At 63.7% G+C, this 57,671-nt stretch carries 47 protein-coding genes, 2 tRNA genes and 1 other RNA gene (1 of these 50 running past the window's edge); 38 read left to right on the plus strand and 12 right to left on the minus strand.

Features of this window, described 5'->3' with window-relative positions:
* The first annotated feature begins 155 nt into the window (after window positions 1–155).
* Window positions 156–231: transfer RNA gene (locus ABDB81_RS25095), tRNA-Glu, on the plus strand.
* Window positions 232–297: 66 nt separating this feature from the next.
* Window positions 298–374 (plus strand) — tRNA-Asp (locus tag ABDB81_RS25100).
* Between the two features lie 127 nt (window positions 375–501).
* On the opposite strand, the gene ABDB81_RS25105 is transcribed toward ABDB81_RS25100, so the two are convergent.
* The 6 genes from ABDB81_RS25105 to trxA all read right to left on the minus strand — a co-directional run bounded on the left by ABDB81_RS25105 (window position 502) and on the right by trxA (window position 7,057).
* On the minus strand, window positions 502–1,851 hold the full coding sequence (locus ABDB81_RS25105) for an MATE family efflux transporter (protein WP_346813900.1): 1,350 nt from the start codon (window positions 1,849–1,851) through the stop codon (window positions 502–504).
* A 96-nt stretch (window positions 1,852–1,947) separates the two neighbouring features.
* Entirely contained in the window at window positions 1,948–3,729 is a 1,782-nt protein-coding gene (locus tag ABDB81_RS25110; protein WP_137926054.1) for a glycosyltransferase family 39 protein, read from the minus strand.
* A gap of 156 nt (window positions 3,730–3,885) precedes the next feature.
* Window positions 3,886–4,143: a type B 50S ribosomal protein L31 gene (locus ABDB81_RS25115; protein WP_137926053.1), complete on the minus strand. Its 258-nt coding sequence runs from the start codon at window positions 4,141–4,143 to the stop codon at window positions 3,886–3,888.
* Between the two features lie 174 nt (window positions 4,144–4,317).
* Window positions 4,318–5,175, minus strand: a complete 858-nt coding sequence (locus ABDB81_RS25120) for a M90 family metallopeptidase (protein ID WP_160472616.1) — start codon at window positions 5,173–5,175, stop codon at window positions 4,318–4,320.
* 103 nt (window positions 5,176–5,278) lie between these two features.
* Window positions 5,279–6,541 carry a transcription termination factor Rho gene (rho, locus tag ABDB81_RS25125; RefSeq protein WP_137926051.1) on the minus strand — a complete coding sequence of 421 codons (1,263 nt, stop codon included), beginning with the start codon at window positions 6,539–6,541 and terminating at the stop codon, window positions 5,279–5,281.
* Window positions 6,542–6,730: 189 nt separating this feature from the next.
* Window positions 6,731–7,057, minus strand: a complete 327-nt coding sequence (gene trxA / locus ABDB81_RS25130) for a thioredoxin TrxA (protein ID WP_137926050.1) — start codon at window positions 7,055–7,057, stop codon at window positions 6,731–6,733.
* A gap of 367 nt (window positions 7,058–7,424) precedes the next feature.
* Between trxA and ABDB81_RS25135 the strand changes: the two genes are divergently transcribed.
* The 3 genes from ABDB81_RS25135 (at window position 7,425) to ABDB81_RS25145 (ending at window position 14,310) form a co-directional block, all read left to right on the plus strand.
* The gene (locus tag ABDB81_RS25135) at window positions 7,425–7,715 is read left to right on the plus strand and encodes a hypothetical protein (RefSeq protein WP_171020436.1); all 291 of its coding nucleotides are present in this window, start codon (window positions 7,425–7,427) and stop codon (window positions 7,713–7,715) included.
* A 65-nt stretch (window positions 7,716–7,780) separates the two neighbouring features.
* On the plus strand, window positions 7,781–10,735 hold the full coding sequence (locus ABDB81_RS25140) for a PD-(D/E)XK nuclease family protein (RefSeq protein WP_346813901.1): 2,955 nt from the start codon (window positions 7,781–7,783) through the stop codon (window positions 10,733–10,735).
* On the plus strand, window positions 10,732–14,310 hold the full coding sequence (locus ABDB81_RS25145; RefSeq protein WP_346813902.1) for a UvrD-helicase domain-containing protein: 3,579 nt from the start codon (window positions 10,732–10,734) through the stop codon (window positions 14,308–14,310). Before ABDB81_RS25140 ends, ABDB81_RS25145 begins: the two co-directional genes overlap by 4 nt.
* A gap of 302 nt (window positions 14,311–14,612) precedes the next feature.
* Here ABDB81_RS25145 and ffs read toward each other — a convergent pair.
* Window positions 14,613–14,711: signal recognition particle sRNA small type (gene ffs, locus ABDB81_RS25150), an RNA gene on the minus strand.
* A 164-nt stretch (window positions 14,712–14,875) separates the two neighbouring features.
* Here ffs and ABDB81_RS25155 point away from each other — a divergent pair.
* The 6 genes from ABDB81_RS25155 to ABDB81_RS25180 all read left to right on the plus strand — a co-directional run bounded on the left by ABDB81_RS25155 (window position 14,876) and on the right by ABDB81_RS25180 (window position 23,825).
* The gene (locus tag ABDB81_RS25155; RefSeq protein WP_346813903.1) at window positions 14,876–17,362 is read left to right on the plus strand and encodes an adenosylcobalamin-dependent ribonucleoside-diphosphate reductase; all 2,487 of its coding nucleotides are present in this window, start codon (window positions 14,876–14,878) and stop codon (window positions 17,360–17,362) included.
* A gap of 336 nt (window positions 17,363–17,698) precedes the next feature.
* Window positions 17,699–19,375 (plus strand): L-lactate permease, encoded by a 1,677-nt coding sequence (locus tag ABDB81_RS25160; RefSeq protein WP_346813904.1) that lies wholly within the window; start codon window positions 17,699–17,701, stop codon window positions 19,373–19,375.
* 103 nt (window positions 19,376–19,478) lie between these two features.
* Window positions 19,479–21,851 (plus strand): DNA polymerase III subunit gamma/tau, encoded by a 2,373-nt coding sequence (locus tag ABDB81_RS25165; protein WP_346813905.1) that lies wholly within the window; start codon window positions 19,479–19,481, stop codon window positions 21,849–21,851.
* Window positions 21,852–21,933: 82 nt separating this feature from the next.
* A complete protein-coding gene (locus ABDB81_RS25170; RefSeq protein ID WP_137926044.1) occupies window positions 21,934–22,260 on the plus strand; it encodes a YbaB/EbfC family nucleoid-associated protein in 327 nt (108 codons plus the stop codon).
* A gap of 40 nt (window positions 22,261–22,300) precedes the next feature.
* Entirely contained in the window at window positions 22,301–22,915 is a 615-nt protein-coding gene (gene recR, locus ABDB81_RS25175) for a recombination mediator RecR (RefSeq protein ID WP_137926043.1), read from the plus strand.
* A gap of 4 nt (window positions 22,916–22,919) precedes the next feature.
* Complete coding sequence (locus ABDB81_RS25180; protein ID WP_346813906.1) at window positions 22,920–23,825, plus strand: LysR family transcriptional regulator; 906 nt, start codon at window positions 22,920–22,922, stop codon at window positions 23,823–23,825.
* Window positions 23,826–23,886: 61 nt separating this feature from the next.
* Here the strand turns inward: ABDB81_RS25180 and ABDB81_RS25185 are convergent, their stop codons facing one another.
* Window positions 23,887–25,212 (minus strand): GGDEF domain-containing protein, encoded by a 1,326-nt coding sequence (locus tag ABDB81_RS25185; RefSeq protein WP_346813907.1) that lies wholly within the window; start codon window positions 25,210–25,212, stop codon window positions 23,887–23,889.
* Window positions 25,213–25,282: 70 nt separating this feature from the next.
* Window positions 25,283–26,110, minus strand: coding sequence for a transporter substrate-binding domain-containing protein (locus ABDB81_RS25190; RefSeq protein WP_160472596.1), 828 nt, complete (start codon window positions 26,108–26,110; stop codon window positions 25,283–25,285).
* 213 nt (window positions 26,111–26,323) lie between these two features.
* Between ABDB81_RS25190 and ABDB81_RS25195 the strand changes: the two genes are divergently transcribed.
* From ABDB81_RS25195 to ABDB81_RS25220, 6 genes are all read left to right on the plus strand, one after another.
* Entirely contained in the window at window positions 26,324–27,520 is a 1,197-nt protein-coding gene (locus ABDB81_RS25195) for a CaiB/BaiF CoA-transferase family protein (protein ID WP_346813908.1), read from the plus strand.
* Window positions 27,517–28,494: a hydroxymethylglutaryl-CoA lyase gene (locus tag ABDB81_RS25200; RefSeq protein ID WP_346813909.1), complete on the plus strand. Its 978-nt coding sequence runs from the start codon at window positions 27,517–27,519 to the stop codon at window positions 28,492–28,494. The genes ABDB81_RS25195 and ABDB81_RS25200 overlap by 4 nt, the downstream gene beginning before the upstream one ends.
* Window positions 28,495–28,689: 195 nt before the next feature.
* Window positions 28,690–29,658: a tripartite tricarboxylate transporter substrate binding protein gene (locus ABDB81_RS25205; protein ID WP_137926156.1), complete on the plus strand. Its 969-nt coding sequence runs from the start codon at window positions 28,690–28,692 to the stop codon at window positions 29,656–29,658.
* Between the two features lie 159 nt (window positions 29,659–29,817).
* A complete protein-coding gene (locus tag ABDB81_RS25210) occupies window positions 29,818–30,864 on the plus strand; it encodes an ABC transporter substrate-binding protein (RefSeq protein WP_137926157.1) in 1,047 nt (348 codons plus the stop codon).
* 96 nt (window positions 30,865–30,960) lie between these two features.
* Window positions 30,961–31,773: an ABC transporter ATP-binding protein gene (locus ABDB81_RS25215; protein ID WP_346813910.1), complete on the plus strand. Its 813-nt coding sequence runs from the start codon at window positions 30,961–30,963 to the stop codon at window positions 31,771–31,773.
* A gap of 44 nt (window positions 31,774–31,817) precedes the next feature.
* Complete coding sequence (locus ABDB81_RS25220) at window positions 31,818–32,609, plus strand: ABC transporter permease (RefSeq protein ID WP_160472590.1); 792 nt, start codon at window positions 31,818–31,820, stop codon at window positions 32,607–32,609.
* A 162-nt stretch (window positions 32,610–32,771) separates the two neighbouring features.
* Here the strand turns inward: ABDB81_RS25220 and ABDB81_RS25225 are convergent, their stop codons facing one another.
* Window positions 32,772–33,746 (minus strand): NADPH:quinone oxidoreductase family protein, encoded by a 975-nt coding sequence (locus ABDB81_RS25225; RefSeq protein ID WP_137926160.1) that lies wholly within the window; start codon window positions 33,744–33,746, stop codon window positions 32,772–32,774.
* 182 nt (window positions 33,747–33,928) lie between these two features.
* On the opposite strand from ABDB81_RS25225, the gene surE reads away from it, so the two are divergent.
* From surE to ABDB81_RS25250, 5 genes are all read left to right on the plus strand, one after another.
* Window positions 33,929–34,681 (plus strand): 5'/3'-nucleotidase SurE, encoded by a 753-nt coding sequence (surE, locus tag ABDB81_RS25230; protein ID WP_137926161.1) that lies wholly within the window; start codon window positions 33,929–33,931, stop codon window positions 34,679–34,681.
* A gap of 100 nt (window positions 34,682–34,781) precedes the next feature.
* Complete coding sequence (locus ABDB81_RS25235; protein WP_137926162.1) at window positions 34,782–35,684, plus strand: protein-L-isoaspartate(D-aspartate) O-methyltransferase; 903 nt, start codon at window positions 34,782–34,784, stop codon at window positions 35,682–35,684.
* An 8-nt stretch (window positions 35,685–35,692) separates the two neighbouring features.
* On the plus strand, window positions 35,693–36,568 hold the full coding sequence (locus ABDB81_RS25240; RefSeq protein ID WP_137926163.1) for a peptidoglycan DD-metalloendopeptidase family protein: 876 nt from the start codon (window positions 35,693–35,695) through the stop codon (window positions 36,566–36,568).
* 6 nt (window positions 36,569–36,574) lie between these two features.
* Window positions 36,575–37,741 (plus strand): RNA polymerase sigma factor RpoS, encoded by a 1,167-nt coding sequence (gene rpoS, locus ABDB81_RS25245; protein ID WP_160472588.1) that lies wholly within the window; start codon window positions 36,575–36,577, stop codon window positions 37,739–37,741.
* Window positions 37,738–38,574, plus strand: coding sequence for a 3'-5' exonuclease (locus ABDB81_RS25250; RefSeq protein ID WP_137926165.1), 837 nt, complete (start codon window positions 37,738–37,740; stop codon window positions 38,572–38,574). Before rpoS ends, ABDB81_RS25250 begins: the two co-directional genes overlap by 4 nt.
* A 21-nt stretch (window positions 38,575–38,595) precedes the next feature.
* Here ABDB81_RS25250 and ABDB81_RS25255 read toward each other — a convergent pair whose 3' ends face one another.
* The gene (locus ABDB81_RS25255) at window positions 38,596–39,450 is read right to left on the minus strand and encodes an endonuclease/exonuclease/phosphatase family protein (protein WP_346813911.1); all 855 of its coding nucleotides are present in this window, start codon (window positions 39,448–39,450) and stop codon (window positions 38,596–38,598) included.
* A gap of 100 nt (window positions 39,451–39,550) precedes the next feature.
* Here ABDB81_RS25255 and rlmD point away from each other — a divergent pair, with 100 nt between their 5' ends.
* On the plus strand, window positions 39,551–40,963 hold the full coding sequence (gene rlmD, locus ABDB81_RS25260) for a 23S rRNA (uracil(1939)-C(5))-methyltransferase RlmD (RefSeq protein ID WP_346813912.1): 1,413 nt from the start codon (window positions 39,551–39,553) through the stop codon (window positions 40,961–40,963).
* A gap of 70 nt (window positions 40,964–41,033) precedes the next feature.
* Here rlmD and ABDB81_RS25265 read toward each other — a convergent pair whose 3' ends face one another.
* A complete protein-coding gene (locus tag ABDB81_RS25265) occupies window positions 41,034–41,735 on the minus strand; it encodes a Bax inhibitor-1/YccA family protein (protein WP_137926168.1) in 702 nt (233 codons plus the stop codon).
* A gap of 337 nt (window positions 41,736–42,072) precedes the next feature.
* Here ABDB81_RS25265 and ndk point away from each other — a divergent pair, with 337 nt between their 5' ends.
* The 15 genes from ndk to ABDB81_RS25340 form a co-directional block, all read left to right on the plus strand.
* A complete protein-coding gene (gene ndk, locus ABDB81_RS25270; RefSeq protein WP_137926169.1) occupies window positions 42,073–42,498 on the plus strand; it encodes a nucleoside-diphosphate kinase in 426 nt (141 codons plus the stop codon).
* Between the two features lie 51 nt (window positions 42,499–42,549).
* Complete coding sequence (rlmN, locus tag ABDB81_RS25275) at window positions 42,550–43,701, plus strand: 23S rRNA (adenine(2503)-C(2))-methyltransferase RlmN (RefSeq protein ID WP_160472585.1); 1,152 nt, start codon at window positions 42,550–42,552, stop codon at window positions 43,699–43,701.
* Window positions 43,698–44,477, plus strand: coding sequence for a type IV pilus biogenesis/stability protein PilW (gene pilW, locus ABDB81_RS25280; protein ID WP_160472584.1), 780 nt, complete (start codon window positions 43,698–43,700; stop codon window positions 44,475–44,477). Before rlmN ends, pilW begins: the two co-directional genes overlap by 4 nt.
* Window positions 44,470–45,576 (plus strand): RodZ domain-containing protein, encoded by a 1,107-nt coding sequence (locus ABDB81_RS25285; RefSeq protein WP_160472583.1) that lies wholly within the window; start codon window positions 44,470–44,472, stop codon window positions 45,574–45,576. The genes pilW and ABDB81_RS25285 overlap by 8 nt, the downstream gene beginning before the upstream one ends.
* A 49-nt stretch (window positions 45,577–45,625) precedes the next feature.
* Window positions 45,626–46,918, plus strand: a complete 1,293-nt coding sequence (gene ispG / locus ABDB81_RS25290; protein WP_160472582.1) for a flavodoxin-dependent (E)-4-hydroxy-3-methylbut-2-enyl-diphosphate synthase — start codon at window positions 45,626–45,628, stop codon at window positions 46,916–46,918.
* Between the two features lie 41 nt (window positions 46,919–46,959).
* Window positions 46,960–48,318, plus strand: a complete 1,359-nt coding sequence (hisS, locus tag ABDB81_RS25295) for a histidine--tRNA ligase (RefSeq protein ID WP_137926174.1) — start codon at window positions 46,960–46,962, stop codon at window positions 48,316–48,318.
* Window positions 48,319–48,405: 87 nt separating this feature from the next.
* Entirely contained in the window at window positions 48,406–49,035 is a 630-nt protein-coding gene (locus tag ABDB81_RS25300; RefSeq protein WP_137926175.1) for a tetratricopeptide repeat protein, read from the plus strand.
* A gap of 50 nt (window positions 49,036–49,085) precedes the next feature.
* Window positions 49,086–50,237: an outer membrane protein assembly factor BamB gene (gene bamB / locus ABDB81_RS25305; protein WP_160472581.1), complete on the plus strand. Its 1,152-nt coding sequence runs from the start codon at window positions 49,086–49,088 to the stop codon at window positions 50,235–50,237.
* Window positions 50,238–50,467: 230 nt separating this feature from the next.
* Entirely contained in the window at window positions 50,468–51,811 is a 1,344-nt protein-coding gene (der, locus tag ABDB81_RS25310; protein WP_137926177.1) for a ribosome biogenesis GTPase Der, read from the plus strand.
* A gap of 210 nt (window positions 51,812–52,021) precedes the next feature.
* Window positions 52,022–52,261, plus strand: a complete 240-nt coding sequence (gene hfq / locus ABDB81_RS25315; protein WP_130389837.1) for an RNA chaperone Hfq — start codon at window positions 52,022–52,024, stop codon at window positions 52,259–52,261.
* A 254-nt stretch (window positions 52,262–52,515) separates the two neighbouring features.
* Window positions 52,516–53,784, plus strand: a complete 1,269-nt coding sequence (hflX, locus tag ABDB81_RS25320) for a GTPase HflX (RefSeq protein WP_346813913.1) — start codon at window positions 52,516–52,518, stop codon at window positions 53,782–53,784.
* A gap of 117 nt (window positions 53,785–53,901) precedes the next feature.
* Entirely contained in the window at window positions 53,902–55,242 is a 1,341-nt protein-coding gene (hflK, locus tag ABDB81_RS25325) for an FtsH protease activity modulator HflK (protein WP_346813914.1), read from the plus strand.
* A gap of 11 nt (window positions 55,243–55,253) precedes the next feature.
* Window positions 55,254–56,156, plus strand: coding sequence for a protease modulator HflC (hflC, locus tag ABDB81_RS25330; RefSeq protein ID WP_137926179.1), 903 nt, complete (start codon window positions 55,254–55,256; stop codon window positions 56,154–56,156).
* Between the two features lie 132 nt (window positions 56,157–56,288).
* Complete coding sequence (locus tag ABDB81_RS25335; RefSeq protein WP_137926180.1) at window positions 56,289–57,440, plus strand: ATP phosphoribosyltransferase regulatory subunit; 1,152 nt, start codon at window positions 56,289–56,291, stop codon at window positions 57,438–57,440.
* 184 nt (window positions 57,441–57,624) lie between these two features.
* Window positions 57,625–57,671, plus strand: the start of a protein-coding gene (locus ABDB81_RS25340) for an adenylosuccinate synthase (RefSeq protein ID WP_160472578.1). Its footprint extends 1,297 nt past the window's final position; 47 of the gene's 1,344 nt are visible here — the first part of the coding sequence; the start codon lies at window positions 57,625–57,627; the stop codon falls past the right edge of the window.

The raw sequence follows: 57,671 nt of genomic DNA on the forward strand, positions 1-57,671 counted from the left end.
ATGGCATGCAAGAGGTCAGCGGTTCGATCCCGCTTAGCTCCACCAGGGTTGAACAGGCACTGGGGTAGTAAAAAAGTTGCCTGAAATTGTGAAAGTTCTGCTAGAATAGCGGACTTCGCAGCAGTAGACGGAAACGTTGCTTGCAATCGATTTCTGTCCCCTTCGTCTAGAGGCCTAGGACATCACCCTTTCACGGTGAGTACAGGGGTTCGAATCCCCTAGGGGACGCCAAACATTGGACGTAATCACTCGTCCAGTTGGCTGTCCGGAGCGAAGCTCCAGATAGCAACCAACAACGGAGCGGTAGTTCAGTTGGTTAGAATACCGGCCTGTCACGCCGGGGGTCGCGGGTTCGAGCCCCGTCCGCTCCGCCAACTTTTAAAAAAGCCTGCGCAAGCAGGCTTTTTTTTCGTCTGTACGAAATACAAGCAAGCCCCGACGGTCTGCGCCCCTCTCCGGGAGAGGGGCGGGGGAGAGGGGAACTGAAGCGGTAGGGGTCCCTCAACCCACTCGACTCACCCTCATGAAATACCTCACCAACAATGTTCCTGCGATTGCCAGGCTCACGCTGTTGGCAATCCAGAATCCGGACGCGCCGCGCGTGAAGGCTGGCATCCAGTCGATCAGACCGAATCCCAGGACGTAGCCGCCGCCGAGACCGACGCCCCATAGTGAGCCGGCGTAGATCAGCGTGGGAATCAACGCAATCTTGTAGGCGCGCAGGATGAAGCCGGTCATGACCTGCACGGCATCGAACGCCTGGTAGAACGCCACGAACAGCACCAGCGGCAGAGCCTTCGCAATCACGGCAGGGTCTTTCACGTAAGCGTGTAGCAGTGGTTCGCGCAGCAGCCAGAGCAGAACCCCGACGACAACGGCCATGCCTGCGCCAAAGCGGATGCCTCGCCAGCCCAGGCGACGCGCACCGGCCATGTCGCGAGCGCCGATGAGCTGAGCCACCAACGTGGAAGTGGCAATCGATAGCGACAGCGGCATCATGTACGCCACGGCGCCAAGATTGGCGATGATCTGGTGACCGGCCAGCGTCTCGGTACCAAGCCGCGTGATGAAGATCGACATCAGCGTGAACGACGTAATCTCTATCAGATAGGTCAGGCCCATTGGCACGCCCAGCCGTAAAAGCGGCATGATCCGGTCCCGACGTGCCCATTCCCATCGTGTGAAAATGCCCAGCGGATGGTAGGCGCTGCCGAGCCGCAGGATGCACAGGCCCACGATGCACCAGACCCAGCTGATGATCGTCGACGCCAGGGCGCAGCCCGGGCCGCCCATGGCCTCGATGCCATAGCCGCCGTGGATGAACCACGCGTTGAGAGGCACTTTCAGAACCAGCCCGCCGATCTGCAGCACGGTGACCATGATCGGCCGGGACAGCGCATTGTTGAGCGCCATGTAGATACGAAAGCCCAGTGCAGCCGGCAGCCCGAAAGCAACGATGTGGAGGTATCGTGCCGCCTTGTCGACAAGTTCGGGTGGTGCCTTGGCGAAGGCCAGTAGCGGCTCCGGAAACAGCAGCACCAGCATGCCCGGAACGGCCAGGGCCACGCCGAGCCATGCCGCTTGTCGGACTTCGACGCCGATTTCGGCAGTGCGTCCCGCACCGTAGAGCTGCCCGGCAATCGGCGAGAGGGCCTGCAATACGCCCATCAGACTGATATAGACGGTGACATAGATCGAGCCACCCAGGCCAACGGCTGCGAGGTCGGCCGCGGAAGCGCGACCGGCCATGATGGTATCGATGACACCGAAAGCGATCACGGCGAGCTGGCCGACCAGTACCGGCGCGGCCAGATGGATGATGCGACGAAGGTCCTGCAGCGCGCTGCTCATTGTTATTGTCGATTGGAGGATGACAACGCGTGATGCCTGCACGGCCAGGAAGACCATGCAGGTTGCGTCAGGGGCGCCGAACTGCCGCCTACCGCATTACTGCGGTGGGAGGCGTCGCTGCGACGAGGGGCGGGCCGGCTTGACGGTCGACAGATCGACCAGTCGATACATGCGGAACCGCTCATCGCGGTCGGCGGGGCGTCGGCCTTCCCAGATCAGGCGCCATTCAAAATGCGAGAGGTTGCCCGGGGCGCCATAGTCGACGGCATCGTGCCGCAACAGGATGTCGCATCCGTCCTCGGGACCGCCAAAGCGGATATGCCCGAAGTAGGCGAACGAGGCCAGTTGCGCATTGCCCATCCGGATCGGCTGCACGCAGCGGTAGGTCGACGGCAGCGCCAGCGAAGCGGCCTGGGCCACGTCGCGGTACGTCTTGCCGTAGTTGATCGAAGGGAGCCACAGCGTCATGGCGATCACCCACATCAGCGTGGTGCCAGCGGCCGAAATGACCACGGGGCGCCAGATCTGTTTGGGCGCCCGCGACAGGCGCCACCGCACGACCAATACCCACGCGAGCGTGACAATCAACGCGATAACCACGGCCGTGGCCGTGAACGTGTGCTGGAAACCGGGAATCTGGCGGAACACATTGGCGGCAATCTTGGGTGGCCAGCCGGTGGTCTTGGCGATCCACATGAACCAGACGGTGCCGCCGAAGATCGTGAAGAAGAGCAGGGCGAACCAGTCGATCGCATTGATTGCCGCGCGCGGTAACGTGGGCAGTGCGAACGCCGCCAGGATGGCCATGGGCGGCAGCAGAAGAATGAACTGTACATCGCCGGGGCTGCGCTGCAGCACGAGCAGCAGGAACAGCATCGCCAGTACCGTCAGCGGTAGCGCCACGTGAGCGGCCCGGCGCATGCCGCGCCATGACAGCCACGCGAAGGCCGTGATCGGCCAGACCGGCCAGGTGTAGAGGAAGAAATTCCGGGCGATAAAGCCGCCGGTTTGCCAACTGGGCGCGCCGTAGGTACGGCGGTCGTAGCGTGCCCATTCGCGGATAAAGGTCACGGCGTCATCGGTGACCGTGGCGCCGAAATAGGTCGCGGCCATCCACGCCAGTACCATCGCCAGCGCTATGCCCACGCCGATAGGCAGCAGACGTCGCAGCGGCAACGGCTGACACACCACGCCCGCAATGATTGTGGCCGCCAGCAGCGAAGTCGCCAGCAACGGTCCGCTGGCCAGGCACAGCGCGCCCAGGCCCACGCCGAACCAAAGGCTGCCCTGGATCGGCATGTCGAGGCTGCGCACCATGCCGTACAGCATGAACGCGATAAAGCAGACCTGACCGACCTGCGCCGTGGTTTCATGGCCGCGCATGGCCAGGCCCACGCAGGCCAGGAAGATCAGCAACGCACCGTCGGCCAGCGCCCGGCCGTAAGAGCGGGCATCGGGCTGGCCACCGAACGCGAACGCGAACGGCTGCACTTCGTCGCGTCGGCCCAGCAGATAGGTGGAATACCAGATGAAAGCGCAGGTGCCGAAGTAGAACAGCGCTGTGGACAGGCGTGCGGCATCCGGTGCGCCAAGCCATCCGCCGAACAGCCGGATCATCAGGCCGCCGATCCAGAAGACCAGCGGGCCGTCCTCGCTGTAGGGGCGGCCGACGATGTTCGGCATCAGCCAGTCCTGCAGGCCGCCCGTACCCAGTTGCCACATCACGCCGAAGCCAGCCGCATCCTCGTTCTTCCATGGATCGCGACCGAACAGTCCAGTCAATCCGTAGATGATGCAGATCGCCAGCAGCAGGTAACGCGGCAGGGCTCCGGTGGCGGCGGCGGTCAGGTGAACGGGAGTGGTCTTGGCTTGGGACATCGGCAGAGGTTCGTGGCGGCAACCCACAGCTGTGCACAAGCCGCTATTGTGGGCCACAAATGCAAAGAGGCAGCCGATGCTGCCTCTTTGTCAGGTCGCGCGCTGCAGGAGCATCTGTCCCGGCAGGCGCGGCATTCGCTCGGTAGAGCGGCGCGCTTACTTCTTGGCGGCCAGCTTCGAACCGAACTTCTGACGGAACTTCTCGACGCGGCCAGCCGTGTCCATGATCTTCTGTTGGCCGGTGTAGAACGGATGCGATTCCGACGACACTTCGATCTTGGCCAGCGGGTAGGTCTTGCCTTCGAACTCGATCGTGTCCTTGGTCTGGATCGTCGAACGGGTCACGAACTTGAAGTCGCAGGACATGTCCTGGAACACGACTTCGCGGTAATTCGGGTGAATGCCTTCTTTCATGGTGCTTCCTTTCTGGTTGGGTAGCCAGTCCGCTCTACGATGCACAACCTGCTGGGTTGCGCGAGCGAACCACTTGCCTGTAACGGGCAAACCGGGATTATGGCAGAAAAACAAGCACTTGGGCAATCTCCTTGGACATTGGCAACACGACAATGGGGTCGGCGCTAAAGCGCCTCAAGCCGCATGTTTTGCGGGATCTTGTCGATAGAACCTCGCCAGCGTGTCGTAAAGGACTGGCCAATGCTTCTGCAATCCGCCTGGCTCGACAAAGAATGTCTCTGACGCCACCGCGAAAAACTCGCTGGCAGCCTCGCATCCGTAGGGGTCGATGACGAGGAGTGCTGGCGGGAGGCGTTCGGGGTGGTCCCAGTCGGCGTCGGGCACCTGTTCGCAGGCATCCGCAAAGCGATCGTACTCGGCGAGTAGCGATTCCGCCCACGCTTCGGCGTCGATGCCGGGGTGAAGCACGCGCGAAAAGGGCGGCACCCCGTCGGGTTCGCCGTCCAGCATGTCGAGTTTGTGGGCGAACTCGTGGATGACCACGTTGTAGGTGTCGGCCGGTAGCGCGTGGTCGCCGTCGAGTCCGGCGCCCGGCGTATGGACATCGGGCCAGGACAGGATGACCGGGCCATGCTCCCAGGCCTCGCCGCTCGCTTCTTCCTCCACGCCATGCACGAGGCCGATGTCGTCCTCCACGGTCTTGCGGATCAGGAATTCGCCGGGATACAGCACGATGCCGTGCCAGCCGCGATACCACTCGATACCCAGCTTGAGGATGGGCACGCAGGCTTGCACGGCCACGCTGACCACCATCTCGTCGGTCAGTTCGAGTTCGTGCGCCGTCGAGTATTCCTTGCTGGCGATGAACAGCGTGGCCAGTTCGCGGAGCGCGGTCAGATCCTCTGCCACATAGCGTTGCACGAACGGTAGCGCCGCCACTGTTTGCGCCCAAAGTTCGTCGGGGATGGCGTAGTGGGCGAGCTTGCGTTCGCGGGAGCGGGTCCGCAGAAAGCTGGACAGTTTGCCGAGCATCGTTTTCCGGAAGGGTTGGCGAGCGCCGAAAATAAAAAAGGCGCACCCGAAGGGTACGCCTTTCCGCATGCATCGCAAGGGACAGCTACGGCATCAGCCGCAATCAGCCGCCACGACGCATCATGTCGAAGAACTCTGCGTTGTTCTTCGTCGGCTTCATCTTGTCGAGGATGAATTCCATGGCCTGGACTTCGTCCATGTCCGAGATGAACTTGCGCAGGATCCAGATCTTCTGGAGGATTTCCGGCTTGATCAGCAGTTCCTCGCGGCGAGTGCCCGACTTGTTCAGGTTGATGGCCGGATAGACACGCTTTTCCGCCAGACGGCGTTCCAGGTGCACTTCCATGTTGCCCGTGCCCTTGAACTCTTCGTAGATGACGTCGTCCATGCGGCTGCCGGTTTCGATCAGCGCCGTGGCGATGATCGTCAGCGAACCGCCTTCTTCCAGGTTACGCGCGGCACCGAAGAAACGCTTCGGACGTTGCAGCGCGTTGGCGTCCACACCGCCGGTCAGCACCTTGCCCGATGCCGGGACCACGGTGTTGTAGGCGCGGGCCAGACGCGTGATCGAGTCCAGCAGGATCACCACGTCGCGCTTCAGTTCCACCAGGCGCTTGGCTTTCTCGATGACCATTTCGGCCACCTGTACGTGGCGGATGGCCGGTTCGTCGAAGGTCGACGCCACGACTTCGCCGCGCACCGAGCGCATCATCTCGGTCACTTCTTCCGGACGCTCGTCGATCAGCAGCACGAACAGATCCGCTTCGGGATGGTTGTTCGCGATTGCGTGGGCAATGTGCTGCAGCATCACGGTCTTGCCGGATTTCGGCGATGCCACCAGCAGGGCGCGCTGGCCACGGCCGATCGGGGCGATCATGTCGACGATACGGCCGGTGATGTTTTCTTCGGCGCGGATATCGCGTTCGAGCTGGAGCGGCCGGTTCGGATGCAGCGGCGTCAGGTTCTCGAACATGATGCGGTTTTTCACCGCTTCGGGCGGCTGCCCGTTGACCTTGTCCACCTTGACCAGCGCGAAATATCGCTCGCCGTCCTTGGGCGTGCGCACTTCGCCTTCGATCGAATCGCCGGTATGCAGGTTGAAGCGGCGGATCTGGGAGGGACTGATGTAGATATCGTCCGTGCTCGCGAGGTACGAGGTTTCCGGCGAGCGCAGGAAACCGAAGCCATCGGGCAGTACTTCCAGCGTGCCGTCTCCGTAGATGGTTTCGCCCATCTTGGCGCGCTTCTTGAGGATCGCAAACATCAGTTCTTGTTTGCGCATCCGTTGTGCGTTGTCGATCTCGAGCGTAGCCGCCATTTCGAGAAGCGCAGACACGTGAAGCGATTTGAGTTCTGTCAGGTGCATAGACAAAGGGTACAGGGGGTACAGAAGGGCCCGAACGGGCAAGACCTTGGAGAAGGGGGAGGAATGAGCGAACGCTCGGGGAAGTTGTTGGGTGGCATCTTAGCACAATCCGGCCGGCGCGCCAGGGCAGGCGCACGCGAAGCCGGATCATGCATGGCGAGGGCGCGGACGCCCCGGCCGGTTTGTGGATTAGACCTGTGCGTCCAGGAACGCGGTCAGTTGCGACTTCGACAGTGCGCCAACCTTCTGGGCGGCCACTTCGCCGTTCTTGAACAGGATCAGCGTCGGGATGCCGCGGATGCCGAACTTGGCCGGCACCTGCTGGTTTTCATCGACATTGATCTTGGCGATCTGGACCTTGCCGGCGTAGTCGCGGGCGACTTCGTCCAGGATCGGGGCAATCATCTTGCAGGGGCCGCACCATTCCGCCCAGAAGTCGAGCAGGACGGGCTTGTCGGACTTGAGAACGTCGTCTTCGAACGATGCGTCGCTCACATACTTGATTTGATCGCTCATGGCGGGAAACCTCTGGGTTTGCTTTTACGCTGTATTGGTGATGGCGGAATTGCGCAAGACCTGACCGCTACCTTACACGACATCGGACTGCTCCGCCGGTGAGGCTCGGCGTGCATGCACGCGGCCCTTGGCGCCGATATGTTACCAGCTTGCCGGAATTCAAGCGCACTGCAGCGCTCCCTGCCGATAATAGTTTCAATGGGCCCGAGAGATGCACGCTATCGGCATCCCCTATTGGAGTTATTGTGTGCTGCGCAGCAGCAGGGCGGGTTCGCTGGCATGATCTAGAATGCACCTCAGGGGGCATTCCGGCACGCGTAGAATGACTGACGCGGACTTTCCACACACTCCGACCAAGGCCATCATCATGACGCCCGAACCCAGCAAGCCCGAAACACCAGACACCCAGGCCAGCCCGCAGCAGGCTCCGGACGCTGATCAGTTGAGCGACGCGCTGGCGCATCTTTCCACCGCCGTCGAATCCGACAGCATCGCCACCGGCGCCGCCAAGGGGCTGGTCTACAGCGTAATGGAAACGCTCGGCACGCTGATCGGCGACCCCGACCTGCCCGAACATGCCCGCTCGGGCTACGAGGGGTTGTTGGAGACCGCTCGCGAGCTCCGTGCCCGCCTGGAGCACGGCGGAGACGACAACTAATATTCGCTGCATGGCCGTGGGGCGCCGGGTCGCCCCGCGGTCGCGCAGCCGCGCCCCCTTCATCCATGACCCGGCTTTCGTTTCCCCCCGGCCCTTCGTTCCTGGAACAGGCCGCCACGGCTGCGTGGTATTTCCTTGACCGCTGCGGGCCGTCCGCGGCGGATGCGCACGTGGTCGTACCCACCGCCGCCCAGATTCCCGGCGTGCGCCAGGCCCTGGACGCCGCCGCGCGCGCCGCCGGGCAGCCCCGGCTGCTACCGCGCGTGCTGACGCTTGGCCATTGGCTGCTCGACCTGCCTCCCGATCTCGAAAGCGAACCGGTGCCGGCACGCAGCCACGCAGCCAGGCTGCTGGCCGTGCAGCAGGCCATCCGCGCGCAAGATTGGTTGCGCGAAGCGTTCGGCGCGCAGACCGAGGGTGCGGCCTGGGGGTTGGCGCAGACGCTGCTGTCGATCAGCGACGAATTGAGCGCACGCTGGCTGGAGGACGCCGCGATTCGCGAGGATGACGATATCGACGGCGATGACCGTGCAGCTCTGCTGCAAGGCGCGCTGCAACGTACCTACGCGCACCTGACCGAGCGGTTTCTCGGCCAGGAAGCACAGATCGTGCTGGCGTTCTGGCAGATGCTGTCCGGTCCGGAGGATCCACTGCCTGCACGCCGTCGCGCGCTGCAGCGTCTAGCGATGATGGTGCCCGGGCCGGTACTGTGGATCGGTCCGACGCCACCGGAGCCTATCGAAGCCGCGTTCCTGCGTCAGGCGGGCGAACTCGTGCCGACCATCGAGATCGGCTATGACTGGACCGGTGCGGCGACTGAGGTCGACGACCCGGATAGCGAAGACGATGGGGCCTGGTATCGCACGCTGCTGGCGCTGTGGCCCGAGGCATGCCGCACGCTTGATTCCCACGAGGATAGGGAGGCCGACGAGGAGGCCAGCGCCGCGCCGCCCCCCGTCTTGCCGCAAAGCCTGCCTGCGAAGCGACCGCGCGTGCGCGTCATCGGCAGCGCACGGTTCGAGGACGAGGCGGCGGCGGCGGCCGACCAGCTCGTTCAATGGCTCAACGAAGGCCGCAAGCACGTGGCGCTGGTGGCGCACGACCGGGTCGTGGCGCGGCGCACGCGCGCGCTGCTGACACGTGCCGGTGCGCCTGTGCGCGACGAAACCGGCTGGAAACTCTCGACCACGCGTGCGGCGGCAGCGCTGATGCGCTGGTTCGACGTGCTTGTACGCGATGGCGACACGGCCGCGCTGCTCGATCTGCTCAAAAGCCCGTTTTGCCTGCCGGATGCTGCCCACCGTGGCGCCGCTATCGCGCTGCTGGAGCGCCAGATTCGCCGGGATGTGATCACTGGCGGCTGGCCACGTCTGCGGCATCTGTTTGCGGAGCGCCAGCGCACCGAGGAGTCCGGTTCCCAGACCGTTGTCGATATCGAGACCATGGAGGCCAGCGACGCCATGCTCGACATTCGCGCCGCCGCCAGAGCGCTGATCGCCACGCTGGCGGACGAAGCCTCGCAGTGGCCGCGCGGCCACGCCCAGCAGCCGTTGTCGGTCTGGCTGGAACGGCTCGATGCGATGCTCGACACGCTCGGCATGCGTGCGGCCTTGTCCGCCGATGATGCGGGGCAGCAGTTGCTCGACGCGCTGGCCCGGCTCGGTGAACTGGGAGAGGACGAGACCAGCGGCCACGCTACCCTGAACCAGCAGGAGTTCCGCGCGATGCTGTCGGCGCTGCTCGAATCGGTGGCCTACAAGGAGCCCGGCGCGCAGAGCCAGGCGCGCATCACGATCCTGCCGCTGAACGGCGCACGTATGCGGCGCTTCGAGGGCGTGGTAGTGGTGGGCTGCGACGATGCGCAACTGCCCTCCCGTGCCGCCGAGCTGATGTTCTTTTCGAACCAGATGCGTCGCGAACTCGGCCTGGAAGACCGCGAGGCGCGCTTCGCGCAGCAGGCGCGGGATCTGGCCGAGGTGCTGCTCAACAACGATGACGTGGTGCTGACGTGGCAGCGTTTCGGCGGCCGGGGCGAGCCGCACCACGTTTCGGGCTGGATCGAGCGGTTGTCGGCCTGCTGTGCGCGGGCCGGGGCGCCGATCGAAGCCAGTGCCGTGCCGCAGTGGCTCGACACCTTCGCGCAGCCGGGCTACATGCCAGCGCCATCGGCCCCCGAGCGCGTGCCTGCACGCTGGAGCGCGGCCGCGTACAACATGCTGCGGCGCTGTCCGTACCAGTTCTTCGCCGGCCGCATGCTGGGGCTGGCTGGGCTGGACACGCTCAATGATGATCTTGAGAAGCGCGACATCGGCAACCTGTTGCACCGCGTGCTGCTGCAGTACCACGAGGAAGTCCACGCCAGCGGTGAACGCGACGATGCGCGCCGGCTGACGCGGTTGCGCGAGATCTCGGATACCGTGTTCGGCAAGCAAATGGCAGAGGACGGCAACGCCATTAGCTACTACCGTCGCTGGTGCGAGGTGCTGCCTTCCTATGTCGCGTGGCAGTCTGCTCGCGAGGAAATGGGCTGGTACTGGCGCGCTGGCGAACTCGATGCCGGCGTGGACATGGCGATGCCCGATGGCATGCCGCTGCGGCTCGGCGGACGGATCGACCGCGTGGACAAGGGGCCGGACGGCGCCCATGCCGTGCTCGACTACAAGACGCAGCCAGCCAGCCGCCTGCGGCGCAAGGTGGGCGATGCCGAGGAAGACTGCCAGCTCGCGTTCTATGGGCTGTTGCGTGCGGATGCCGTGGCCGGCAGTTGGGTGTCGCTCGAAGGCGTGAAGCAGGGCGGCAGGGATAGCACGCCGGGCGCGCAACGCGAAATCGACCTGCCCGAGTTCCAGGCCGCCGTGACCTGGCTCGAACGCCAGTTGCGGCAGGACGTGGGCCGTCTGCGGCAGGGCGCCAAACTACCCGCCTTCGGCGATGCCGCCGCCTGTACGTATTGCGAAGCCCGCGGCCTGTGCCGCAAGGGCTTCTGGGAATCCACCGCCTTGCCGGACCTGCAGTCATGACCGCCAGCCCATCGATCCATGCCTATCTGCGCGACGGTGAACCCGTTGGCGAGGCCGATTTCACGCGCGCGGCCTGCGATCCGGCGCGATCCGTCGTGGTCGAAGCCTGCGCGGGCAGCGGCAAGACCTGGCTGCTGGTGGCGCGACTCGTGCGCCTGCTGCTGGCCGGCGCCGCGCCGCACGAGATCCTGGCGATCACGTTCACGCGCAAGGCTGCCGAGGAAATGCGCGAGCGTCTGCTGGAGGTGCTGTCGCAACTCGCCAGCGGCACCGACGAGGCTGTGCTGGGCCAACTTGAAATGCGGGGACTGACCGCCGACGCCGCGCGTGCTGCCTTGCCACGCGCGCGTCAACTGCATGCGCAGGTGCTGGCATCGCCGGGCCGCATGGCCATTGACACGTTCCACGGATGGTTTGGCACGCTGCTGCGTGGCGCGCCGCTCTCGTCGGGCATCGTGCCCGGAGCGTCGCTGCGCGAGGATGCGCTGCGCATGAAGCGCGAGGCGTGGGCGCCGTTCTGGCGCGCGCTGGCGCATCCGCAGCATGCCGAACTGCGCGAAGCGTACGAGCAACTCGTCGATGCCATCGGCGATTTCCAGGCGCGTGGGCTGCTCGACCGCATGTTCCACGCCCGCAACGAGTGGATGGCGTTCCGCGAGGCTGGCGATCCCGCACGGCTTCTGGCGGACGATCTGGGCGAGGATGCCACGTCCGATGTCCTGGTCGAGGCATTGGCCGACGACGAATGGCTCGACGAATGTGCGCAGTTGGCGCAGACGCTGGGGCGGGGCGGCAAGACGGAGCAGGGCCATGCCGGACGTCTCGCGGATGGCATTGCAGCCATTCGCGCGTGGCGCGAGGCAGGCGCCGGGGCCGGTGACGCGGCCACGCTAGCCTTCAACGTGCTGCGCAGCGCCTTCTTCACGGATGCCGGCAAGCCGCGTTCGATGAAACGCACGAGCGCGCTGGTCAAGGCATGCGGCAGCGAGGGCAGCGCCGACGAGCTGGTGGCCTGCATGGCGGCGCATTGCGAGCGGCTCGAAGAGATCGCGGCGCGTCGTTGCGAGGCGGCGGTGCTGGCCATCAACCTCGCGCTGTACCGGTTGGGCGACGCGCTGCTGGATCGCTACCACCGCTATAAGGGCGAGCAGCGGGCGATGGATTTCGCGGACCTCGAATGGCTGGCCGCAAAGCTGATGGCCAGCGAGGAAACCGCCACCTATCTGCAGGTGCGGCTCGATGCGCGCTATCGGCACCTGTTGCTCGACGAATTCCAGGACACCAATCCGCTGCAGTGGCGCATCCTGCAGGGCTGGCTGGCCGGCTACCAGGGACTGGGCGACAAGCCGACCGTGTTCCTCGTCGGCGATCCGAAGCAGTCGATCTACCGCTTTCGCAGAGCGGACGCCCGCCTGTTTGACGCGGCGCGCGACATGCTGCAAGCGGCGTTTCACGCGGGCGTGCTGCGCACGAACCGTACGCGCCGCAATCGGCCTGAGGTGCTGGATTGGGTCAACGCCGTGTTCGACCACGCCCGCAACGAGGGCCGCTATCCGCTCTACGAGACGCAGACCACGGCGCTGACGCAGCCGGGCGGACCGGTGTGGCTGTTGCCATTGGTCGAAGCTGGTGACGCTGCGGAAGACGATGCTGACAAGGAAGATGCTGCCGAAGACGGCCATCGCGATACGCTGACGCAGCCGCGTCGCCAGCAGGGGGATTCGCTGCGTCTGGAGGAGGGCCGTCGCGTGGCTGCGTGGCTGCATTACCTGCGTGATCAAGTGCCCGTGCGCGAGGGCGACAAGGAGCGTCGCGCCGGCTGGCGTGACATGCATCTGCTGGTGCGCCGCAAGACCTATCTGCCCGACTATGAAAGGGCGCTGCGCGAGGCCGGCATCCCGTGCCTGAGCCCTCGGCGCGGCGGGCTGCTGACCACGCTGGAAGCGCTCGACATCTCGGCCTTGCTGGCATTCCTGATGACGCCGGAGTCAGATCTCGATCTCGCTCACGTGCTCAAGAGTCCGATTGTCGGCGCTACCGACGACGACCTGATGATGCTGGCCGCGCAGGAAGGCGAGGGCGGCTGGTGGGCGCGCATCGAGGCGCTGGGGCTGCCCGCGTTGGTGTCCGATGCACTGCGCGATGGGGTAGAGCGGTTGCGCGCCTGGCTAGCGCTGGCGCCGCACAAGCCGGTCCATGACCTGATCGACCGGATCTATCACCAGGGCGAGGTGCGCCGCCGCTATGCGGAAGCCGCGCCGTCGGCCATCCGCGAGCAGGTGCTGGCCAATCTCGACGCGTTCCTGAAGCTGTCGCTCGACCTCGACGGCGGCCGATATCCGAGCCTGCCGAAGTTCATCGACGAATTGCAGGAAATTCGCCGGGGAGAGGAAGACGAGAGCCCCGACGAGGGCGGGATGGGCGAAGGCACCGAAGACACCGACGCCGAACCCGACGATAGCGGGGACAGCCAGCTCGATGCCGTGCATATCCTCACCGTCCACGCGGCCAAGGGGCTCGAAGCGCCGTTCGTGGTGCTGCTCGACGCCAATCACAGTAATCCGGCCGCGGATCGGGGCGGCATCCTCGTCGACTGGCCGCCAGCCTCGGCCGTGCCTCGGCATTTTTCGGCCTACGGCAAGCGCAGCGAACGCGGGCTGGCGCGCGCGCCGATGTTCGAAGCGGAAGCCGCATTGGCCGAGCGCGAGAACTGGAATTTGCTCTACGTGGCGATGACTCGCGCGCAACAGGGGCTGCTGGTCAGCGGCGTGAAAGGGCGCGTGAGCAAGGCTGCACAGGAGGAGGCGGGCGCCGAAATCGCGGGCAGTTGGTATGTGCGGCTCGCGGCGGCAGGGGTGGGCGCTGAGGTGGGCGCCTGGCCCGAGGCCGATATCGCTGCCGTGGATACACTCGCCCCGGTCAGCGAACGCATTCGCTATGCGGACTTCCGGCTGCGGTATCGCGGTGCGGGAGAGGCGGTTCTCGACGATGCGTTCGAGGAGGAAGCCGAAGAGACCGTATTCGATGCCGCTGCCGCAGCGCATGGCGAACTCGTCCACGCTTTGCTGGAGCGCCTGACGCGCTATCCGGACGCCCACGGGGCAGTGCCTGATGTAGAAACGATCATGCGCTGGTTCCCGCTGGCGGGTGCCGGTGCGCCGCAGGCGCGCGAGCGCTGGCAGCAACAGGCAGAGGCGGCGCTGGCGGACCTGCGCACGATGCTGGCGGCGCCGGGCTTGCGGCCGTTGCTGTTCCCGAGTGACGCGGTGTCGGCGCGCAACGAAGTGGAGCTGTACGACGGCCGTGGCCGCTTGCTGCGTATCGACCGGCTCGTGGAATTCAACGACCGCGTAGTGATCATCGACTACAAGCTGCGGCTCTTGCCCCAGGAGCACGCCGCCTACGGCGCCCAGCTGGCCCGCTACGTGGCCGCTGTGCAGCCAATGTTCCCGGACAAGCGGATCGAGGCAGGCGTGGCAACGGCAGCCGACGAGTGGATCGATGCCGGGCAACTACGCATGGCACCGCGTTCTCCGGCCCCGATTTCCACGTCGCAGCAAGGGAGTTTGTTCTGAGGGGGATTGGGCGCAGAATAGGTTCAACTGTCCTGCTGCTGGTTTTCTCCCCTCTCCCGCGAGCGGGAGAGGGGCTGGGGGTGAGGGCAGGCGGTTCAAACGGCCACGGTGGCATCTTGAGCGGCTGGGCCCTCACCCCCAACCCCTCTCCCATTGCATGGGAGAGGGGAGCCATACCGGAGGCAAGCAAAACGAGCGGACGCAAAAAGTCCCGCCAGTTGGCATCAGCATCGACAGATTCTTCGGAAACTTGCGCGGAGAACCCGCAGAGCAAAACGAGAACAACAAGAAAAAACAAGAAGGGGGACGAGCCTGACCCTCGGCACTGGTGGAAAACGGCTGTGGCTGCTTCGTTCCCGACCTGACCAGGTTGACCGCGCCACCATGCGAGGAGGCCCGTCCGACCGGCATTCTAACTCAATCTGAAGCGGCGGTCTGAATTTCGTTGTTATGCGATGTTTTCTTGAGCGGCTTTTGATCTGACACCGGGGTGGTGTGTGGCCATGCTGGCAGCATGGCGGACGGCGAATTTCAGCCGGTACATTCTCATCGACACAGGTTGGGCATGAACGCAAACGACCAGATCCTCCGCGGCGCACTCGTGCCGCAAGAAATCTCCATCGAAGTGCTGCAGGAAAAGTACGCCAAGGGCGAGGAGCGGACGATCGACGATGTCCGTCGACGCGTGGCGCGGGCGCTGGCCGAGGTGGAACCTGCCGATCGCCGCGAAGCGTGGGCAGCGCGATTCCTTTGGGCGCAAGACAACGGCTTCGTACCTGCGGGGCGAATCAACTCGGCGGCCGGCACCGGCATTCAGGCCACGCTGATCAACTGCTTTGTACAGCCCGTGGGCGATTCGGTTTCCGAATCCAGGGGCGGCAAGCCCAGCATCTATACGGCCGTGGCCCAGGCGGCCGAGACAATGCGACGCGGAGGCGGTGTCGGTTATGACTTCTCCTCGATCCGGCCGGGTGGCGCGCTGGTGCGTGCCACGCATTCGCGTGCATCGGGTCCGGTCTCGTTCATGAAAGTCTTTGACGCGTCTTGCGCCACGGTGGAGTCCGCCGGCGCGCGGCGCGGTGCACAGATGGGCGTGCTGCGCTGCGACCACCCGGACATCGAGAGCTTCATCCATGCCAAGGACCGTGGGGACCTGAGCAACTTCAATATCTCGATTGGTGTGACGGACGCATTCATGCAGGCGGTGGAAGCCGACGCGGAAGTGGAGCTCGTGCATGAAGCCGAACCAGGCATGGACGCCATCGACGCCGGCGCATACCGGCGCGACGATGGCATGTGGGTGTATCGTCGCGTGCCGGCCCGCCGGCTGTGGGATCAGGTCATGCAGGCCACCTACGATCATGCCGAGCCGGGCATCTTGTTTCTGTCGCGCATCAATGCCGACAACAACCTCTATTACTGCGAACAGATCGAGGCCACCAATCCGTGCGCCGAACAGCCGCTGCCGTCGTATGGCTGCTGTTGCCTGGGATCGATCAATCTGACGCGCTTCGTTCGCCAGCCGCTCACGGGCGAAGCACATTTCGATTTCGAGGCGTTTGCCGAGGTGGTGCGGGTATCGACGCGCATGCTCGACAACGTGCTCGACATCACGTACTGGCCGTTGGTCGAGCAAGAGGCGGAGGCGCAGGCCAAACGCCGCATCGGGCTCGGTTTCCTGGGGCTGGGCAGCGCCCTGGTCATGCTGGGCCTGCGCTACGACACCAATGCCGCGCGCGACATGGCAGGGCGGATCTCGGAGGCGATGCGCGACAACGCCTACCTTGCCTCGGCGGAACTGGCCGACGAGAAGGGGCGATTCCCCCTGTTCGATGCAAACCAGTACCTGCGCGGAGGCTTCGTCAGCCGGTTGCCCGAAGCGGTGCGCGATGCCATTGGTGAACACGGGTTGCGCAACTCGCATCTGTTGTCGATTGCGCCGACGGGCACGATCACGCTGGCGTTCGCGGACAACGCGTCGAATGGCATCGAACCGGCGTTTTCGTGGACCTACAACCGCCGCAAGCGCATGCCCGATGACAGCTTCCGGACGTTCGAAGTGGCCGATCACGCATGGCGGCTGTATCGGCACATGGGCGGCGATGTCGAGCAACTTCCGGAGAGCTTCGTTACGGCGCTGCAGATGTCGGCACTCGATCATATGCGCATGCTGGAGGCCGTGCAGCCTTATATCGATACGAGTATCAGCAAGACGGTGAACGTGCCTGAAGACTATCCCTACGAGGCTTTCCGCAATCTGTACCTCGAAGCATGGAAGGCAGGTCTCAAGGGGCTGGCCACGTACCGGCCGAACCAGGTGCTGGGTGCCGTGCTCTCGGTGACGCCCGTGGCGCCAGTCACGCCAGCCGCTCCGGCCACGGACGATGACCCGCTGTTGCGGCCGTTCGGCAGTCGTCCGCTAGGGGACCTCGAAGGGGTGACGTCGAAAGTCGAATACCTGACATACGAGGGGCACAAGACCGTCTATCTGACTGTGAACTTCATGCGCGTCGCGGGCATCGTCGATGGACAGGCCGTGACGATCGAGCGGCCGATCGAGTTCTTCATGCCGGCGGGACAGCGGTCCGAAGGCCAGCAGTGGATTACCTCGACGATGCGCCTGCTCTCGATGGTAGCCCGTTCGGGTGGCCCGATTGCCAAGGCATTGGCCGATATGCGAAACGTGGTGTGGGACAAGGGCACGGTTCGCTACGGGTCGCTTGTGCGCCAGGACGGCACCGAGGTGCCGCGCTTCCACGATTCCGAAGTGGCTGCCTTGAGCTACGCGCTGCAGCGCATCCTGATCAAGCGTGGATTCCTGGACGATGAAGGCGGTCAGGTGCCGGCTCAGGCGCTGGCCGCAAGGCTGGCGCGGCGTGACGGTGGGGAGACTGCCGTGACCTTGGCGCGGCCAACGCAATCATCTCCCGCCACATCCGCTACGGGACTGGGTACCGGCAAGCGTTGCCCGGAGTGTGGTGCGCATGCATTGCACAAGGTGGATGGCTGCGCGAAGTGCGCGAATTGTGGGTATGTGGGGGAGTGTGGGTAAGCGGAGCCGCGTAACTTCGCCGTCGCTTTTCTCCCCTCTCCCGCTCGCGGAAGAGGGGAGCAAGCAGCATCCTTCCGCGCCTCGAACACCCGTTTGAAGGAGTACCCTCCCGCGATGGTTGTAAGGAGGTACTTAAGCCTGCTCCCAGCAAAAACCCTGATCCCTGAATCCGATTCATCACTTTGGTGACTGAATTTAGGGATCGTTGCCGGGAACCTCGTACTTACAATCTCCTTTCTGTTGTCTGCGTGCGGCGTTTGCGTCGCCTGCAGGGCAGTATCGGCCGCCAAGCCCGTCAGAGGCGTATGGCCGTTTCAACCAGAGGAGGATTCAATCGTGTGGAGTCAAGTCTACGACCCGCTCGGCAGTATGGCGCTGTCCACTATTGCCGCGGGTGTGCCGGTTGCTGTGTTGCTTGCAGCGCTGGCGTTTTTCCATATGCAGGCGCACCTGGCGGCCGGGCTGGCGCTGGTGGTCGGCGTCGTGGTCGCGTCGTTCGTGTTCGGCATGCCGGCCGCGATGGCGGGCAAGGCGGCCGGGTTCGGCATCGTGTCCGGTCTGTTCCCCATCGGTTGGATCGTTCTCAATATTATTTTCCTGCACCGGCTGACCACGTTGAACGGGTCATTCAAGGTCTTGCAGAACTCGATCTCCGGTGTGACCGAGGATCGCCGCCTGCAACTGCTGCTGGTGGCGTTCAGCTTCGGCGCGTTCTTCGAGGGCGCGGCGGGCTTCGGTACGCCGGTGGCCGTGACCGGTGCCATCCTGATCGGCCTCGGCTTCTCGCCGCTGGCGGCGTCGGGTCTGGCGCTGATCGCCAATACGGCGCCCGTGGCCTTTGGCGCGCTGGGTGCGCCGATCATCGGGCTGTCGTCGGTGACCGGTATCGATCAGGTGCAGTTGTCCGCAATGATCGGTCGCCAACTGCCGTTCTTCTCCGTGCTGGTGCCGTTCTGGCTGATCTGGGCGTTCGCGGGCTTCCGCGGCATGCTCGCGATCTGGCCTGCGATTCTCGTGGCGGGCGTCAGCTTCGCAGTGCCGCAGTTCCTGGTGTCGAACTTCCACGGCCCGTGGCTGGTGGACGTCATCTCGGCGCTTATCTCGATGGGCTGCCTGACGATGTTCCTGAAGGTATGGCGCCCGAAGGAAATCTGGACCTCGACGCGGATCCTGGGTCGCCATGACGACTCCAAGATCGACCATCCCGAAGCGCTCGAAGCGGACGCCAAGGCCAACGCGGCATCGGCCAGCATCTCGGTGGTCAAGGCATGGATGCCGTGGGTAATTCTGACGGTCTTCGTGTTTGTCTGGGGCGTGCCGGAATTCAAGAAGCTGATGGATGGGATCTGGCTCTGGAAGTATCCGATTCCGGGTCTGGACAAGGCCATTCTCAAGGGCCCGCCCGTGGTGCCGAAGGAAATCGCCGAAGGTGCGGTCTTCAACTTCAATGTGCTGTCGATGGCTGGCACCGGCATTCTGGTGTCGGCGGTGGTTGGCGGGCTGCTGATGGGCTATTCCATCCCTCGCCTGTTCAAGGAGTATTGGGAGACCATCAAGCTGGTGCGTTACTCGCTGCTGACGATCTGCGCGATGTTCGGTATCGGCTACCTGACCCGCTATTCGGGCCTGGACGCCACGTTGGGGCTGGCGTTTGCACAGACCGGCGTGTTCTATCCGCTATTCGGTACGATGCTGGGCTGGCTGGGTGTGGCGCTGACAGGTTCCGACACGGCGTCGAACGTGCTGTTCGGCGGATTGCAGAAGACCACAGCCGAGCAATTGGGCCTGTCTCCCACGTTGATGGCAGCGGCCAACAGCTCGGGTGGCGTGATGGGCAAGATGATCGATGCGCAGTCCATCGTGGTGGCATCCACCGCGACCAAGTGGTACGGGCACGAGGGCGAGATCCTGCGCTACGTGTTCTTCCACTCGGTTGTGCTGGCGATCATGGTGGGCCTGTTCGTGACGCTGCAGGCGTACGTGTATCCGTTCACGCTGATGGTGATCCACTGATCGCCGGATCGCTGCAGCAGCCTGAAGCCCCGCCCGTATGGCGGGGCTTTTTCGTTGGGGCGCGCCCGGTCGCCCGGGTCTGCGTTTTGCTACAATCGCCGCCATGAGTTATCAAGTTCTAGCGCGCAAATGGCGCCCACGGGATTTCACCACGCTGGTCGGCCAGGAGCACGTGGTCCGCGCGCTCACGCACGCGCTGGAACAGCAACGGCTGCATCACGCCTACCTGTTTACCGGTACGCGCGGGGTGGGCAAGACCACTTTGTCCCGGATTCTGGCCAAGGCGCTCAACTGTACCGGCCCTGACGGCAACGGCGGCATCACCGCCCAGCCGTGCGGCCAGTGCCAGGCGTGTACGGAAATCGACAGCGGGCGGTTCGTCGATTACATCGAGATGGATGCGGCTTCGAACCGCGGCGTCGATGAAATGGCGCAACTGCTGGACAAGGCGGTCTATGCGCCGTCGGTCGGCCGTTTCAAGGTCTACATGATCGACGAAGTCCACATGCTGACCAACCACGCCTTCAACGCCATGCTGAAGACGCTGGAAGAGCCGCCCGGACACGTCAAGTTCATCCTGGCCACGACCGATCCGCAGAAGATCCCGGTTACCGTTCTGTCGCGCTGCCTGCAGTTCAACCTCAAGCAGATGCCGCCAGGGCATATCGTCTCGCACCTCGACCACATCCTGGGGCAGGAAGGCATCCAGCACGATGGCAGCGCACTGCGGCTGCTGGCGCAGGCTGCCCATGGTTCGATGCGCGATGCATTGTCGCTGACCGATCAGGCCATCGCCTACAGTGCCGGCCAGGTATCCGAGGATGCCGTGCGTGGCATGCTCGGCGCCATCGACCAGAGCTACCTCGTGCAACTGCTCGATGCGCTGGCCGCAGAGGATGGCGCCGCGATGATCGGAATTGCCGATGCGATGGCGGATCGCAGTCTGTCGTTTGCCGGCGCGCTGCAGGACCTGGGTTCGCTGCTGCACAAGATCGCGCTGGCGCAGGCGGTGCCGGCATCGGTACAGGACGAATGGCCCGAGGCCGAGGACGTGCGTCGGCTGGCTGGTCAGTTCGACTCACAGGAAATCCAGCTTTTCTATCAGATTGCCAACCTGGGCCGAAGCGAACTGGCGCTGGCGCCGGACGAATACGCCGGCTTCACGATGACGCTGTTGCGCATGCTGGCGTTCCGTCCCTCGGCTGCGCCGGCCACGCCGGCAGGCGGGCAGGGCGGTGGCCAGCAGGTGGCGCGTCCGCGTCCGGCCAGCGCGCCGGGCGGTGCTGCGCCGCGTGCGATGGCGGTGGCGCCGGTTGCTGCAGTGGCAGCGCCAATGCCCTCGGCCCCGCCGAAGATCGAACCTGCCCCGGTGCGAGCCGTGCCACCGCAGCCGATGGTGCAGGAAGCCCGGCCGGTGGCGGCACCGGCTGCTGCTGTCCCGCCAGCCCCTGCCGCCCCGAACACGGCATCCGCGCCTGCTGCGCCATCCGCCAGCCGCGCGCCGATGTCTCCGGCCCGTGCAGCACTCGACGCGGCGCGTCAGGCATCGGCAGGCAAGGGTGGTGCGCGTCCGGCAGGGATGGGCGCACCGCCGATGGCGGGTGCGACGGCCGCCGCCGCGCAGCGCCAGTCCGCCCAGCCGCTGCGTCCGCCTTCGGCTTCGCGTCCGGCCACCGCTGCTACGGCGGCGCCTGACGCGCCCGTCGCGCCAGCGCCTTCCGCTGCACCGGCTGTGCGTCCTGCAGTAATGCCTGAATCCGCTGCACGGCCCGCCCCGGCGGCACCCGCTGCGCGGACCAGCGACGTGCCGCCGTGGGAAGAGATGCCGCCCGACTTGCCGATGATCGGCCCGTACGACGCTGACCCCGGTGTGTCGCAGGATTACGATCCGGGCTTCGATCCGAACTTCGGCGGTTTCGACAACGGTTTCGAAGCGGAAACCGTAGACCGCGCGCCGCGCAGGCATCGTGCCCCGACCTCCCCATCCGCCCCGCCGATGCAGGCCAGCAAGCCGGCACCCGAGCCGGAACCCGCTGTGGCGCTGGCACCGGCCGTGCCGCCGGTGGCCCCAAGTGCTGCCGACGATGGCACGCCGCCCGTGCTCACCAGCGACTGGCCGGAACTGGCCGCTCGTCTGCCGCTCAAGGGTCTGGCACAGCAACTGGCGTTGCAGAGCGAGATGCACCGTGTGGTGGGCCGCGCGCTGCATCTGCGCGTCCCCGTGGCGGCGCTGGCGGAAGCGAATGTTGCCGAACGCCTGCAGGCCGCCCTGAGCGAAGAATTCGGCGTGGAAGTGCGGCTGCAATGCGAGGTTGGCGCGGTCACGCACACCGCAGCGGCGGTGGATGCCGCTGCGCGCGCCGAACGGCAGCGCGAAGCCGAGGCCGAGATCGACCGCGATCCGTTTGTGCAGGGTTTGCTGCGCGAGTTTGGCGGACAGATCGTGCCGGGCTCGGTGCAGCCGCGCGCCGCCTGATATTCCAGAGGCGGCCGCCTGGAGCCAGGGAGCGCCGCCCGTATATAACTACCTATTTCGCATATTTCCAAGGAGTGATCCCATGATGAAAGGTCAACTGGCGGGGCTGATGAAGCAAGCCCAGCAGATGCAGGAAAACATGAAGAAGATGCAGGACCAGTTGGCACAGATCGAGGTCGAGGGCCAGTCCGGCGCCGGTCTCGTCAAAGTGCTGATGACCTGCAAGAACGACGTGAAGCGCGTCACCATCGATCCGAGCCTGCTGGCTGATGACAAGGACCTGCTCGAAGACCTCGTGGCTGCCGCGTTCAACGACGCCGTGCGCAAGGCCGAGGCCACCACGCAGGAAAAGATGGGCTCGATGACGTCGGGCCTGCCGCTGCCCCCGGGCTTCAAGCTGCCGTTCTGATCGATATATCGATGCCAGTATTTCCGCAGGCGGCGCCGCGATGAAGGCGGCCCCGCCCACCTCGCTGCAGGCGCTGGTCGAGGCCCTGAAAGTGCTACCCGGCGTGGGGCCGAAATCGGCCCAGCGCATGGCGTATCACCTGCTCCAGCACGACCGCGACGGCGCGCGCAAGCTCGGTGACGCCTTGCGCGGTGCGGCCGACGGCATTCGCCATTGCGAGCGCTGCAATACGTTCACCGAGCAGGACATCTGCGAGACCTGCCGCGATGCGGAGCGCGACGCGTCGCTGCTGTGCGTGGTGGAGACACCAGCCGATCAGATCATGATCGAGCAGACGCTGACATACCGGGGCCAGTACTTCGTGCTGATGGGGCGGTTGTCGCCGCTCGATGGTATTGGCCCGAAGGAAATCCACCTTGACCGCTTGCTGGCGCGGGCCACGGACCCCGAGTTTGGCGGGCCGGCCACCGAGGTGATCGTGGCCACCAATTTCACGAGCGAGGGCGAGGCCACTGCGCACTACATCGGCGAGATGCTGAAGGCGCGTGGCCTCAAGGTGTCGCGGTTGGCCCGTGGCGTGCCCGTGGGCGGCGAACTCGAATACGTGGATGCGGGCACCATCGCCCGCGCCGTGATGGACCGGCGCACGCTGTAACGGCATGAATCTCGCGCGCTTCGATCTCGTCACGCTCGGTCTGTTCGTGGCCGTGGCCCGGCAGGGCAGTATCTCGGCCGGAGCGCGGCAATCGCACCTGGCCGTGGCGGCTGCCAGCAAGCGGATCTCGGATCTGGAGACCGCGGTTGGCGCACCGCTGTTCTTTCGACATGCTGCCGGCGTGCAACTGACCGAGGCCGGCCAGGCGTGCTTTCACCATGCGCTGACCATCCTGCAGAACGTGGAACGCATGGCCGGCGTGATGTCGGACTATGCGTCAGGCGTGCGCGGACAGGTGCGCGTCTGCGCCAATACCTCGGCGATCACGCAGTTCCTGCCCGACGATCTGGCGCAGTTCATGCGCCAGCATCCCACCATCCGCATCGAACTCGAGGAACACAACAGCAGCGACATCGTGGCCGCGCTGATGGAGAATCGTGCCGATGTCGGTATCTTTGCCGATCGCACACCCTGCACGGGGCTGGTGACGGTGGAGTACCGGCAGGACGAACTGGTCATCATCACGCCGCCGGGCCATCCGCTGGCTCAGCAGGGCGCCGTCCACTATGCCGATGCGCTCGAATACGATTTCGTCAGCCTGCCGCAGGTGACATCGCTGGCGGCACGCCTGCTCGAAGAGAGTAGCCGGCTGGAGCGCCAGTTCCGGTTGCGCATCCAGGTGCGCAGCTTTGACGCCATGTGCCGCATGGTCATGGCCGGACTGGGCGTTGGCGTGCTGCCAAGAATCGCGGCGGAACCGCACGTCAAGTCGATGGGCCTGGCGCTGGTGGGGCTGCAGGACGCGTGGGCGCGACGATCGCTACTGATTGGCATGCGCGACCCGGCGGGGCTGACGGTGTCGGCCAGGTTGTTGATTACGCATTTGTGCGGGGATCGGGCGCCGTTTTGAGGCTGTATCTGCCGTGGTTTTGCTCCCCTCTCCCACTAACGCGGGAGAGGGGAGCAAACCATCAAGGCACCAAAACCCCCACCTCCCCAAACTCCACCCGATTCCTCCCCTTCCTTTTCGCTTCATACAACGCCTGATCCGCGCGAGAAATCATCCCGTGGATGGTATCCCCCGACTGGAAGCTGGATACGCCGAGGCTGGCGGTCATCGCGCCCATTACCGAAAAATCCTGCGCTGAGATAGCTTGCCGCAGCGCCTCGGCCTGGGCGGCAGCGTCCGGGAGGTCGGTGTCGGGGCATATGATCAGGAATTCCTCGCCGCCCCAGCGGCCGACGATATCGCCGGGACGCTTGGCGTCGAGGATGCGCTGGGCCATGTCCACGAGCACGCGGTCGCCAATCTGGTGGCCGTGGTTGTCGTTGATGGATTTGAAGCGGTCCACGTCGAGCAGGATGATCGAGAACACCGTGCCGCTGTGGGCCAGCGCATCGATCAGCGCCTCGTCGAGACGACGCCGGTTGTACACGCCGGTGAGCTGGTCGGTACGCGACAGCGTTTCGAGTTGCCGATTTTTCTCGACAAGTTCGGCCTGGGTGGCCTGGATCTGTGCAAAGGCGTTGTTGCTGCGCTGGATGGCCGCCCGCACGGTCAGCTCGGCCTCGGTGCGCTCCGCGATGATCAGCTTGAGCTTGCGCAGCACCTGGTTGAAGCCATCGATCACGCTGTCGAACTCCTGACGTCCCAGTTTGGCGAGTTCCTCGGGTTCTTCCTCGTGACGCGAGGCAAGCTGGAACAGGGCGCGCTGCAGGCGCTCCAAGGGGACGAAGATCATGCGCAGGCCGAACGTCAGCAGCAACACCAGCACCACGTCGATGGCGGCCACCTCGGTCACGCCCTGGATCATCGCCGCCCGCAATGTTCCATCCATGGGCCTGCGGCTGAAGCGAACCACCGCCTTGCCGATGGAGACCTCGCGCCGCGTGGCATCGATGCCATCGGGCGGGTAGATGACGACGCGGTCAAGCAGGTCATCGGCACCCGCCGATGCACACGGCTCTCCGTTCGGGGATGCGGGTCGGCCCGCAGCGGCGTAGATTTCCTGCCCGTCCGGCGAGAACACACAGGCTTCGACGACTTCAGGGTGGATCAGCGTGGCGTCGAGCCGCGTCCGCAGGATGCCGACGTTCAAGGCCCAGGTGGGTTCCGCCAGGCTCTGCGCGAGGCTTTCGAGCACATCGGCACGGGTCCGTTCGAACCGTTGCTCAAGATCCTGCCGCAGCAGCCAGTGTCGATGCGAGGCAAAAGCGCCCAGCGTTGTCGTGATGACAACAATAAACAGCACGATCATCCGGGTCCGGATCGAACGAACCGGGGGCAGCGGTGGCATGGGGCGAAGATCCTGGCAAGGTCCAGCGGGTCCAGCGGGTCCAGCGGTTCGGGCGAGTCAGTGCGGCATTCTATTCAGGCGCCGCCTGGTTGAACAGCTGTCGGAATTTCGCCAATTCCGGATGGGCTTCCTCGTACTTCTTGCTGAATCCTATGTGCACGGTCTCGGTTTTGATGACCAGGGCGCGCCGGGACTTGTAGCGCATGCGCTCAGGTAGTCCGCGCGTTTCCAGCGATCGCAGCGCTTCCTTGATGACGATGCTGGGGTTGACCACGCAGTCGATTTCGCCGACCAGCATCTTCTTGACCAGATCCTGGAACTCGTGCCCCTCTACCATCGTGATGCGGCCTTCCTTCACCATCTGGAAGAAGCGCGGGCCGGGCGCCAGATAGTTGCGCTGGTTGCCGAATCGGAGTCCGGCGAAATCATCGGGATAGTGGTGGAAGGTGCGGCCCTCGATGGCGTCTCGATTGCAGTGTACGGCCACCTCTTCGGCGTAGAACGCCTTCGAATGATTGAGGTACGGCCGTTCTTTAGGTCGGTAATACACCCCCAGGATGCCGGCGCTGTTGCCGTTCTTCGCTTCCTCGACCGTGCGTGCCCACGAGGCAAATCGGATCTCGACCTGATAGCCCGGAATCCGGTTCGCGACGCGCATGAAGTGGTCGATATAGTCGCCTTTGGGCGCGCCGTTTTCCTCGTACGAAAGGGGCCGCTGACCCGCTTCGGAGTACAGCACCACGCGGGTTTGCGCGCTGGCGGGCGGGGCGGTGCCGAGCGTCGCGACTGCAAGCAGCGCGGCGGCGCTGAGGGTCCGGCAAAGGCGGGCGATGTCCATGGCGTCTGTGCCGTCGATTGTTTTCGGCGCGGGAAGAGCGAGGAAGGGAGAGATCGACACGGTTGCCGCGTGAACCCCAATCCCCCAGTAACGGCAGGCGGGCCCGGAGATTGAGCGTTGCCGGGCAGGGTATTCCCGAATCTTTCGCATTCCGAGATAGCCCGCTTTCCGGATTGCCGATTCCGCGTCACTGCGCAACGGGGCACACTCCGTCGAAACAAAGCCACGACGACAATCCCCCGACGGGTCAGCTTAACGGAGACGTTCCCCAACATGGCACAACAGATTCTCAATGGCATTCGTGTCCTGGAACTGGGACAACTGATTGCCGGCCCATTCGCCGCCAAGACGCTGGCCGATTTTGGCGCTCACATCATCAAGGTGGAGCCGCCCGGTCAGGGCGATCCGCTGCGCAAGTGGCGCATGATCCACGAGGATACCTCGGTCTGGTGGGAGGCGCAGTCGCGCAACAAGCAATCGATTGCCATCGATCTGCGCCAGCCGGAAGGCCAGGCGCTGGTGCGCAAGCTGGCTGCCGAGGCCGATGTGCTGATCGAAAATTTCCGCCCCGGCACGATGGAGAAATGGGGCATGGGCTGGGATGTCCTGCACGCCGCCAATCCCAAGCTGATCATGGTGCGCGTGTCCGGTTACGGCCAGACCGGCCCGAAGCGCGACGAACCGGGCTTCGCCGCCGTGGCCGAGGCCATGAGCGGGCTGCGCCACCTGACCGGCGAGCCGGGCCGGCCGCCGGTGCGCGCTGGGCTGTCGTTGGGCGACACCATCGCCGGCCTGCATGGTGCGCTTGGCGTGTTGCTGGCGCTGTACGAGCGCGATGCGCGTGGCGGCGAAGGGCAGGTCATCGACGTGGCGCTCTATGAATCGCTGTTCAACTTGAGTGAAAGCCTGCTGCCCGAATATTCCGCATTCGGCGCCGTGCGCCAGCCGGCTGGCGGCGCGCTGCCCGGCATCGCCCCATCGAACGCCTACCTGTGCGGTTGCGGTGACTATGTGCTGATCGCCGCCAATGGCGATGCCATTTTCAAGCGCCTGATGACGCTGATGGACCGCAACGACCTTGGCGACGATCCGGATCTGGCTCGCAACGATGGCCGCGTGAAGCGCGTGGACGAGATCGATGCCGCCATCGGCGTCTGGACGAAAACCCAGACCGTGGCCTCCGCGCTCGATGCATTGCGCGGCGCGGACGTGCCGTCTGGCCGGATCTACACCGTCAAGGACATCGCCGAAGATCCCCACTACCGTGCGCGCGGCGTGATCGAAACCGTTACGTCTGCACGGGGTTTGAGCGTCGAGGTGCCGGGGATCATCCCGAAGCTGTCGGGCAACCCGGGCGCCATCCATGACCGCGCGCCCACGCTGGGCGAGCATACCGACGCCGTGCTGGCCGAATCCGGCTTTGATGCGGCAGCCATTGCGGACCTGCGGGCCCGGGGAGTGATCGCATGAGCGCCAACATTCAGAATCGCTATGCGCTGGCCGGACCCGCGAAGATCGAAATCAACGATGTGGCGCCGCGCGACGGCCTGCAGATCGAGTCGTTCATCGTGCCGACTGAAGGCAAGGTTGCCTTCGTCGATGCACTGGCCCATTGCGGATTCGCGCGTATCGAGGCCACCTCGTTCACCTCGGCCCGCGCCATTCCCGCGCTGGCCGACGCCGAGGCGGTGATGCACCAGATCGAACGCGTGCCGGGCGTGGCCTATACGGTGCTGGTGCCAAACCTGCGTGGCCTGGAGCGCGCGTTGTCGTGCCGTCCCGATGAAGTCAATCTGGTGATGTCGGCCAGCGAGACCCACAACCGCGCCAATCTGCGCATGACGCGCGAGCAGTCGAAAGCGCAGTTGCTGGCGATGATCGCGGAAGCCGGGAAGGTTGGGGTGCCGGTGAACGTGTCGCTGTCCACCGTGTTCGGTTGCCCGTTCGAAGGCGAAGTGGACGAGGCCGAGGTCATGGCCCTGGCGCACGGGTTTGCCGAGGCCGGCACGGCGGGCATCACGCTGTGCGATACCACCGGCATGGCCTATCCGAATCAGGTGGCCGCGTTGTGTGAGCGCTTCCAGCGGGAACTGCCGAAGACTGGCTTGACGATCCACCTTCACAACACGCGCGGCATGGGCCTGGCGAATGCCATGGCCGCGTGGCAGACCGGCGTGACGCGCTTCGACGCCGCAGCCGGCGGTCTGGGCGGCTGCCCCTACGCGCCCGGTGCGAGCGGCAATGTCAGCACCGAAGAACTCGTGCATATGTTCGCGTCGATGGGCGTGGACACCGGCATCGATCTCGATCGCCTGCTCGGCGTGGTCGGCGGCGTGTCGGAACTGGTTCAGCGTGACGTGACCAGCCAGTTGTTGAGCGCAGGGCCACGGCTGCGCACGCACCAGCCGCCTGGATGGATGGCGGAATTTTTTGCGGCTTCCTGATTTCCCAACCCGATGGTTTTCTCCCCTCTCCCGCGTGCGGGAGAGGGGCGGGGGTGAGGGCAAGCGGTTCTGCCACGACAGGTCGCAATTTGAACCGCCAAGCCCTCACCCCCAACCCCTCTCCCACTAGTGGGAGAGGGGAGCAAGAACAGAACAGATTCTTAGAGTCCCCCACTACAACAACGGAGACAACCCATGAAACGCACTCTTATCGCCGCGCTAGCGCTCGGCCTGACCTACACCGCTACTGCTTACGCCCAGGACGGTTCCTACCCGAACCGCCCGATCATGCTCGTGGTCTCGGCCTCGGCGGGCGGCACCACCGACCTCGCAGCACGTCTGATCTCCGAGCCGCTGTCGAAGGCGCTCGGCCAATCCGTCGTTGTCGACAACAAGCCGGGCGGCAACGGCAGCATTGCCGCGCAGGCCGTGCAGCGTGCCAAGCCGGACGGCTACACGGTGCTGGTGCAGTACTCTGGCTTCCATGTGATCACGCCGCTGCTGACCAAGATGCCGTGGGACCCGGTCAAGGATTTCGCGCCCGTAGCCAACCTGCTGTCGGCGCCGCAGGTACTGGTGGTGCGTCCGAGCTTGCCAGTCAAGTCGCTCAAGGAACTGGTTGCCTACGCCAAGGCCAATCCGAACAAGCTGAACTACGCGTCGTCGGGCAATGGCTCGCTGCAGCATGTATCCACCGAGCTGCTGAACCAGATGGCCGGCATCCAGATCACGCACGTCCCGTACAAAGGCACTGGCCCGGCGTTGACCGACCTGCTGGGCGGCAACGTGGACATGACGATGACCACGCCGCCGCCACTGATGGGCCATATCGCCGCAGGCAAACTGCGTCCGCTCGTGGTGACCAGCAAGACGCGTATCGCCAGCCTCAAGGATGTACCGTCGGCGCCCGAGGCCGGCTACCCCGATCTCGACGTATCGTCGTGGTTTGCCATGTATGCGCCGGCCGGCACGCCAAAGCCTGTCATTGATCGCCTGACGACCGAGATCGAGAAGATCATGAAGTCCGATGCGTTCCGCAAGAAGGCCGAAGAACTGGGCGCCGAGGCGCATTACATGAATCCGCAGCAACTGGACCAGTATCAGAAGGCCGAACTGCAGCGCTGGGGCAAGGTCATCAAGTCGGCGGATATCAAGGCCGAGTGACGCCCATGTCCATACATTGGACGTTTAGGTGTTGATCCCGATGTGGGATCGCGTCCGAGGGCGGTAGCATCACCGGGAGCCGCTTCGCGGCGTCCCGGCTTTTGTGCGTCGGTGCGAAAGACGAAGAAGCAAAAGAAGTAAAAGATGCAGGAGACAACGATGTACGACAAAAAATTCTGGAAGCAACTGCTGATCGCGCTGGCGCTGTTCCTGGCTGGCTGGTTCACGTTCGGCAGCAATGCCTTCGCGCAGGGCAAGCCCGAGAAGTCCAAGGTGACCATCGCGGTGGGCGGCAAGAACCTGTTCTACTACCTGCCGCTGACGATTGCCGAGCGCCTGGGCTACTTCAAGGAAGAAGGGCTCGACGTGGAAATCGTCGATTTCGCCGGTGGCGCCAAGGCACTGCAGGCCGTGGTGGGTGGCAGCGCCGATGTGGTGTCGGGCGCCTACGAACACACGATCAACCTGCAGGCCAAAGGCCAGCAGTATCAGGAGTTCGTGCTGCAGGGCCGCGCGCCGCAGATCGTGCTGGTGGTATCGAACAAGACGATGCCGAACTTCCATTCCATTGCGGACCTGAAGGGCAAGAAGATCGGCGTGACCGCGCCGGGCTCCTCCACCAACATGATGGCGAACTTCGTGCTGGCCAAGGCCGGGCTGAAACCGTCGGACGTGTCGTTCATCGGCGTGGGCGCCAGTGCCGGTGCGGTGGCCGCGATGCGCTCGGGCCAGATCGACGCCATGGCGAATCTCGATCCTGTGATCTCGATGCTGACGCAGAAGAACGAGGTCAAGATCGCCTCGGACACGCGCACGCTCAAGGAAACGCAGGCCGTGTTCGGTGGCAACATGCCGTCGGGCTGCCTCTACGCATCGACCAAGTTCATCGAGCAAAACCCGAATACCACGCAGGCGATGACCAATGCCATGGTGCGCGCGCTGAAGTGGCTGCAGAAGGCGGGCCCGTCGGACATCGTCAAGACCGTGCCGGAAAGCTACCTGCTGGGCGATCGCGCGCTGTATCTCTCCGCGTGGGAAAAGGTCAAGGAAGCGATCTCGCCGGACGGCACGATGCCCGCCGATGGTCCGAAGACGGCGCTGAGCACGCTGCAGCAGTTCGATCCGGAACTGAAGGGCAAGGCCATCAAGCTCGACAACACCTTCACGAACGCGTTCGTGCAGAAGGCCAACGCCAAGTACAAGTAAGTTCTGTCGAGGCATTCGGATAACGTTCCGGATGCTCCCGTCGCCCGCCGCACGGCTTTTCGTCCGGCGGGCGAAGCATTTTGCGCCAATGTCTCCATGAGCACGCCCGCACTCTCCCTTGAAAACGTGACCTGCACCTTCGTCTCGCGCGAAGACCGTGCGCAGCGCTATACCGCCGTGCGCGATGTCACGATGTCGATCCAGCCCGGCGAGTTCCTCTCTGTCGTCGGCCCCACCGGCTGCGGTAAATCCACGCTGCTGAACGTCGGGGCCGGTTTGCTCGAACCATCCTCGGGCGAGGTGCGCGTATTCGGCGAACCGCTGCGCGGCATCAACACGCGCGCCGGCTACATGTTCCAGTCGGAGGCGCTGATGCCGTGGCGCAGCGCGCTCGACAACGTGATCGCCGGTCTGGAGTTTCGCGGCGTGCCACGTGCCGAGGCCGTGGCGGAGGGCGAGGAATGGCTGCGCCGTGTGGGCCTGGGTGGCTTCGGCGACCGCTATCCGCACCAGTTGTCGGGCGGCATGCGCAAGCGAGTGAGCCTGGCGCAGACACTGGTGATGGATCCCGACATCATCCTGATGGACGAACCGTTCTCGGCGCTAGACATCCAGACGCGCCAGTTGATGGAAAACGAGGTACTCGACCTATGGGCCGCCAAGCGCAAGGCCGTGCTGTTCATCACGCATGATCTCGACGAGGCCATCGCCATGAGCGACCGCGTGGTGGTGCTGTCGGCCGGTCCGGCCACGCATCCTATCGGCGAATTCGCGATCGACCTGCCGCGTCCGCGTGACGTGGCCGAAGTGCGTAACGATCCGCGCTTCGTGGCCCTGCACGCCGCCATCTGGGATGTGCTGCGCGAGGAAGTGCTGAAGGGCTACGCGCAGCAGCGCAAGGTGGCCTGAGGGCTCTGCAAACAAGCCGACAAACAAGCGATAACAATCACGACATGGCTTTTCATCCCGATTCCCGAGGCATGCTGCGCGTCTGGCAGCTCCTCCTTCTCGTAGCAATTCTTCTGATCTGGCACCTGGCCACGCGCACGGAACAGGTGGCGTTCTTCTTCGGCGAGCCGCTGATGGTGGCCAAGCGCATCTGGACCTGGTTCGTGGTCGAGCGCGATATCTACATCCACCTGGGCGTGACGTTGCTTGAAACCGTCCTCGCGTTCGGTATCGGCACGGTGGCGGGCCTGGGTGTCGGCCTTTGGCTCGCTTTGAGTCCGTTCACGTCGGCGGTGCTCGATCCCTACGTGAAAGCCGCCAACTCGATGCCGCGCGTGATCTTGGCGCCGATCTTCGCGGTGTGGTTCGGACTGGGGATCTGGTCGAAGGTGGCGCTGGCCGTGACGCTGGTGTTCTTCATCGTCTTCTTCAACGTCTACCAGGGCGTGAAGGAAGTCAGCCCCGTAGTCCTGGCCAACGCGCGCATGCTCGGCGCCAACCGCCAGCAACTGCTGCGGCACGTGTACCTGCCAAGCGCCACGAGCTGGGTGTTCTCGTCGCTCCATACCTCGGTAGGACTGGCATTCGTGGGCGCGGTGGTAGGGGAGTATCTGGGATCGGCGCGCGGCGTGGGCTACCTCATCCTGCAGGCCGAGGGCACGTTCGACATCAACACCGTATTCGCCGGCATCGTCGTATTGACGGCTTGTGCGCTGGTGCTGGACTGGATGGTGACCGTGGTGGAGAAGCGGCTGATGAAGTGGCAGCCGAAGAGCGGGGAGACGGAGAAGCTTTGAAAAGCCGGATCCCGCTGTTTGTTTGCTCCCCTCTCCCATGAAGTGGGAGAGGGGCGGGGGAGAGGGCAAGCAGGTCAAATCGCGACAGGTCGGCAAGCAGAGCCTCCGACCCTCTCCCCCAACCCCTCTCCCGCGAGCGGGAGAGGGGAGCAAATGTAGTCCTTACGGATTAATAACAATCTTCCCCGTCACCTTCCGCGCTTCCATATCCTTCAGCGCCTGCGGTGCCTGGTCCAGCGGATATCGTGCCGAAATGTGTGGGCGGATCTTGCCTTCCTTCATCCAGCCGAGCATCTGTGCCATGTTGGCCTGATTGGCTTTCGGCTCGCGACGCGCGAAGTCGCCCCAGAACACGCCCACCAGCGAAGCGCCCTTGAGCAGCGCCAGGTTCAGCGGGATCTTCGGAATCTCACCGTTTGCAAAGCCCACCACGAGGTAGCGGCCGCGCCAGGCAATCGAACGGAAGGCGGGTTCAGCGTACACGCCGCCCACCGGGTCGTAGATGACGTCGGGGCCCTTGCCATCGGTCAGCGCCTTGATGCGCTCGCGCAGGTCCTCGGTCGTGTAATTGATGACCTCGTCCGCGCCGTGCTCCTTGCAGACCGCGAGCTTCTCGTCGGTGGAGGCGGCTGCGATGACGCGCGCGCCAATCGCCTTGCCGATTTCGATAGCCGCGAGCCCGACGCCGCCAGCGGCGCCCAGCACGAGCATCGTCTCACCGGCCTTGAGTTCGCCACGGTCCACCACGGCGTGGTGCGAGGTGCCGTACGTCAGCGTGAACGCGGCGGCGACGTCGAAATCGATGCCCGGCGGCATGGGCACCACGGCCTTGGCGGGCGCCTTGGCCTGCGTGGCGAATGCGCCATTGCCGAGGTAGGCAATAACCTTGTCGCCCGGTTTCACATGTGTCACACCGGCGCCGACCGCATTGACCACGCCGGCCAATTCCGATCCGGGCGAGAACGGCAGTTCGGGCTTGGCCTGGTATTTGTTCTGGATGATCAGCACGTCGGGGAAGTTCACACCCGCGGCCTTCACGTCGATGACGACTTCGCCATCGCCCGGTACGAGATCGGGCAGCGTTTCCAGTGAAAGGGAATCGGGCGGGCCCCAGGCTTTGCACAGGACGGCTTTCATGTTGTCTCCATTGGTAATGTGGTCGTGGCCGGGCAAGTGTAGCGCAAGAAAAGCACGGTCGTTCTGTGCAGGAAATCGCTTCATGACCCCTATTCGGGGCGCGCATGATCGGGCTGCTGCAAGCGATTTCAAGGTGCCTGGCAGTGCCGCCAGCGGCGCCTCGCTCAGGTACAATCGCGGCCATGCATATCCTTCTCGCCAACGACGACGGCTACCTTGCGCCAGGGCTTGCCGTCCTGCACGCCGCGCTCGCCCCGCTGGCTCGCGTGACCGTGATCGCGCCGGAGCAGAACCATAGCGGCGCATCCAACTCGCTGACGTTGCAGCGACCGCTCTCCGTCTATGAGGCGCGTGAAGGCGTGCAGAAAGGTTTCCGCTTCCTCAACGGCACGCCTACCGATTGTGTGCACGTGGCGCTGACCGGCCTGCTTGAGGACAAGCCCGATCTCGTGGTCTCAGGCATCAATCAGGGCCAGAACATGGGAGAGGACGTACTGTATTCCGGCACCGTGGCCGCCGCCATCGAAGGCTACTTGTTCGGTATTCCGTCGATTGCGTTTTCCCAGGTCCATCATGGCTGGGAGCATCTGGACGCTGCGGCGCGCGTAGCCCGCGAAATCGTGGCACGCGTGATTGCGCAACCGCCGCGCGAGCCGTTCCTGCTCAACGTGAATATCCCGAACCTGCCCTACGAGCATATCCAGGGGCATCGCGCCACGCGGCTCGGCAAGCGCCATCCGTCGCAACCGGTGATCCAGCAAGTCAATCCGCGCGGCGATCCGATCTACTGGATCGGCCCGGCCGGCGACGCACGCGATGCGAGCGAGGGCACCGACTTCCATGCCACGGCCAACGGCTATGTTTCGCTGACCCCGCTGCAACTGGACCTGACCCATCGCGGCCAGCTCGAACAAATCGAACAGTGGCTGAGGTAAGCGTGTCATCGCCTTGCGCGCTTTACCCGTTTCCCTACGATCGCCGCGCGGCTGCCCTGCGCGTTGCCACAACCATTTCCGTTTCGTTGTCGTCCCCGCAATGAGTTCCACGCCGCGCCGTCCTCGCTTTCCGCTGCCGCTCGATGCCGTGGTCGAACGCAAGCCTGCGCCCGCACGTACCGCCGGACTCCCCGCGGTAGGCAAGCGCGCGGCTGCACCGGCCCCGGCCACGGTCAAGCCGCGCAAGCCTGCGGCGCCGCCCGCACCGCCTCCGCCACCCGGCAGTGCGGTGGAGGCGCGCGCATCGGCGGCCACGGCGGGCGGCGGCGGCATGGCATCGGATCGTGCGCGCGGTGCGCTGGCCGCAAGGCTGCGCGCCGGTGGCATTCGCGACGAGCGCGTGCTGGGCGCGATTGCCACGGTGCCGCGTCATCTCTTCATGGAGCCGGGGCTCGCCTCGCAGGCCTACGAGGATGCCGCGCTGCCGATCGGCCACCAGCAGACGATTTCCAAGCCATCGGTGGTGGCGCGAATGATCGAACTGCTGCGCGAAGGACTGACGCCAGACCAGCCCCTGGAGCGGGTGCTGGAAATCGGCACCGGTTGTGGTTATCAGGCGGCCGTGCTGAGTCTGGTGGCGCAGGAAGTGTTCTCTATCGAACGCATTCGTCCGCTACACGAACAAGCCAAGGCCAACCTGCGGCCGCTGCGCGTGCCCAACATCCGCCTGCATTACGGGGACGGCATGCTGGGCCTGCCGCAGGCGGCACCGTTTTCCTCGATCATCCTCGCTGCGGCGGGCATGGAGGTGCCGCAGGCCCTGCTGGAACAACTCGCCATCGGCGGACGTCTGATTGCGCCCGTGGTGTCATCTGGCCATGGCGCGCCAGGACAGACGGTGACGCAGCAACTATTGCTGATCGAGCGCCTCAATCGGCATCGATTTCACCGGACTGCGCTTGAAGCCGTTTTCTTTGTGCCTTTAAAATCGGGCACCATCTGAGTCGAAATATGCACAACACCGTGAATCCGGATTCCCTTGCACGCGTCGGAAAACGCCTGAGCGTCGTAGCCTGCGCGGCCATGCTGGCCGCCTGCGCCAATTCCCCCATGCCCGCCCCTGTGGTGGACCGTACCACCGGTGGTGGCGGTACCCAGATCTCGGCTTCCACCGAACCAGCGCCCCCTGGCTACTATCGGGTCAAGCGTGGCGATACCCTTTACCGTATCGCACTGGAAAACGGCCAGTCGTATCGTGACGTGGCCACCTGGAACAACCTGGGCAACGCCAACCAGATCGAAGTCGGGCAACTGTTGCGCGTGGTGCCGCCGAGCGCCGATGTCAATGCTGCGCCGGGCGTCGCCACGATTCCGGTGACACCGGGCACCGTGCAGTCACAGCCGATCGATGCAACGCGCCCCGTGGGCACGCCGATGAGTGCCTCGTCGACACCTGCGGCAGCCGCCCCGGCCGCGGTACCGGCTCCGGCCGCGCCCGCAGCCGCTGCTTCGGCGCCTGCGGGAGACATCCGCCTCGCATGGCCGGCCACCGGCCAGCTCATCGGTAAATTTGACGACAAGGGCAACAAGGGCATCGATATCGCCGGTAAAAAAGGTGATCCGGTGCTGGCTGCGGATGAGGGTAGGGTGATTCACGTAGGCCCCTTGCGCGGCTACGGGAATCTTGTCATCATCAAGCACAACGACACGTATCTCACCGCGTACGGTCACAACGACAAGGTACTGGTGGCAGAGCAGTCAATGGTCAAAAAAGGCCAGAAGATTGCCGAAATGGGTAACAGTGATACTGACAGGGTCAAGCTGCACTTCGAGGTTCGCAAGAACGGAAAACCGATCGATCCGATGCGGTATCTGCCGCCACAGTGAGGTTTCATGCCACGCCAGAAAACTGTTTCATCCGGAGTTGTCAGCAGGACCCGTCGTCCAACGCAGCCGGAAGGAAAAGCTGGCGTGGCAGTACAGGCTGACGATGAGAACGGCACCAGCGTGCCGGCAGTCGATCCGGCCTCCGATATGCTGCCTGTCGCCGACGAGCCCATCCGTGCCAGTTCGCGGGCGCGTTCCCGCACTGCCGACGTGAAGGCCGACGACGCCGATCATGACGAGGACGATGGCGACGAGGAATCCGAAGAAGACGAGGAAGAGGGCCGCGAAGCTGCTGCACCCGAGCCCGACGACTTCAAGACCGTGCTCCACACGGAGCTGGCTGCCGATACGGTGCAGCATTACCTGAACCGCATCAGTATCAAGCCGCTGCTATCGGCACCCGAGGAACTGCATTTCTCGACGCTGGCCAAGGGCGGTGATTTCTCTGCCCGGCAAGTAATGATCGAGCGCAATCTGCGCCTCGTGGTCAGCATCGCAAAGGGCTACCTGAATCGTGGCGTGCCGCTGCTCGATTTGATCGAGGAGGGCAATCTTGGCCTGATGCACGCCATCGAAAAATTCGATCCGACGCGTGGCTTCCGTTTCTCGACGTACGCCACATGGTGGATCCGCCAGAGCATCGAGCGCGCGATCATGAATCAGGCCCGCACTGTGCGCTTGCCGGTGCATGTGATCCGTGAACTGAATCAGGTCTTGCGCGCCAAGCGTCATCTTGAAAAAGGTGGCACTGATGGCCGCGACGCCAGCCTTGAAGACATTGCACATCTCCTCGGGAAGACCCCGGACGAAGTGCAGGACGTACTGGCACTTAATGAACACACCACCTCGCTCGATACGCCGTTCGATCTCGACCCGGGATCGAGCCTGCTCGACTTCCTTTCCGATGAGCACAACGCCGCCCCCGACCAGGAGGTGGCGCACCGTGAGTTGGAAGGCCTGATGAAACTCTGGCTGGCTCGCCTGTCCGAGAAGCATCGCTATGTGGTGGAGCGCCGCTTCGGCCTGAACCACATCGAGCCGGCCACGCTTGAAGAGCTGGCCGAGGAAATGGGGCTGACGCGCGAACGCGTGCGCCAGATCCAGCAGGAAGCCCTCGTCAAGCTCAAGCGGCATTTCGCTTCGCAAGGTGTACGCAAGGACGCCGTTTTATGACCCCTGTGCTGGTATTCGACATCGAGACGATTCCCGATGTCGACGGCCTGCGCCGTTTGCATGACCATCCCGCATCGATGAGCGACGCCGAAGTCGCCGAGCATGCGTTTGCTGCCCGCCGTGAGAAATCCGGCTCCGATTTCCTGCCGCATTACCTGCAGCGCGTTGCCGCCATTTCGTGCGTGCTGCGCCGGACGCAGCGCGACGGATCGGCAGTGTTCCACGTTGGATCGCTGGGTACGCTCGAGGATGGTGAAGCCACACTCATCCAGAAGTTCTACGAACTGGTTGCGCGCTACAGTCCGCAACTCGTGTCGTGGAACGGAGGCGGCTTTGACCTGCCCGTGCTGCACTACCGCGGCTTGGTCCACGGCGTGGCCGCGCCGCGTTACTGGGAGATGGGCGAGGGTCGCGAAGACGATAGCCGCGACTTCAAGTGGAACAATTACATCAGCCGCTATCACATGCGGCATCTGGACCTGATGGACCTGCTGGCGATGTACCAGCCGCGGGCCAGCGCGCCGCTTGATGATCTCGCCAAGCTTTGCGGATTTCCAGGCAAGATGGGCATGGACGGCAGCATGGTCTGGCAGGCGTTCCAGAACGGCAAGCTCGACGAAATCCGGGATTACTGCGAGACCGACGTCGTCAACACCTACCTGATGTACTGCCGCTTCCAGTTGATGCGCGGCGGCCTGACCCCTCGCGAGTTTGACATGGAAGTGTCGCTGGTGCAGGAGTCGCTGGCCGAATTGCCGGGCGCGCAGTGGATGGAATATCTGCGTGCCTTCCGCTTGCAGCCGATGGCGCCGGAGGCGGACGACGACGATTGAACCGGATGCCGTGGCTGCCTGTTAACGTTGCAGGCTCAGGTGGATGGGCTGGTGATCGGACGCATCGGTCGTTGCGTTGACTTCGCAACGTTCCAACTTCGGCAGCAGGTCTTCGGTAACGAATATGAAGTCGCAGGCGAACGGTGGCTCGGGCCACTGTTCCTTATCGAACAGGCCGCAAGTCGGCGCGTGCGGCTGGCCTGGATGCGCATGGCACCAGGCATCCTTCCAAGTTACCGTGCCATCCGTATACGGCTCCAGCATGCGCTGATAGGCAATGTCTGTGGGTTTGGCATTGAAATCGCCGCACAGGATGGCTTCCGTCGGTCGCGGCTCGGGCGTGAACGGGCCGAACTTCTTCTCCGATCGGCTTGGCGTGCGCGCGTGCGCGCACGCTTCGGCATGCCATTGCCGCAGCGCATCGGCCTGGGCTTCACGCTGAATCCTTGAATAGAACTCCAGGTGGGTGCAGAGGATGCGCAGCGGTGTGGCGCCGTCCTGCACGGTGACTTCGAGCGCGACGCGCGGCATCGAAGGCACCTCGGGATCGGCGGGCCATGGTAGTGCGTAGCGGAATACCTGATTCACGGGCAGGCGGGTAGCGATGACGTTGCCGAATTGCCGTGGCGTGCCATCGCCATGTGTGCGGTCGACACCCGGGGCGAAGATGACGCGATAGCCGGGCAGCAGCGCCGTCAGTTCGGCCACCTGATCGTGTTGTGGCTGGCCGGGCATCTCGGTGAATCCTCGTGTCACTTCCTGCAGGCAGAGCACATCGGCATCCGCCATCTCGCGCAGTGTGCGCACTGTTCGCGCAAGGTCGACACGGCCGTCTGCGCCGCGTCCCCACTGGATATTCCAGGAAATCAGTTCCATTGCTCGCCTGTATGGTTGGCTACGTCGTGACAGCGCCGTGACTGGACTACAATCGCGCTTTCGCAAAACAATACGACAGGTCCCTCAGGTGTCTCAAGCCGTGTCTTCCCAGCCCGCTCTCGTGGAACAGCCGGGTGCTGCGCCCGCCGCATCCACGCCCGCGTCCACCCCACCATCCGCGCCCGTTGTCCATATCGGCAGCCTCGATATGGAGGCGCGCGGCGTCGGCCGCCTGGTGAACGAGGATGGTACCCCGGGCAAGGTAATTTTCGTCGAGGGCGCATTGCCCGGCGAAACGGTCAGTTACCGTAGCTTCAAACGCAAGCCCAGCTACGAGCAGGCCAGCCTGGTCGAGGTGAAGCAGCAATCGTCGATGCGCGTGAATCCCGGCTGCCAGCATTTCGGCGTTTGCGGCGGCTGCTCGATGCAGCATCTGGACTCGCGTGCGCAACTCGCCATCAAGCAGCGCGTACTCGAAGACGATCTCTGGCATCTGTCGAAGGTGAAGCCCGACGTGGTGTTCCGCCCGATTGCTGGGCCGGATTGGGGTTACCGCTATCGGGCACGCCTGACCGTGCGATACGTGGCCAAGAAGGGCGGCGTGCTGGTGGGTTTCCACGAGCGCAAGAGCAGTTTCGTGGCCGACATGACGCGCTGCGAAATCCTGCCGCCGAAGGTGTCGAATATGCTGGTGCCGCTGCGCGAACTCGTGGCTGGCCTGTCCATCCGCGACCGCATGCCGCAGATCGAGCTGGCAATGGGTGCCGAGGTAACGGCGCTGGTGCTGCGCATTCTCGAACCGCTCACCGATGCCGATAAAGATCTGCTGCGCGCCTTTGCAGACAGGCACGAAGTCCAGTTCTGGCTGCAGCCCAAGGGGCCAGACACCGTCTACGCGTTCTATCCGGTCGAGCAGGAACTGGCCTATACGCTGCCGGAGTTCGGCATCCGGATGCCGTTCCGGCCTACGGATTTCACGCAGGTCAATCATCAGATCAATCGCGTGCTGATCGGGCGCGCGTTGCGTCTGCTCGATGCCCAGCCCACAGACCGCCTGCTGGACCTGTTCTGCGGCATCGGCAATTTCACGCTGCCGCTCGCTACACAGGGCGCGTCCGTCATGGGAATCGAAGGCAGCGAGGCGCTGACGACGCGCGCGCTGGCCAACGCCGAATACAACGGATTGGCGCAGAAGACGTCGTTCGCCTGCCGCAACTTGTTCGAGGTAACTGCCGAGGATATCGCCGCGCTGGGCCGCTTCGACCGCTGGCTGGTCGATCCTCCGCGCGAGGGTGCGCTGGCGGTATGCAAGGCACTTGGCGAACTGCACCAGGCCGGCAGCGATGTGCTGCCGAAGCGCATCGTCTACGTGTCGTGCAGCCCCGCTACACTCGCCCGCGATGCGGGCCTGCTGGTTCACGAGGCAGGCTACACGCTGAAGGGTGCGGGCGTCGTCAACATGTTCCCGCATACCTCGCATGTGGAATCCATCGCCGTGTTCGAGCGCGCCTGATTCCAGCGTCAGCCCATGAAAAAAGCCGCCTTGTCGCCAAGGCGGCTTTTTCGTTGCTGCAGCGTCGCGATCAGTCGCGATTGCCGCCGGCAATACCCAGCAGCGCCAGCAGGTTCACGAAGACGTTGTAGACGTCCAGGTAGATCGCCAGCGTCGCCGTCACATAGTTCGTCTCGCCTCCGTTGACCACCCGCTGCACATCGATGAGGATGAACAACGAGAAAATGGCAATAGCAATGACCGACAGCGTGATCATCAGCGCCGGCAATTGCAGCCAGATATTGGCCAGACTTGCCAGGATCAGCAGAATGACGCCGACGAACAGGAACTTGGCCAGGCCCGAGAAATCGCGCTTGCTGACCGTAGCGATCGACGCCATTACTGCGAACACGGTAGCCGTGCCGCCGAACGCGTACATGATCAGCGCCGGTCCGTTCGAGTAGGACAGCGTCAGGCTCAGGATGCGCGCCAGCATCAGTCCCATGAAGAACGTGAACGCCAGCAGCAGGACCACGCCCATGCTGCTGTTCTTGGTCTTCTCGATCGCAAACATGAAGCCGAACGCCACGCCCAGGAAGAGCAGGGCGGACAGCATCGGGCTGCCGGAGATCAGTGCGGTGAAGCCAGTGACGACCCCGATCCAGGCGCCGAGCACGGTCGGCACCATCGAGATGGCCAGTAGCCAGTAGGTATTGCGAAGGACCCGGTTGCGGACTGCAACATCGGCGCCCGCGCTAGTGCCGAATCCGTAACTGTTCAGCTTGTTGTTCATGGTGACTCCTGTCATCAAGTATGTGAGGCGCCGGGGTTACCCGACAGCACGCTGCCAATGTGGCATCGCGTTGGGGCTTTTGCAAGGGGCTTTGTATTGACAAATACCCCCACCCGTAGTTGTTCTCCGAAAACGTCAACATTTTGACGCAACTGCGGGGCGACTGTTCCTTCATTTCACGAATGTAATGTGATTTACAAGGCTTTTTATAGTAGTGCCCCACAGATTTATCGCGTGCCTTGATGGCCATGTCCAGGCGCGCTCGAATCCGCCATCCGGTCGTGCTAGAATTGCACGTTTAATCCATTTGTAACCCCTTCATTTTTCGGAGTTTTTCATGGCGATCGAACGCACCCTGTCGATTATCAAGCCGGATGCTGTGGCCAAGAACGTTATCGGCCAGATCTACGCCCGTTTCGAGGCCGCTGGCCTGAAGATTGTTGCAGCCAAGCTGGTTCAACTGTCGCGCGGCGAAGCCGAGCAGTTCTACGCTGTCCACGCAGCACGCCCGTTCTTCAAGGATCTGGTTGACTTCATGATTTCGGGCCCGGTCATGATCCAGGCTCTGGAAGGCGAAAACGCCATCCTCAAGAACCGCGACCTGATGGGTGCCACCGACCCGAAGAAGGCTGAAAAGGGCACGATCCGCGCCGATTTCGCCGACAGCATCGACGCCAATGCCGTGCACGGCTCGGACGCCGCTGAAACGGCTGCCGTGGAAGTGGCTTTCTTCTTCCCGGGTATGAACGTTTACAGCCGTTGATTGTCTTCTGACATCACGACTGAACCTGTAGCAAAGTTGGAAACTGCCGTCATGAACGATCTCGTCAACCTGCTCGACCTCGACGCGGACGCGCTCACCCGCTATTGCGGAGAGCTCGGCGAGAAGCCGTTCCGTGCGCGGCAGCTGCAACGCTGGATCCACCAGTTCGGTGCCAGCCGCTTCGATAGCATGTCGGATCTCGCCAAGTCGCTGCGCGAAAAGCTCGCGACGCGTGCCGAGATCCGCGCGCCTGCCGTCATCACGGACAACCTGTCCACTGACGGCACGCGCAAATGGCTGATCGACGTTGGTGCCGGCAATGCGGTGGAGACGGTGTACATCCCCGAAGACACGCGCGGTACGCTGTGCGTGTCTTCGCAAGCCGGATGCGCCGTCAATTGCCGGTTCTGTTCAACCGGCAAGCAAGGTTTTTCCCGGAACCTCACCACCGGCGAAATTATCGGCCAGCTCTGGATGGCCGAATTCGCGATGCGCGAGCAACTGGGGCGCGGACCCAAGGATGACCGTGTCATCTCCAATGTGGTGATGATGGGCATGGGCGAGCCGCTGCTTAACTACGACGCCGTCGTGCCGGCCATGCGGCTGATGCTCGACGACAACGCGTACGGCCTGTCGCGCAGGCGCGTGACGCTATCCACGTCGGGTGTGGTACCGATGATGGATCGCCTGTCGAAGGACCTGCCCGTGGCGCTGGCCGTCTCGCTGCATGCGTCGAATGACGCGCTGCGCGATGTGCTGGTACCGCTGAACCGCAAATATCCGTTGGCCGATTTGATGGCGGCATGCCGTCGTTATCTCGAATTCGCGCCGCGAGATTTTGTGACTTTCGAATATTGCATGCTCGATGGCGTCAACGACACCGTCGAGAATGCGCGGGAACTACTGAAGCTTGTGGCCGACGTGCCGTGCAAGTTCAACCTGATCCCGTTCAACCCGTTCCCGGAATCGGGGCTGAAGCGCTCGAACAACGAGCAGATCCGCCGCTTCGCCCAGGTGCTGATGGACGCGGGCCTTGTAACGACGATCCGCAAGACCCGTGGCGACGATATCGACGCCGCCTGTGGTCAGTTGGCTGGCGAGGTCATGGATCGTACTCGTCTGGCCGAGCGGGGCAAGTTCGGCAAGATCACGCCACTGGTTCCGGTGCCGTCCGGCGCCGCTCGGGAGGCTCGTCCTGCATGATCCGTCTGCTTGTCGCTGCCCTGTCAGGGCTGTTGATGTTGTCCGCCTGTACTTTGCCCCAGGGACCCTCGCAGGATATCAAGACCGCTTCCGATCAGACTACCGCGAACAAGCGTTCCGCGATTCGGCTGCGCCTGGCGACGCAATACCTCGAGGCGCGCCAGTATCCGGTGGCGCTTGACGAGGTCAAGCAGGCGATCAATGCCGATCCGTCGAGTGTGGACGCCTACCATGTGCGTGCGCTGATCTACATGGGTATGGGCGAGAACGCGCTGGCCGAGGACAGCTTCCGCACGGCCCTGAACATGCGCAGCAACGACGCGGACGTGTTGAACAACTACGGCCTGTTCCTGTGCGAGGCTCATCGCTACCCGGAAGCGAAAGCAACGCTGCAGCGCGCGGTGCAGGCACCGTCGGCCAATGGACCCGTAAAGCCGCTGACCGCGCTCGGTTCATGCGAAATGCGCAGCGGCGACCTGGCCGGTGCGGAAAAAAATTTGCAGACGGCCTACGGATATGACCGCAACGATCCGTCAGTGCTCATGAATCTTGCGCAGCTGAATTTTCAGCGCGGGGACATGAGGCAGGCCAACCAATATATCGGCCGCGTCAACGGCAGCCGTTTCGTCAGCGCGCAGTCCCTCTGGCTGGGAGCGCGTATTGCCCGGCGGCAGGGCGACGATCAGGCGCAGAGCAAGCTGATTGCGGAGTTGCGCAACCGCTTCCCCGATTCGCGCGAGTTGACCGCATACGAGAGAGGAGCTTGGGATGAATGAACAAGAGCGCGCCGACAGCCAGGCCACGACTACCCGGAACGTTGGTGGCGGCGCGACAGACTCCGACCGCGAGGCCGTCGCCCGCGAAATCGGGGCACAACTGAAAGACGCGCGAGAGGCGCAGCGCCTCTCGCTGGAAGATGTGGGTGCTCGCCTCAAAGTGGCACCGAACAAGCTTCAGGCGATCGAGTCCGGCGATGTGTCGAGTCTGATGGACGTGACCTTCGCCAAGGGTGTGATGCGCGCGTATGCGCGTACGCTCCAGATCGATATCGATCCCTTGCTGGGTCGCTATCATGCGCAGGCACAGGCTACGCCCGTGACCGGCATCACGCGCCGCCATGAGGGTGCCCTCAACCAGGCGTTCGACGACCGCAAGCGTTTCGGCAAAAAGACCGGCGGCGCGGGCGGACGTTGGCTCTGGCTGCTTTGCGTCATTGCGCTGGTGGGCGTCGGTGGCTATTTTGGCTATGACCACGTCAAGGCGTGGCTCGATGCACGCAGTGCGGCCGTGACGGAAGCACCGGCTCCGGCCACGTCATCGACAGACGATACGACCGCCCAGCAGAGCAATGGCGACGGCACGGTGACTGCCGCGCTGCCGCCCGTCATGGTCGGTAACGATTCGCCGGCACCGTCGGAATCTGCCGCTGCGTTGGAAGCGCAGGCCAAGCCGGCAGGTGCTGCCACTGCTGCCACAACAGCGACAACGCCGGCACCTGCAACGACGGCTTCCGGCATGCCGTTGGCAACGGGTGGAGCATTGGCTCCCGCCCCGGCCCTCGCACAGGATAAGTCGGCCACCTCCGTCACTGGCGCATCGGCACCAGCCCCTGTGGCTGCCGCGAGTACCGGCACGGGTGCCGTGCAGATCCGCTTCTCGTCCGAAACCTGGTTCGAAGTGCGCGACCGCTCGGGCAAGGTGATCATTGGGGGCACCGGCAAGGCCGGCGATACCGTGACCGGTACCGGCGCGGGTGGTCCGTACAAGGTGATCATCGGAAATGTTAAGGGCGTGGAGTCGATGGCGCACAATGGCGCGCCGGTGGACCTCCAGGCCGCCAATCGGAACAATGTGGCGCGCCTGACCTTGCAGTAATGCGGTCCGGGCGGCGCAACGAGCCATGCCAGATGAAGGTGGTAATGCAATGAACCAGAACGCTTTCCAACCGGTGATGCCGGGTCCGCTGCCGCGTCGCAACTCGCGCCAGGCCAGTGTTGTCTGGGGTGACAACATCGTGACGATCGGGGGTGGCGCGCCAGTGCGCGTCCAGTCGATGACCAATACGGACACGGTCGACGCGATCGGCACGGCCATCCAGATCAAGGAACTCGCACGTGCGGGTTCGGAGATCGTCCGGATTACGGTCAACACGCCGGAAGCCGCAGCCGCCGTGCCGTCGGTCCGCGAGCAACTCGACCGCATGGGTGTGAACGTGCCGCTGGTGGGCGATTTTCACTACAACGGTCATACGCTGCTGCACGATTATCCCGACTGTGCCCAGGCGCTCTCGAAATACCGCATCAATCCCGGCAACGTGGGCAAGGGCGCCAAGCGCGACAAGCAGTTCGCCGAGATGATCGAGATGGCGTGCCGCTACAACAAGCCCGTGCGGATCGGCGTGAACTGGGGCAGCCTGGACCAGGACCTGCTGGCGCGCGTCATGGACGAGAACGCCGCACGTGCACAGCCTTGGGCCGCGCAAAGCGTAATGGTCGAGGCGCTGATCACGTCGGCGATCGAGTCCGCGCAAAAGGCCGAGGAAATCGGCCTGCCGGGCGACCAGATCATCCTGTCGTGCAAGGTGTCGCAGGTGCAGGAACTGATCGCCGTGTATCGTGAACTGGGCCGCCGTTGCGACTACGCGTTGCACTTGGGGCTGACCGAGGCCGGCATGGGCAGCAAGGGTATCGTCGCATCGACGGCTGCGCTGTCGGTTCTGCTCCAGGAGGGCATTGGCGACACGATCCGTATTTCGCTGACGCCCGAGCCGGGTGCTGCGCGCGAGAAGGAAGTCTACGTCGGTCAGGAAATCCTGCAGACGATGGGGCTGCGCAACTTTACGCCGATGGTTATTGCGTGCCCGGGTTGTGGCCGGACGACCAGCACGACGTTCCAGGAGTTGGCGGCAAGTATCCAAGGCTATTTGCGCGAGCAGATGCCGCTCTGGAAGACCGAGTTCCCCGGCGTCGAAGAGATGGACGTGGCCGTGATGGGTTGCATCGTCAACGGCCCCGGTGAAAGCAAGCACGCCAACATTGGCATTTCGCTGCCGGGTTCGGGCGAGTCGCCGGCCGCGCCGGTGTTTGTCGATGGCGTCAAGGTCCGCACGCTGCGCGGAGAGAATATTGCCCAGGAGTTCCAGGCGATCGTGGACGAATATGTCCGCTCGCACTATGGCCCGGGCGCAAAGCAGGCAAAACAGGAAGCCGTGGCCTGAGCGCGTGACGCGCCAGGTAACGCTGCCACTACCAAGAAGACATGAGCGAAGACAAGACGAAGGCCGCCAAGGCACTGCAGGGCGTGAAGGGCATGAACGACATGCTGCCCGCCGACGCCCCGCTGTGGGAAATGTTCGAAGATGCCGCACGCGGCATGCTGCGTGCCTATGGCTACCAGCAGATCCGCACGCCTATCGTCGAGCATACCCAGCTGTTCGTCCGCGGCATCGGTGAAGTCACTGACATCGTGGAGAAGGAGATGTACTCCTTTACCGATGCGCTGAATGGCGAGAATCTGACGCTGCGTCCGGAAGGCACGGCTGCCGCTGTGCGCGCGACGATCGAGCACAACCTGCTGTATGACGGCCCGAAGCGCCTCTGGTACACGGGTCCGATGTTCCGTCACGAGCGCCCGCAGCGTGGCCGCTATCGTCAGTTCCACCAGCTTGGCGCGGAAGCGCTCGGTTTTGCTGGTCCGGATGTCGACGCTGAGATCATCCTGATGTGCCAGCGCCTGTGGGATGACCTGGGCCTGGTTGGTGTACGCCTGGAACTGAATTCGCTGGGACAGGCGCACGAGCGCGCCGCGCACCGCGAGGAATTGATCAAGTACCTTGAAGGGTTCCAGGACATTCTCGACGAGGACAGCAAGCGCCGCCTGTACACGAACCCGCTGCGTGTGCTGGATACGAAGAATCCCGCGTTGCAGGAGATGGCCGCCAACGCGCCCAAGCTGGTCGATTTCCTGGGCGAGGAATCGCTGGCTCACTTCGAGGGCGTGCAACGTATCCTCAAGGCCAACAATATTCCGTTCAAGATCAATCCGCGTCTTGTTCGTGGCCTCGACTACTACAATCTTACGGTGTTCGAGTGGATCACTGACAAGCTCGGTGCGCAGGGCACGATCGCCGGCGGCGGTCGCTACGATCCGCTGATCCAGCAGATGGGCGGCAAGTCTGCTCCAGCGTGTGGCTGGGCCATGGGCATCGAGCGGATTATCGAACTGCTGCGCGAAGAAAAGCTGCAACCCGACCCGGTTGGCTGCGACATCTACATGGTGCACCAAGGCGAAGCTGCCGGACTGCAGTCCATGATCGCGGCCGAGCGTCTGCGTGATGCGGGTCTCGATGTCGTCCTGCATGCCACGCCGGATGGCAAGAGCGGTAGCTTCAAGTCGCAGATGAAGCGTGCCGATGCGAGTGGCGCAGCCTTTGCCGTTATCATTGGCGACGACGAAATTGCCGCTGGTCTCGTACAGGTCAAGCAACTGCGTGGCGGCGACGCTGCGGCAGGGGGCCCGCAGACCAGCGTGCCGGCAGAGGAACTGGTCGAGTTCATCATCGCCAGGATGGTGGATGCGCTCGATGATGAAGAGGACGACGAGGACGACGAGCAGTAAGACAACCGTCGGACTTCGTACCGCGGCCGCTGACCTTGACGGAAAGCGGCCGCGTCAATATTAACCAATGCGGGTAACTGACTCGACATGGCTTACGATCTGGAAGAACAGGAACAGCTTGAGACCCTCAAGGCCTGGTGGAAGCAATACGGCAACACGGTAACCTGGGCGCTGATCGCCGGGTTGTTCGCATTTGCAGCGTGGGCCGGCTGGAACTACTGGCAACGCACGCAGGCGCGGGACGCGGGTCTGCTTTACGAGCAGGTGACCAAGGCTGCCGAGGCGCGCGACGCCGATCGCGTCAAGCGCGCAGCGACGGATCTCGAAAGCAAGTTCGGCGGTACCGCATATGGTCCGATGAGCGCGCTGACCGCTGCCAAGGTGCTGTATGACGCCGGCGATCTGGCTGGCGCCAAGTCGCAACTGCAGTGGGCGATCGACCACGGTGGTGATGACTATGCGCCGCTGGCGCGCGTGCGTCTGGCGGGTGTGCTGCTCGACGAGAAAGCCTATGACCAGGGTCTGGCGCTGCTGAAGGACGAGCCGGCGCAATACGCGGCATTGTTCGCCGATCGTCGTGGCGATTTGCTGGCCGCACAGGACAAGCGGGAAGAAGCGCGTACCGCCTACAAGCAGGCACTCGAAAAGCTGGGTGCCGCCGAGGGTGGCATGCGCCAGATTATCCAGTTCAAGCTCGACGCGCTGGGCGCGGCCTGAGCGAGGACCGCGGACCGCTGATAGTTTTCAAAAATTCAGGATCGCACCCTATGACGTCATTGCTTCGTACAGCCGCTACCCGCACTATCGTGGCCGGCACTTGCCTGGGCCTTCTGGCGGGCTGCTCGCTGTTCGGCAAGGAAAACAAGCACCCGCCGACGGAACTCAAGCCGATCTCGGCAACGCTTTCGGTCAAGCAGGCATGGAAGGCCGATGTGGGCAAGGGTGGCCAGTATGTGATGGCACCTGTGTCCGCCGGCAACGTCGTGTTTGTGTCGGGCAAGAGCGGCTCGGTGATGGCGATAGATGCCACCAACGGCCAGACACTGTGGAAGGCCAAGACCGATATCGACCTGACTTCGGGTCCGGGCACCGATGGGCAGACCACGGCGGTGGCGGGTGAGAAGGGCGCCATCTACGCGTTCGACAAGAGCGGCAAGCAGATCTGGAAGAAGCAGATCAATGGCGAGGTCCTGTCGGCTCCGCTGGTCGGCAACGGGCTCGTGGTCGTTCGTACCACGGATACGCGCCTGATCGGATTGGATGCAGGGACTGGCGAACGCCGCTGGATCTATCAGCGCTCGCAATCGCCTCTGAACCTGCGGGCTGCCATGGGCATGGTGTTCGCCGGCGACGGCATTGTGACGGGCTTCCCGGGCGGCAAGCTCGGCGTGCTGGCCCCGGGCAACGGTGTGCTGCGCTGGGAAAGCACGGTCTCGTATCCGAAGGGCGTGTCGGAAATCGAACGCCTGAACGACGTGACCGGCATGCCGGCTGTCTACGGTCGCCAGGTATGCGCCACGACGTTCCAGGGCCGCGTGGCCTGCCTCGAACTGGCCAACGGCCAGCCGCAGTGGGGCAAGGACTTCTCTTCGCCGGGCGGTTTGGCGCAGGATGAAACGTCGCTGTTTGCTGGCGACGAATCGTCTACCGTCTATGCGTTCGATCGCCAGAACGGCAATGAGCGCTGGAAGAACACGGATCTGCGCTACCGCAGCCTCGGCGCGCCAACGACTCTGGGCCGCTCGGTGGTGGTAGGTGACTACGAGGGCTATGTCCACTTCCTTTCGCGTGAGGACGGCACTGTGCTGGCGCGGATGAAGACTGACGGCAGCGCCGTCACCGCAGCCCCGGTCGTGGCCGGCGCGACGTTGGTGGTGCAGACGCGCGACGGCGATGTATTCGGTTTCGTGCCGAACTGATCGCCTGCGTACACAAGTCCGCCTGTGCCCCTGTCGCACGGGTGGCGCCAATCCGGTAGCATGATCCCTGGTCGTGCCAGGTAAATAGCGGATTGGGGCAGATGCCCCGCATCCGCTCGACAGGAAGAGCGGCCAGCCGTGCCTCAGGCGCGGTGGTTGTTGGATCAACATGACTCCGGAATTGCTGGGGGACGGCGTGCTACGCCCGCCCCCTGTTCCCGTTTATTTGCATGAAACCAGTTATTGCAATCGTCGGCCGCCCGAATGTGGGCAAGTCGACGCTATTCAACCGCATGACCCGCTCGCGCGACGCACTCGTCGCCGACCTGCCGGGTCTTACGCGCGACCGTCACTATGGTGAGGGCCGTATCGGCGAACGTCCGTTTATCGCGATCGATACCGGCGGCTTCGAGCCCGTGGCCAAGGAAGGCATCGTGGCCGAGATGGCCAAGCAGACGCGCCAGGCCGTGGTCGAAGCGGACGTTGTCATCTTCCTGGTGGATGGCCGTCTTGGATTGGCCCCCCAGGATCGCGTGATTGCCGACTACCTGCGCAAGACGGGCCGCCGCATCATGCTGGCGATCAACAAGGCCGAGGGCATGAAGTACACGTCGGTGGCGGCGGACTTCTATGAACTTGGCATGGGCGATCCGTATGCCATCTCCTCTTCGCACGGTGACGGCGTCCGCGAACTCGTGGACGAGGCGCTGGAAATCGCGGTACAGGAGCGTCCGGAACTGGCCGAGGAAGATGACGGAAGCCAGCGCGGCACCAAGATCGCGATCGTGGGACGGCCGAATGTCGGCAAGTCCACGCTCGTCAACACACTGATCGGCGAAGAGCGCGTCATTGCATTCGACATGCCGGGCACCACGCGCGACGCCATCTACGTGGAGTTCGAGCGCGGCGGCAAGCCATACACGCTGATCGACACCGCTGGCCTGCGCAAGCGCGGCAAAGTGTTCGAAGCCATCGAAAAGTTCTCGGTGGTCAAGACGCTGCAGTCGATTGCCGATGCCAACGTGGTGGTGCTGTTGCTCGACGCGCAGCAGGACATCTCGGAGCAGGATGCGCACATTGCCGGCTTCATTGTCGAATCTGGCCGTGCGTTGGTTGTGGGCGTCAACAAGTGGGACGGTCTCGACGGACACGCGCGTGACCGCGTGAAGCACGATCTGGAGCGCAAGCTGCAGTTCCTGAGCTTTGCCAATGTGCACTATGTTTCCGCAAAGGAACGCACCGGCATCAGCGCGTTGCTGCGCTCGGTGGATGATGCCTATGCCGCCGCGATGATCAAGTTGCCGACGCCGCAACTGACGCGCGTGCTGAACGAAGCGGTGGAGTTCCAGCAGCCGAAGCGTGCCGGTGTATCGCGTCCGAAGCTGCGTTACGCACACCAGGGCGGTTCCAATCCGCCGATCGTCATCATTCACGGCAATGCGCTGCAGAACGTGACAGACACGTACAAGCGCTACCTGGAAAACCGCTTCCGGACGGCGTTCAAGCTCAAGGGCACGCCCTTGCGCATCGAATTCAGATCGAACAAAAACCCGTACGCGGACTCGAAGGATTGAGTCGGGAGGGTGCCGTGCCCTCAGCCAAGTTTTCGTTTGCGTTCGTTTGGAACTGCGGCTAAATTCACGGTAGCAGGGGGAGCCCTGCGCGTTGATGCCAGATTGGTACCGTTTTGATCTTTTTTCTGGCGCGTTTTTGCGCCAACTGACTTGAACCGGGGACTTTCGTCCCCATGATCCATCACTAAATCTATAAATTTGGAGTGTGCCATGAGCAACAAAGGGCAATTGCTACAAGACCCGTTCCTTAACGCGCTGCGCAAAGAGCACGTGCCGGTTTCCATCTATCTCGTCAATGGCATCAAGCTGCAAGGCAATATCGAGTCGTTTGACCAGTATGTCGTCCTGCTGCGTAACACCGTGACGCAGATGGTCTACAAGCATGCGATTTCCACTGTCGTGCCGGCCCGTGCCGTCAACTTCCGTGTGGATGATTCGACCGAGAACTGATCTTTTCTTCTCGCGCATGAACGGCCGCGGCATCCGCATGCGGCCGTTGCATTGCCTGTTCCCGCCTTTGCTCTCTGCCCGTCCTGGCCACCCTGGCTATAGCGTTAGTGACCGGGCTGCATCATCTCTCGCCGACTCCCGAAAGCATTCGAAACCGCCCCTGTGCCTGATGGCAACCGGGTGTGGTGTTCTGCCCGAGTCTGGTCAGTCGTTGTCTCAACAATCGTAATTTCCGGCGCCCAGCGTCCACCCGCTTGCAATCCAAAGCTACTACCAACACCGAGCCGTCGCGCGCCGTACTAGTCGGCGTGGATTTCGGCAAGCACGATTTCCAGGAGAGTCTTTCCGAACTGGCACTGCTGACCAGCACGGCAGGCTCGATGCCCGTTCACACGCTGACGGGCAAGCGCTCGCGTCCGGACCCTGCGCTTTTCATCGGATCGGGCAAGGCAGAGGAACTCAAGGAAGCAGCGGATGCACTGGATGCCGACATCGTGGTGTTCAACCACGCATTGAGTCCCGCCCAGCAGCGAAATCTGGAGCGCTTCCTGGGTCGGCATGTGATCGACCGAACTGGCTTGATCCTCGACATCTTTGGGCAGCGAGCGCAGAGCCACGTGGGCAAGGTGCAGGTGGAGCTTGCCCAGGTGCAATACCAGGCGTCGCGCCTGGTCCGCGCATGGAGCCACCTGGAACGCCAGAAGGGTGGTATCGGCATGCGCGGTGGCCCGGGCGAGCGTCAGCTCGAACTGGATCGCCGGATGCTCGATACGCGCGCAAAGCGCCTCAAGGCCGATCTGGCCCGCCTGCAGCGCCAGAATCATACGCAGCGGCGCGCGCGCGCGCGCAACGATACACTCAGCATTTCGCTGGTCGGTTATACCAACGCCGGCAAGTCCACTCTGTTCAATGCGCTGACCAAGGCGCGTGCCTATGCAGCGGATCAACTGTTCGCGACACTCGATACCACGTCGCGAAGGCTGTTCCTGGACGGCTTCGGGAATGTAGTGCTGTCCGATACGGTGGGTTTCATCCGGGATCTGCCGACGCAGCTCGTGGCGGCCTTCCGTGCCACGCTGGATGAAACGGTGCATGCCGACCTCCTGCTGCACGTCGTGGACGCCTCAAGTCCAGTGCGTCATGAGCAGATCGAGCAGGTCAACCGCGTGCTTGCGGAAATCGACGCTTCGGACATTCCGCAGATCGTCATCATGAACAAGATCGACGCGGCACCGGAATTGCAGGAGCAGGGGCCGCGCGTCGAGCGTAACGAGGACGGGGTACCGACGCGCGTGTTCCTGTCCGCGCGTGAGGGCATGGGCCTCGACGCCTTGCGTGAATCGATCGTCGAAGTGGCCCAGTGGCTGGCTGCGCGGCCTGCCGATCCTGCCCCATACGACCCCCGGCTCGACAGCGTGCCGGGAGGCGCGGTGGCTGGGGATGGTGATGGTTTCGACGACGCCGCAGAGGTGGCCGACGAGCCCCGGCAAGACGGTGGCGAGGAGCCTGACGTCCCGCGCTGACCGTCGTTGCATGACAATTCGATGATAATCAGCCCCTGATTGCGGGATTCTGAGCAAAAGTGATCGAGATGACTGCTAGAATCCCCCTGTTCAAACTTTCCCGGACCCGTGCTCTACATGCCCCTGTTCCCTCGGAATCCTGACTCGCACCTCGTGCCAGCCGGCCGCCCGGCGCGGTCTGCGCGCTGGCCTCGCCTGCGCGCCATCTTCTCGTTGAATGATCCCCGCTGGGGCCGCGATGGGCAGGATGATGATGACAAGGACAAAGGCCGCCAGCAGAACCAGCGTCCGCAGCAGGACGGCCCGCCCGATCTCGATGAACTCTGGCGCGACTTCAACCGTCGCCTGAGCGGCCTGCTTGGCCGCAAGGACAATGGCGGTGGCGGCCAGGGCAATGGCTTCGGCTCGCGTCCGTCGGGCAAGGGTTCGAACATTGGCATCGGCGTGATCGTTGCCGCAGTGGTTGGCATCTGGCTGGCGAGTGGCTTCTTCATGGTGCAGGAAGGCCAGACGGCCGTGATCCTGCAGTTCGGCAAGTTCAAATATTCGACGGGCCCCGGTATCAACTGGCGCGCGCCGTGGCCGATCCAGTCGGCCGAGATCGTGAACCTGTCGGCGGTGCGCTCCGTGGAAGTCGGGCGTTCGACGTCGATCAAGGACAGCAACCTGAAGGACTCGTCGATGCTCACGCAGGACGAGAACATCATCGACGTCCGCTTTACGGTCCAGTACGACATCCAGGACGCGAGCGAATATCTGTTCTTCAACAAGACCGATCGTGGCGGTGACGAGGAACTGGTCACGCAGGCCGCGGAAACGTCGGTGCGGGAGATCGTGGGCCGCAACCGCATGGATTCGGTGCTCTACGAGAACCGTGAACAGATTGCGCAGGGGCTAGCCAAGTCCATCCAGTCGATCCTGACTTCGTACAAGACCGGCATTCGCGTGATCTCGGTCAACGTCCAGAGCGTGCAGCCGCCCGAGCAGGTGCAGGCCGCATTCGACGATGTGAACAAGGCAAGCCAGGATCGCGAGCGCGCGATCAGCGAAGGGCAAGCCTATGCCAATGACATCCTGCCGCGCGCCAAGGGGACGGCGGCACGCCTGAAGGAAGAGTCCGAAGCCTATCGTGCCCGCGTGGTGGCGCAGGCAGAGGGTGATGCGTCGCGCTTCCGCTCGGTGCAGACCGAGTATGCGAAGGCGCCGCAGGTCACGCGCGACCGTATTTATCTGGAAACCATGCAGCAGATTTACAGCAACTCGAACAAGATCCTTGTCGATGCCAAGGGCGGCAACAATCTGCTCTACCTGCCGCTGGACAAGCTGATGTCGCAGGTGCAATCGTCGGCGGCGCCTGCCGCGGCGCCGGGCACCAACGCGCCGGCCGTACCGGACGCCGGTACGACGGATATCCGCTCGCGTGAAGCGATGCGTAACCGCGACCGCGACGTACGCTAAGGAGACCCGTCATGAACCGACTGATTTCCTTCGTCATTGGCCTGTTTATCCTGCTGGCCATCGCATCGTCGATGCTCTTCGTCGTGGACCAGCGCCAGTATGCCGTGGTCTTCGCGTTCGGCGAGATCAAGCAGGTGGTGCGTGAGCCTGGCCTGCATTTCAAGTTGCCGCCGCCGCTGCAGAACGTGGTCTTCATGGATCGCCGCCTCCAGACGATCGACGTCGCGGCAAACGAGCGTTTCCTGACCGCCGAAAAGAAGTCGATGGTGGTGGACTGGTTCGTCAAGTGGCGCATTACCGATCCGCGCAAGTTCTTCGTGGCCTTTGGTGGAAATGTGCGCGGCGCGCAGGATCGCATGACGCAACGTATCGATGCCGTGGCCCGCGAGGAGTTCGGCAAGCGCACCGTGACCGATGTCGTGGCGGGTGAGCGTGACAAGGTCATGCAGAACATCCGCGCCGGGATGGCGGAGTACGCGCAATCCGTGGGTGTCGAGATTCTGGACGTGCGCCTGAAGCGCGTGGACCTGTTGCCTGCAATCAGCGAGTCTGTCTATCGCCGCATGGAGGCCGAGCGCAAGCGCGTGGCCAACGAACTGCGTTCGACGGGCGCCGCGGAAGGTGAGAAAATCCGTGCCGATGCCGACCGTCAGCGTGAAGTGGTGCTGGCCGAGGCGTATCGCGACGCGCAGGTGGTGAAGGGCGAGGGCGATGCCAAGGCTTCGCAGGTCTATGCCGATGCGTTTGGCAAGGATCCGAACTTTGCCCAGTTCTGGCGCAGCATGGAAGCCTACCGCAACACGTTCCGCGACAAGGGCAACGTCATGGTGCTCGAGCCGAATTCCGACTTCTTCCGCTACATGCGGTCGTCGGGTGGCAATGCCGCACCGGCCCCGTCCGGCGGCAAGAAGTAGCGCGTACATCGCGCCCCGGGTGCTGGAAGTGCCCGGATAAGCAATATGCGACAGAACCCCGGTCCGTCCGGGGTTTTGTCCGGCTGGAGGGCGTGCAGCTCGCCAGCCAGGTTTTTGATATAAGAGACCCCCATGTCCAATCGCTGGCTCCTGCCTGAAAACATTGCCGACGTGCTCCCGTCGGAAGCGCGCAAGATCGAAGAGCTGCGCCGCCGGATGCTCGACCTGTTTCGTACCTACGGCTACGAGATGGTCATGCCCCCGATGCTTGAGTACCTGGAGTCGCTGCTGACCGGTACGGGCCATGACCTGGATCTGCGCACGCTGAAGTTGGTGGACCAGTTGTCCGGCCGTACGATGGGCTTGCGTGCCGATATCACGCCGCAGGTGGCCCGCATCGACGCCCACTTGCTGAATCGCCCTGGCGTGACGCGCCTCTGCTACGCGGGCAACGTCCTGCACGCACGTCCGGCTGGTTTTCATGCGACGCGCGAGCCGATCCAGATCGGCGCCGAGATTTATGGTCATGCGGGCCTGGAAGCTGACGTCGAAATTCAGGAGTTGATGCTGGCTGCGCTGCAAGTGGCGGGCCTGACAGATATCCGGCTGGACCTTTGCCACGCTGGCATTCTCGAAGCGCTGCTCTCGGCGTTGCCGTCGGTGCGCCAAATCGAGGATGCAATGTTCGCGGCACTGGAAACCAAGGACGTCGCCGCGCTGCGCGAGTTGACGCAGGGACTGCCAGACACCGAGCGCAATGCCCTCCTGGCGTTGCCGACGCTATATGGCGGCGTGGAAGTCATCGAGCGCGCGCGCGCGACGTTGCCGTCCAATGCTGCTATTGGCCGTGCGTTGGACGAACTGGCGGCGCTGGCCAATCAGGTCCGTGGTGCCAGCGTCAACATCGACCTTTCCGATCTGCGCGGCTATCACTACCACAGCGGCGTGATGTTCACCGCGTACGTGTCTGGCCTGCCGAACTACGTTGCACGTGGCGGCCGCTACGACAAGGTAGGCGAGGCATTTGGCCGTGCCCGGCCGGCTACCGGTTTTTCGCTTGATCTGCGTGAGGTGGCGGCGTTGTCGCCAGTCGAGGTCCGCGCCCTGGCGATCTTTGCGCCGTGGGACGCCGATCCCGCATTGCGGTCGACGATTGCCACGCTGCGCGCCGCTGGCGAGATCGTGATTCAGTCGCTGCCGGGTCATACGCACGAGCTCGATGAGTTCAACTGCGACCGTCAGCTTCAGCGGCAGGGCGACGCCTGGGTGGTGGTCCCCCGCTGATTTTTCGCCGGGCCGGCATGTCCTGCCGGCCTGTTTTCCGTGCTCTCAAAATGACGTTTGCTGCTCGCGGCGGCCTATTATCGCCCGCGAAGGGCGGTAAACGTCTGTCCGAGAGGGGCCCGAAAACCGGGAACCGTCCGGCAACGAGAGTAGAATACGTTTTTAACCTTCTGACCAATTCAACATGTCCGCATCCGCAGTAAGCCAGGGACGCAATGTCGTCGTGATCGG

The sequence above is a fragment of the Cupriavidus sp. DL-D2 genome (assembly GCF_039710735.1).
Lineage (GTDB): Bacteria > Pseudomonadota > Gammaproteobacteria > Burkholderiales > Burkholderiaceae > Cupriavidus.

What these genes read in the sequence shown, in the direction of transcription:
- ABDB81_RS25105 (WP_346813900.1), bottom strand. Translation starts at nt 1,851, where the DNA reads ATGAGCAGCGCGCTGCAGGACCTTCGTCGCATCATCCATCTGGCCGCG.
- ABDB81_RS25110 (WP_137926054.1), bottom strand. Translation starts at nt 3,729, where the DNA reads ATGTCCCAAGCCAAGACCACTCCCGTTCACCTGACCGCCGCCGCCACC.
- ABDB81_RS25115 (WP_137926053.1), bottom strand. Translation starts at nt 4,143, where the DNA reads ATGAAAGAAGGCATTCACCCGAATTACCGCGAAGTCGTGTTCCAGGAC.
- ABDB81_RS25120 (WP_160472616.1), bottom strand. Translation starts at nt 5,175, where the DNA reads ATGCTCGGCAAACTGTCCAGCTTTCTGCGGACCCGCTCCCGCGAACGC.
- rho (WP_137926051.1), bottom strand. Translation starts at nt 6,541, where the DNA reads ATGCACCTGACAGAACTCAAATCGCTTCACGTGTCTGCGCTTCTCGAA.
- trxA (WP_137926050.1), bottom strand. Translation starts at nt 7,057, where the DNA reads ATGAGCGATCAAATCAAGTATGTGAGCGACGCATCGTTCGAAGACGAC.
- ABDB81_RS25135 (WP_171020436.1), top strand. Translation starts at nt 7,425, where the DNA reads ATGACGCCCGAACCCAGCAAGCCCGAAACACCAGACACCCAGGCCAGC.
- ABDB81_RS25140 (WP_346813901.1), top strand. Translation starts at nt 7,781, where the DNA reads ATGACCCGGCTTTCGTTTCCCCCCGGCCCTTCGTTCCTGGAACAGGCC.
- ABDB81_RS25145 (WP_346813902.1), top strand. Translation starts at nt 10,732, where the DNA reads ATGACCGCCAGCCCATCGATCCATGCCTATCTGCGCGACGGTGAACCC.
- ABDB81_RS25155 (WP_346813903.1), top strand. Translation starts at nt 14,876, where the DNA reads ATGAACGCAAACGACCAGATCCTCCGCGGCGCACTCGTGCCGCAAGAA.
- ABDB81_RS25165 (WP_346813905.1), top strand. Translation starts at nt 19,479, where the DNA reads ATGAGTTATCAAGTTCTAGCGCGCAAATGGCGCCCACGGGATTTCACC.
- ABDB81_RS25170 (WP_137926044.1), top strand. Translation starts at nt 21,934, where the DNA reads ATGATGAAAGGTCAACTGGCGGGGCTGATGAAGCAAGCCCAGCAGATG.
- recR (WP_137926043.1), top strand. Translation starts at nt 22,301, where the DNA reads ATGAAGGCGGCCCCGCCCACCTCGCTGCAGGCGCTGGTCGAGGCCCTG.
- ABDB81_RS25180 (WP_346813906.1), top strand. Translation starts at nt 22,920, where the DNA reads ATGAATCTCGCGCGCTTCGATCTCGTCACGCTCGGTCTGTTCGTGGCC.
- ABDB81_RS25185 (WP_346813907.1), bottom strand. Translation starts at nt 25,212, where the DNA reads ATGCCACCGCTGCCCCCGGTTCGTTCGATCCGGACCCGGATGATCGTG.
- ABDB81_RS25195 (WP_346813908.1), top strand. Translation starts at nt 26,324, where the DNA reads ATGGCACAACAGATTCTCAATGGCATTCGTGTCCTGGAACTGGGACAA.
- ABDB81_RS25200 (WP_346813909.1), top strand. Translation starts at nt 27,517, where the DNA reads ATGAGCGCCAACATTCAGAATCGCTATGCGCTGGCCGGACCCGCGAAG.
- ABDB81_RS25205 (WP_137926156.1), top strand. Translation starts at nt 28,690, where the DNA reads ATGAAACGCACTCTTATCGCCGCGCTAGCGCTCGGCCTGACCTACACC.
- ABDB81_RS25210 (WP_137926157.1), top strand. Translation starts at nt 29,818, where the DNA reads ATGTACGACAAAAAATTCTGGAAGCAACTGCTGATCGCGCTGGCGCTG.
- ABDB81_RS25215 (WP_346813910.1), top strand. Translation starts at nt 30,961, where the DNA reads ATGAGCACGCCCGCACTCTCCCTTGAAAACGTGACCTGCACCTTCGTC.
- ABDB81_RS25220 (WP_160472590.1), top strand. Translation starts at nt 31,818, where the DNA reads ATGGCTTTTCATCCCGATTCCCGAGGCATGCTGCGCGTCTGGCAGCTC.
- ABDB81_RS25225 (WP_137926160.1), bottom strand. Translation starts at nt 33,746, where the DNA reads ATGAAAGCCGTCCTGTGCAAAGCCTGGGGCCCGCCCGATTCCCTTTCA.
- surE (WP_137926161.1), top strand. Translation starts at nt 33,929, where the DNA reads ATGCATATCCTTCTCGCCAACGACGACGGCTACCTTGCGCCAGGGCTT.
- ABDB81_RS25235 (WP_137926162.1), top strand. Translation starts at nt 34,782, where the DNA reads ATGAGTTCCACGCCGCGCCGTCCTCGCTTTCCGCTGCCGCTCGATGCC.
- ABDB81_RS25240 (WP_137926163.1), top strand. Translation starts at nt 35,693, where the DNA reads ATGCACAACACCGTGAATCCGGATTCCCTTGCACGCGTCGGAAAACGC.
- rpoS (WP_160472588.1), top strand. Translation starts at nt 36,575, where the DNA reads ATGCCACGCCAGAAAACTGTTTCATCCGGAGTTGTCAGCAGGACCCGT.
- ABDB81_RS25250 (WP_137926165.1), top strand. Translation starts at nt 37,738, where the DNA reads ATGACCCCTGTGCTGGTATTCGACATCGAGACGATTCCCGATGTCGAC.
- ABDB81_RS25255 (WP_346813911.1), bottom strand. Translation starts at nt 39,450, where the DNA reads ATGGAACTGATTTCCTGGAATATCCAGTGGGGACGCGGCGCAGACGGC.
- ABDB81_RS25265 (WP_137926168.1), bottom strand. Translation starts at nt 41,735, where the DNA reads ATGAACAACAAGCTGAACAGTTACGGATTCGGCACTAGCGCGGGCGCC.
- ndk (WP_137926169.1), top strand. Translation starts at nt 42,073, where the DNA reads ATGGCGATCGAACGCACCCTGTCGATTATCAAGCCGGATGCTGTGGCC.
- rlmN (WP_160472585.1), top strand. Translation starts at nt 42,550, where the DNA reads ATGAACGATCTCGTCAACCTGCTCGACCTCGACGCGGACGCGCTCACC.
- pilW (WP_160472584.1), top strand. Translation starts at nt 43,698, where the DNA reads ATGATCCGTCTGCTTGTCGCTGCCCTGTCAGGGCTGTTGATGTTGTCC.
- ABDB81_RS25285 (WP_160472583.1), top strand. Translation starts at nt 44,470, where the DNA reads ATGAATGAACAAGAGCGCGCCGACAGCCAGGCCACGACTACCCGGAAC.
- ispG (WP_160472582.1), top strand. Translation starts at nt 45,626, where the DNA reads ATGAACCAGAACGCTTTCCAACCGGTGATGCCGGGTCCGCTGCCGCGT.
- hisS (WP_137926174.1), top strand. Translation starts at nt 46,960, where the DNA reads ATGAGCGAAGACAAGACGAAGGCCGCCAAGGCACTGCAGGGCGTGAAG.
- ABDB81_RS25300 (WP_137926175.1), top strand. Translation starts at nt 48,406, where the DNA reads ATGGCTTACGATCTGGAAGAACAGGAACAGCTTGAGACCCTCAAGGCC.
- bamB (WP_160472581.1), top strand. Translation starts at nt 49,086, where the DNA reads ATGACGTCATTGCTTCGTACAGCCGCTACCCGCACTATCGTGGCCGGC.
- der (WP_137926177.1), top strand. Translation starts at nt 50,468, where the DNA reads ATGAAACCAGTTATTGCAATCGTCGGCCGCCCGAATGTGGGCAAGTCG.
- hfq (WP_130389837.1), top strand. Translation starts at nt 52,022, where the DNA reads ATGAGCAACAAAGGGCAATTGCTACAAGACCCGTTCCTTAACGCGCTG.
- hflK (WP_346813914.1), top strand. Translation starts at nt 53,902, where the DNA reads ATGCCCCTGTTCCCTCGGAATCCTGACTCGCACCTCGTGCCAGCCGGC.
- hflC (WP_137926179.1), top strand. Translation starts at nt 55,254, where the DNA reads ATGAACCGACTGATTTCCTTCGTCATTGGCCTGTTTATCCTGCTGGCC.
- ABDB81_RS25335 (WP_137926180.1), top strand. Translation starts at nt 56,289, where the DNA reads ATGTCCAATCGCTGGCTCCTGCCTGAAAACATTGCCGACGTGCTCCCG.